The organism is Sphaerisporangium rhizosphaerae, from assembly GCF_042665155.1.
In the GTDB taxonomy this organism is placed as follows: domain Bacteria; phylum Actinomycetota; class Actinomycetes; order Streptosporangiales; family Streptosporangiaceae; genus Sphaerisporangium; species Sphaerisporangium rhizosphaerae.
On the sequence record NZ_JBHTCG010000047.1, the window covers coordinates 1 to 52,927 of the forward strand.

The 52,927-nt window shown below is 73.0% G+C and carries 41 protein-coding genes; 32 read left to right on the forward strand and 9 right to left on the reverse strand.

The annotated features are described in order from the left end of the window. The first annotated feature begins 674 nt into the window (after positions 1-674). The 16 genes from ACFQSB_RS37265 (at position 675) to ACFQSB_RS37340 (ending at position 20,502) form a co-directional block, all read left to right on the forward strand. The gene (locus ACFQSB_RS37265) at positions 675-2,357 is read left to right on the forward strand and encodes a peptidoglycan D,D-transpeptidase FtsI family protein (RefSeq protein WP_459117358.1); all 1,683 of its coding nucleotides are present in this window, start codon (positions 675-677) and stop codon (positions 2,355-2,357) included. Between the two features lie 38 nt (positions 2,358-2,395). Then, complete coding sequence (locus ACFQSB_RS37270) at positions 2,396-3,913, forward strand: UDP-N-acetylmuramoyl-L-alanyl-D-glutamate--2,6-diaminopimelate ligase (RefSeq protein ID WP_354931001.1); 1,518 nt, start codon at positions 2,396-2,398, stop codon at positions 3,911-3,913. A gap of 109 nt (positions 3,914-4,022) precedes the next feature. Next, complete coding sequence (locus ACFQSB_RS37275; protein WP_380831834.1) at positions 4,023-5,396, forward strand: UDP-N-acetylmuramoyl-tripeptide--D-alanyl-D-alanine ligase; 1,374 nt, start codon at positions 4,023-4,025, stop codon at positions 5,394-5,396. Next, positions 5,393-6,451, forward strand: a complete 1,059-nt coding sequence (gene mraY, locus ACFQSB_RS37280) for a phospho-N-acetylmuramoyl-pentapeptide-transferase (RefSeq protein ID WP_354850283.1) — start codon at positions 5,393-5,395, stop codon at positions 6,449-6,451. The genes ACFQSB_RS37275 and mraY overlap by 4 nt, the downstream gene beginning before the upstream one ends. After that, positions 6,448-7,848, forward strand: coding sequence for a UDP-N-acetylmuramoyl-L-alanine--D-glutamate ligase (murD, locus tag ACFQSB_RS37285; protein WP_354930992.1), 1,401 nt, complete (start codon positions 6,448-6,450; stop codon positions 7,846-7,848). The genes mraY and murD overlap by 4 nt, the downstream gene beginning before the upstream one ends. Beyond that, on the forward strand, positions 7,845-9,203 hold the full coding sequence (ftsW, locus tag ACFQSB_RS37290) for a putative lipid II flippase FtsW (protein ID WP_354850289.1): 1,359 nt from the start codon (positions 7,845-7,847) through the stop codon (positions 9,201-9,203). The genes murD and ftsW overlap by 4 nt, the downstream gene beginning before the upstream one ends. After that, positions 9,200-10,291 carry an undecaprenyldiphospho-muramoylpentapeptide beta-N-acetylglucosaminyltransferase gene (gene murG, locus ACFQSB_RS37295; protein WP_380831837.1) on the forward strand — a complete coding sequence of 364 codons (1,092 nt, stop codon included), beginning with the start codon at positions 9,200-9,202 and terminating at the stop codon, positions 10,289-10,291. The genes ftsW and murG overlap by 4 nt, the downstream gene beginning before the upstream one ends. Further along, the gene (gene murC, locus ACFQSB_RS37300; protein WP_380831838.1) at positions 10,288-11,697 is read left to right on the forward strand and encodes a UDP-N-acetylmuramate--L-alanine ligase; all 1,410 of its coding nucleotides are present in this window, start codon (positions 10,288-10,290) and stop codon (positions 11,695-11,697) included. The genes murG and murC overlap by 4 nt, the downstream gene beginning before the upstream one ends. Further along, positions 11,694-12,365 (forward strand): cell division protein FtsQ/DivIB, encoded by a 672-nt coding sequence (locus ACFQSB_RS37305; RefSeq protein ID WP_380831840.1) that lies wholly within the window; start codon positions 11,694-11,696, stop codon positions 12,363-12,365. The genes murC and ACFQSB_RS37305 overlap by 4 nt, the downstream gene beginning before the upstream one ends. A 236-nt stretch (positions 12,366-12,601) precedes the next feature. Beyond that, the gene (ftsZ, locus tag ACFQSB_RS37310; protein ID WP_380831842.1) at positions 12,602-14,023 is read left to right on the forward strand and encodes a cell division protein FtsZ; all 1,422 of its coding nucleotides are present in this window, start codon (positions 12,602-12,604) and stop codon (positions 14,021-14,023) included. 204 nt (positions 14,024-14,227) lie between these two features. After that, on the forward strand, positions 14,228-14,938 hold the full coding sequence (locus ACFQSB_RS37315; RefSeq protein WP_380831844.1) for a YggS family pyridoxal phosphate-dependent enzyme: 711 nt from the start codon (positions 14,228-14,230) through the stop codon (positions 14,936-14,938). 106 nt (positions 14,939-15,044) lie between these two features. Then, on the forward strand, positions 15,045-15,554 hold the full coding sequence (locus ACFQSB_RS37320) for a cell division protein SepF (protein WP_354850305.1): 510 nt from the start codon (positions 15,045-15,047) through the stop codon (positions 15,552-15,554). Positions 15,555-15,639: 85 nt separating this feature from the next. Further along, on the forward strand, positions 15,640-15,930 hold the full coding sequence (locus tag ACFQSB_RS37325) for a YggT family protein (RefSeq protein WP_354850308.1): 291 nt from the start codon (positions 15,640-15,642) through the stop codon (positions 15,928-15,930). A 48-nt stretch (positions 15,931-15,978) separates the two neighbouring features. Then, a complete protein-coding gene (locus tag ACFQSB_RS37330) occupies positions 15,979-16,848 on the forward strand; it encodes a DivIVA domain-containing protein (RefSeq protein ID WP_354850311.1) in 870 nt (289 codons plus the stop codon). A gap of 44 nt (positions 16,849-16,892) precedes the next feature. Continuing rightward, the gene (locus ACFQSB_RS37335) at positions 16,893-19,496 is read left to right on the forward strand and encodes a hypothetical protein (protein WP_380831846.1); all 2,604 of its coding nucleotides are present in this window, start codon (positions 16,893-16,895) and stop codon (positions 19,494-19,496) included. Between the two features lie 85 nt (positions 19,497-19,581). Beyond that, positions 19,582-20,502, forward strand: coding sequence for an NADP-dependent oxidoreductase (locus ACFQSB_RS37340; protein ID WP_380831848.1), 921 nt, complete (start codon positions 19,582-19,584; stop codon positions 20,500-20,502). 137 nt (positions 20,503-20,639) lie between these two features. Here the strand turns inward: ACFQSB_RS37340 and ACFQSB_RS37345 are convergent, their stop codons facing one another. Further along, positions 20,640-21,086, reverse strand: coding sequence for an organic hydroperoxide resistance protein (locus tag ACFQSB_RS37345; RefSeq protein ID WP_380831850.1), 447 nt, complete (start codon positions 21,084-21,086; stop codon positions 20,640-20,642). 303 nt (positions 21,087-21,389) lie between these two features. Here ACFQSB_RS37345 and ACFQSB_RS37350 point away from each other — a divergent pair, with 303 nt between their 5' ends. Beyond that, positions 21,390-21,992, forward strand: coding sequence for a TetR/AcrR family transcriptional regulator (locus ACFQSB_RS37350; RefSeq protein WP_380831852.1), 603 nt, complete (start codon positions 21,390-21,392; stop codon positions 21,990-21,992). Between the two features lie 109 nt (positions 21,993-22,101). Here ACFQSB_RS37350 and ACFQSB_RS37355 read toward each other — a convergent pair whose 3' ends face one another. Next, complete coding sequence (locus ACFQSB_RS37355; RefSeq protein WP_380831854.1) at positions 22,102-22,905, reverse strand: SAM-dependent methyltransferase; 804 nt, start codon at positions 22,903-22,905, stop codon at positions 22,102-22,104. Positions 22,906-23,172: 267 nt separating this feature from the next. On the opposite strand from ACFQSB_RS37355, the gene ACFQSB_RS37360 reads away from it, so the two are divergent. From ACFQSB_RS37360 to ACFQSB_RS37375, 4 genes are all read left to right on the forward strand, one after another. After that, positions 23,173-24,783: an alpha/beta hydrolase gene (locus tag ACFQSB_RS37360; RefSeq protein ID WP_380831856.1), complete on the forward strand. Its 1,611-nt coding sequence runs from the start codon at positions 23,173-23,175 to the stop codon at positions 24,781-24,783. Positions 24,784-24,949: 166 nt separating this feature from the next. Continuing rightward, on the forward strand, positions 24,950-26,191 hold the full coding sequence (locus ACFQSB_RS37365) for a beta-ketoacyl-[acyl-carrier-protein] synthase family protein (RefSeq protein WP_380831857.1): 1,242 nt from the start codon (positions 24,950-24,952) through the stop codon (positions 26,189-26,191). 133 nt (positions 26,192-26,324) lie between these two features. Next, entirely contained in the window at positions 26,325-26,696 is a 372-nt protein-coding gene (locus ACFQSB_RS37370; RefSeq protein ID WP_380831858.1) for a YciI family protein, read from the forward strand. Between the two features lie 43 nt (positions 26,697-26,739). After that, positions 26,740-27,966 (forward strand): RNA polymerase sigma factor, encoded by a 1,227-nt coding sequence (locus tag ACFQSB_RS37375; protein ID WP_380831859.1) that lies wholly within the window; start codon positions 26,740-26,742, stop codon positions 27,964-27,966. A gap of 137 nt (positions 27,967-28,103) precedes the next feature. Here ACFQSB_RS37375 and ileS read toward each other — a convergent pair whose 3' ends face one another. Then, a complete protein-coding gene (gene ileS, locus ACFQSB_RS37380) occupies positions 28,104-31,262 on the reverse strand; it encodes an isoleucine--tRNA ligase (protein ID WP_380831861.1) in 3,159 nt (1,052 codons plus the stop codon). Positions 31,263-31,607: 345 nt separating this feature from the next. Here ileS and ACFQSB_RS37385 point away from each other — a divergent pair, with 345 nt between their 5' ends. The 4 genes from ACFQSB_RS37385 (at position 31,608) to ACFQSB_RS37400 (ending at position 35,035) form a co-directional block, all read left to right on the forward strand. Further along, positions 31,608-31,877 carry a DUF167 domain-containing protein gene (locus ACFQSB_RS37385; RefSeq protein ID WP_380831862.1) on the forward strand — a complete coding sequence of 90 codons (270 nt, stop codon included), beginning with the start codon at positions 31,608-31,610 and terminating at the stop codon, positions 31,875-31,877. 334 nt (positions 31,878-32,211) lie between these two features. Beyond that, complete coding sequence (locus ACFQSB_RS37390; RefSeq protein ID WP_380831864.1) at positions 32,212-32,421, forward strand: ferredoxin; 210 nt, start codon at positions 32,212-32,214, stop codon at positions 32,419-32,421. Then, positions 32,411-33,796 (forward strand): NAD(P)/FAD-dependent oxidoreductase, encoded by a 1,386-nt coding sequence (locus ACFQSB_RS37395; protein ID WP_380831865.1) that lies wholly within the window; start codon positions 32,411-32,413, stop codon positions 33,794-33,796. Before ACFQSB_RS37390 ends, ACFQSB_RS37395 begins: the two co-directional genes overlap by 11 nt. Before the next feature lie 36 nt (positions 33,797-33,832). Then, the gene (locus ACFQSB_RS37400; protein WP_380831867.1) at positions 33,833-35,035 is read left to right on the forward strand and encodes a cytochrome P450; all 1,203 of its coding nucleotides are present in this window, start codon (positions 33,833-33,835) and stop codon (positions 35,033-35,035) included. 249 nt (positions 35,036-35,284) lie between these two features. Here the strand turns inward: ACFQSB_RS37400 and ACFQSB_RS37405 are convergent, their stop codons facing one another. Beyond that, positions 35,285-36,157, reverse strand: a complete 873-nt coding sequence (locus ACFQSB_RS37405; protein WP_380831869.1) for a LysR family transcriptional regulator — start codon at positions 36,155-36,157, stop codon at positions 35,285-35,287. Between the two features lie 106 nt (positions 36,158-36,263). On the opposite strand from ACFQSB_RS37405, the gene ACFQSB_RS37410 reads away from it, so the two are divergent. From ACFQSB_RS37410 to ACFQSB_RS37425, 4 genes are all read left to right on the forward strand, one after another. Then, positions 36,264-36,761 carry a cupin domain-containing protein gene (locus tag ACFQSB_RS37410; protein WP_380831870.1) on the forward strand — a complete coding sequence of 166 codons (498 nt, stop codon included), beginning with the start codon at positions 36,264-36,266 and terminating at the stop codon, positions 36,759-36,761. A gap of 392 nt (positions 36,762-37,153) precedes the next feature. After that, positions 37,154-37,564: a TraR/DksA family transcriptional regulator gene (locus ACFQSB_RS37415; protein WP_380831871.1), complete on the forward strand. Its 411-nt coding sequence runs from the start codon at positions 37,154-37,156 to the stop codon at positions 37,562-37,564. Further along, entirely contained in the window at positions 37,537-38,235 is a 699-nt protein-coding gene (gene lspA / locus ACFQSB_RS37420) for a signal peptidase II (RefSeq protein WP_380831873.1), read from the forward strand. Before ACFQSB_RS37415 ends, lspA begins: the two co-directional genes overlap by 28 nt. Beyond that, complete coding sequence (locus ACFQSB_RS37425) at positions 38,228-39,157, forward strand: RluA family pseudouridine synthase (protein WP_354850350.1); 930 nt, start codon at positions 38,228-38,230, stop codon at positions 39,155-39,157. The genes lspA and ACFQSB_RS37425 overlap by 8 nt, the downstream gene beginning before the upstream one ends. Positions 39,158-39,275: 118 nt before the next feature. Here ACFQSB_RS37425 and ACFQSB_RS37430 read toward each other — a convergent pair whose 3' ends face one another. From ACFQSB_RS37430 to ACFQSB_RS37440, 3 genes are all read right to left on the reverse strand, one after another. Next, complete coding sequence (locus tag ACFQSB_RS37430; RefSeq protein ID WP_380831875.1) at positions 39,276-40,787, reverse strand: serine/threonine-protein kinase; 1,512 nt, start codon at positions 40,785-40,787, stop codon at positions 39,276-39,278. Between the two features lie 43 nt (positions 40,788-40,830). Beyond that, on the reverse strand, positions 40,831-42,585 hold the full coding sequence (locus tag ACFQSB_RS37435) for a serine/threonine-protein kinase (protein ID WP_380831877.1): 1,755 nt from the start codon (positions 42,583-42,585) through the stop codon (positions 40,831-40,833). A gap of 118 nt (positions 42,586-42,703) precedes the next feature. Continuing rightward, positions 42,704-45,277: a serine/threonine-protein kinase gene (locus ACFQSB_RS37440; RefSeq protein WP_380831878.1), complete on the reverse strand. Its 2,574-nt coding sequence runs from the start codon at positions 45,275-45,277 to the stop codon at positions 42,704-42,706. Positions 45,278-45,628: 351 nt separating this feature from the next. Between ACFQSB_RS37440 and ACFQSB_RS37445 the strand changes: the two genes are divergently transcribed. Together ACFQSB_RS37445 and dnaE are read left to right on the forward strand one after the other, a co-directional pair. After that, on the forward strand, positions 45,629-46,768 hold the full coding sequence (locus tag ACFQSB_RS37445; RefSeq protein WP_380831880.1) for a chorismate mutase: 1,140 nt from the start codon (positions 45,629-45,631) through the stop codon (positions 46,766-46,768). Between the two features lie 90 nt (positions 46,769-46,858). Further along, the gene (gene dnaE, locus ACFQSB_RS37450; protein WP_380831882.1) at positions 46,859-50,380 is read left to right on the forward strand and encodes a DNA polymerase III subunit alpha; all 3,522 of its coding nucleotides are present in this window, start codon (positions 46,859-46,861) and stop codon (positions 50,378-50,380) included. Positions 50,381-50,750: 370 nt separating this feature from the next. Here dnaE and ACFQSB_RS37455 read toward each other — a convergent pair whose 3' ends face one another. Then, on the reverse strand, positions 50,751-51,377 hold the full coding sequence (locus tag ACFQSB_RS37455) for a TetR/AcrR family transcriptional regulator (RefSeq protein WP_380831884.1): 627 nt from the start codon (positions 51,375-51,377) through the stop codon (positions 50,751-50,753). Between the two features lie 109 nt (positions 51,378-51,486). Here ACFQSB_RS37455 and ACFQSB_RS37460 point away from each other — a divergent pair, with 109 nt between their 5' ends. Further along, complete coding sequence (locus ACFQSB_RS37460) at positions 51,487-52,485, forward strand: NADPH:quinone oxidoreductase family protein (RefSeq protein ID WP_380831886.1); 999 nt, start codon at positions 51,487-51,489, stop codon at positions 52,483-52,485. A gap of 236 nt (positions 52,486-52,721) precedes the next feature. On the opposite strand, the gene ACFQSB_RS37465 is transcribed toward ACFQSB_RS37460, so the two are convergent. After that, a partial coding sequence (locus tag ACFQSB_RS37465; protein WP_380831888.1) for an RICIN domain-containing protein occupies positions 52,722-52,927 on the reverse strand: 206 nt, incomplete at its 5' end.

A 52,927-nucleotide genomic window follows, 5' to 3' on the forward strand; every position in this document is an offset into this window, starting at 1 on the left:
CCGGCGGCGCGGACGGCGGCGCCGGGCGCCCCGACGACGCCCCCGGCGGCCGTCCGGGCGCGTCCGGCCGTTCCGACGCGCCCGGCGGACGTGCGGGCGGTTCCGGCCGTTCCGACGGGCCCGGCGGGCGTGCCGGCGGTTCCGGTCGTTCTGACGCGCCGGGTGGGCGTGCCGGTGGTTCCGGCCGTTCTGAGGCGCCCGGAGGTCGTGCGGGTGGTTCCGGCCGTCCCGACGCGCCAGGGGCACGCGGCGGGGCCGCGGGTCGTTCCGACGCGCCCGGCGGACGTGCGGGCGGTTCCGGTCGTTCCGACGGGCCCGGTGGGCGTGCTTCTGGTCGTCCCGACGGGCCGGGCAGGCGCACGGGCGGTCCCGGGCGTCCCGAAGGGGGCGCCGGGCGTCCCCGGGGAGCGAAGGGACGGCCCGACGGTCCCGGGCGCGCCCTCAGATCCGAGGGCGGCGAGGGCTCCGGGCGTCCCCCCCGGCCGGTCGGCCCCCGGGGCGAGGGCCCCTGGCGCCCATTCGGGCCCGGCCCGCGAAGGGTGCCGCCGCGAGGCCGCCCGCCGATGGGCCCCGACGACCCCGAGCGCCGTCCCGGGCTGCGCATCACCTGGAACCCCCGCCCGCCGGTGCCGCTGCGCCTGGGCAACCCCTCGCGCCGCATCAACATCGGCCTGATGGGGATGGCCGTCGTGCTGTCGCTGTTCGCCGGGCGCCTGGTGCAGCTCCAGGGCCTGGACTCCAAGGTCTTCGAGGCCAGGGCCGAGCGGCTGCGGGTCCAGGAGGAGACGCTGACCGCGCGCCGGGGTTCCATCACCGACGTCAACGGCCACGAGCTGGCCCTCACCGTCGAGGCCCGCGCGATCTCCGCCGACCCCACCAAGGTGCTCCCGGCCAAGCGCGACCAGGTCGCCGGGTCCCTGGCCGCGCTGCTGGGCGTCGACAAGGGCGTCATCGCCGCCAAGCTGGCGCAGCCGAAGACGCGCTACACGCTGCTGGCGGGCAACGTCCCCACGGCGACCGCCGCCAAGGTGCTCGACCTGAAGATCGACGGGCTGGCCGCGACGCCCCACTACGAGCGCCTGTACCCGGGCGGGAACCTCGCCGGCGGGGTCATCGGGTACGTCGGCGACGAGGGCCACGGCCTGGTGGGCTTCGAGCAGGTCTACGACAAGCTGCTGGCCGGGCAGGACGGCAAGCAGACCGTCGAGACCGGCGGCACCGGCCAGCGCATCCCCATGACGCGCAGCACCAAGCAGGAGCCGGTCGCCGGGCGCGGCCTGCGGCTGACCATCGACCGCGACATCCAGTGGGCGGCGCAGACGGCCATCGCCAAGCAGGTCCAGGCCACCGGCGCCCGCAGCGGCAGCGTCATCGTCATGGACGTGCGCACCGGCCAGGTGGTGGCCATGGCCAACGCCCCCGAGGTCGACCTCAACGACTGGGAGCGCACGCCGAGCCTGGGCAACCGCGCGGTGTCGGAGGTCTTCGAGCCGGGCAGCACCAACAAGGTCATCACGGCCGCGGCGGCCCTGGAGGCCGGGGCGGTCAGGCCCGAGACCGTGTTCGAGGTCGCCGACAAGTACCGCTGCGCCGACCGGGTGCTCAGCGACGCCCACCCGCACCCGCCCGAGAACCTGACCTTCACCGGCATCATCGCCGAGTCCAGCAACGTCGGCACGATCATGGCGGCCGACAGGGTCGGCGACCAGCCGCTGTACAACATGCTCAGGGCCTTCGGCTTCGGCGCCAAGACGGGCGCCGGCCTCTACGGCGAGGAGGCCGGGCTGCTGCCCAAGAGGGAGACCTGGTCGGGCAGCCAGCGGTGCACCATCGCCTTCGGCCAGGGCGTCTCGGTGACGGCCCTGCAGATGGCCAGCGTCTACCAGACCATCGCCAACGGCGGCGTGCGCGTCACCCCGCAGATCGTCGCCGGCACGGTCGACCAGCACCGCAGGTTCGTCCCGGCCAAGCCGGCCAGGCAGACCCGCGTCATCACCGCGCGCACGGCCAAGGACATCACGCGCATGCTGGAGGCGGCGGTGAGCGCCGAGGGGAGCACCGGCTCGCTGGCAGCCATCAAGGGATACCGCGTGGCGGGTAAAACCGGAACCGCCATGCGATACGACGAAAGCTGCCGAGGGTATTGCGGATATACCGCTACTTTTGTGGGGTTCACTCCCGCCGACGCGCCCCGGCTGGTGGCGCTGGCCGTGCTCCAGGCTCCGGAGAACGGCCACTTCGGTGGGGAGATCGCCGCACCCGTGTTCAAGGATGTCATGACGTTCGCGTTGAAGAGCCGCAAGATCCCGCCGACCGGCACGACCGCTCCATCGGTGCGCATGAGCACCGACGGGTGACGGGGGAAGGTACGCTCTCGCCCGTGCGTCCCCCGTCCATGCGTCCAAGGTCCTGCCCGGTCCGCCCGCTGTCCGGCCTGGCGGCCATGCTCGGCGCGCCCTCCGGCGGCCCCCGAGCGCCGCTCGCCGCGGTGACCGGCGTCACCATCGACTCCCGCCAGGTCCAGCGCGGCGATCTGTACGTCGCCCTGCCCGGCTCCACGGCGCACGGCGCGGCCTTCTCCGCCGCCGCCGTCGCCGCCGGGGCCGTGGCGATCCTGACCGACCCCACCGGCCGCGAGGCCGCGGTCGCGACCGGGGTGCCGGTGCTGGTGGTGCCCGACCCGCGCTCGGTTCTGGGCCGGGTCGCCGCCTGGGTGTACGGGCAGCCCTCCTCCGGCCTGCTGCTGCTGGGCGTGACGGGCACCAGCGGCAAGTCGACCACCACGTTCCTGCTGGAGGCCGGCCTGCGGGCGGCCGGGCACAGCACCGGCCTCATCGGCGGGGTCGAGATCCACGTCGGCGCCACGACCTTCCCGCCCACGCTCACCACCCCAGAGGCGACCGACCTGCAGGGGCTGCTCGCCCTCATGCGCGAGGACGGCGTCACCGCCGCCGCCATGGAGGTCTCCAGCCACGCCCTGGCCCTGGGCCGGGTCGACGGGGCGTCCTACGACGTGGCGCTGTTCACCAACCTCTCCCAGGACCACCTGGACTTCCACCGCGACCTGGAGGACTACTTCCTGACCAAGGCGCGGTTGTTCACCCCCGAGCTGTGCCGCGCGGGCGTCGTCAACATCGACGACGAGCACGGCAGGGAGCTGGTGGGCATCGCCAAGGTGCCGGTCACCACCTTCTCGGCCGCCGGGGCCGCAGAGGCCGACTGGCGGGCCCAGGACGTGCGCCTGGGGTCCGACGGCAGCACCTTCCGGGTGATCGGCCCGGGCGGCGTCGAGGCCGACGTGTCGGTGGCCCTGCCGGGTCCGTTCAACGTCGCCAACACCCTCGGCGCGCTCGTCACCCTCGTCGAGGCCGGAGTGCCGCTGCAGACCGCCGTGAACGGCGTGGGCACGGTCACCGGCGTCCCCGGCCGCATGGAGCGCGTGCCGGGCGCGGACGGCTTCCAGGCCATCGTCGACTACTCCCACAAACCGGGCGCCGTGGAGTCGGTGCTGCGGGCGCTGCGCGAGGTCACCTCGGGCAGCCTGATCGTCGTCCTCGGCTGCGGCGGCGACCGCGACCGGGGCAAGCGCCCCATGATGGGCGAGGCCGCGGCACGCCTGGCGGACGTCGCCGTGCTGACCAGCGACAACCCCCGCTCGGAGGATCCTCTCCGCATCCTTTCCGCGATGTTCGAGGGCGTCCTGCGGGTGCCGCGCCGCGAGCGCGCGCACGTCATCGTCGAGCCCGACCGGGCCGCCGCCATCGGCCTGGCCGTCGGCCGGGCCGGTCCCGGCGACGTGGTGGTCGTCGCGGGCAAGGGGCACGAGCAGGGTCAGTACGTCGACGATGAAGTGCTGCCGTTCGACGACAGGCAGGTGGTCGCGGAGGCCATCCGCAGACGGGACCGCATGTGATCGTTGTGCTTGTGCGAGGCTGATGTGAAAGCCGGGCCGGGCGCCCCGTGCGAGGCGCCGGTCCATCCCGACACGCACGGACAGCTTGTATGGAGAGTAGGGAAGACGAATGATCCCGTTGCCGCTGGCGAGGATCGCCGAGGTGACCTCGGGGGCCCTGGCGGGCAAGGCCGATCCCCGCGCCGTGGTCCGAGGACCCGTCCTGATCGACTCGCGCGCGGCCGAGCCGGGTTCGCTGTTCGTGGCGATCAGGGGAGAGCGGGCCGACGGTCACGAGTTCGCGGCCCAGGCCTGTGAGGCCGGCGCGGTCGCCGTGCTGGCGAGCAGGCCGCTGGACGTGCCCTGCGTGGTCGTGGCCGACGTCGTGACGGCGCTCGCCGACCTGGCGTCGGCGACGGTGGCCGACTTGCCGCACGCGACCGTCGTCGGCGTCACCGGGTCGGCGGGCAAGACCACCACCAAGGACCTGCTGGCCCGGCTCACCGGCCGCATGGGTCCCACCATCGCCCCGGCCGGCAACTACAACAACGAGATCGGCCACCCCCTCACCGTGCTGCGCGCCGACTCCGGCACCAGGTTCCTGGTCCTGGAGCTCAGCGCCCGCGAGGAGGGCCACATCGCCTATCTGGCGCGCATCGCCCCGCCCAAGATCGGCGTGGTGCTCAACGTCGGCACCGCCCACCTCGGCGTGTTCGGCGGGCGCGAGCAGATCGCCAAGGCCAAGGGCGAACTGCCCGAGGCGCTGCCCGCCGACGGGGTGGCCGTGCTGAACGCCGACGACCCGTTCGTGCGCGCGATGGCCGACCGCACCCAGGCCCGCGTCACCTGGTTCGGGCGCTCGGCCGAGGCCGGCGTGCGGGCCGAGGACGAGCGGCTGGACGAGCGCGGCCGGGCCGCGTTCACCCTGCGCACCCCCTCCGGCACCGCCGAGGTGCGGCTGCGCCTGTACGGGGCGCACGCCGTGGAGAACGCGCTGGCCGCCGCCGCGGCCGCCTACGAGCTGGGCCTGCCGGTGGCCACCATCGCCGAGGAGCTGTCGGCCGCCGAGCCGCGCAGCCGCTGGCGCATGGAGGTCACCGACCGCCCCGACGGGGTCACCGTGATCAACGACGCCTACAACGCCAACCCCGACTCCATGCGGGCCGCCTTCGACACCCTCGGCGTGCTCGGCAAGGACCGCCGCAAGTACGCCGTGATCGCCTCCCTGCGCGAGCTGGGCGACGAGAGCGACGAGCTGAACGAGGAGGTCGGCCGGGTCGCCGCGCGGGCGGGCCTGGAAGGGCTGTGGGTGGTCGGAGAGGCTCCCTGGCCGGTCCTGGCGGGCGCGAAGGGGGCGCCGGCCGTCCACGTGCCCGACGCGGCCGCCGCCGCCGCGGAGCTCGCGGCCAGGCTCGCGCCCGGCGACGTGGTGCTCATCAAGGGCCCGCGCGCCGCGGGCCTGGAGAAGGTCGCGCAGGTCCTGCTCGGCGGTGAGGCCCGATGAGGGACATCCTCGTCGCCGCCGCGGTGGCGCTGCTGCTGTCGATGCTCGGCACCCCCCTGGCCATCCGGCTGTTCAGCCGCCGGGGCTACGGCCAGAACATCCGCGAGGAAGGGCCCTCGGGCCACCACGACAAGCGCGGCACCCCCACCATGGGCGGCACGGTCATCGTGATCGCCGCGCTCATCGGGTTCGCCTGCTCCCACCTGGCCACGCTCACCCCGCCGACGGCCTCGGCCGTGCTGGTGCTGTTCCTGATGGCCGGCCTCGGCACGGTCGGGTTCCTCGACGACTTCATCAAGATCTACAAGCAGCGCAGCCTGGGCCTGCGCAGCGGCGCCAAGGCCCTCGGCCAGCTCATCGTCGGCGCGATCTTCGCGGTGCTGGTCGTCCAGTTCAAGAACAACTACTCGATCACGCCCGCCGAGACGCGCCTGTCGTTCCTGCGCGACTTCGGGCCCTCCATCGGCATCGTCGTGTTCACGATCTGGGTCCTGATCATGATCGTGGGCTTCTCCAACGCGGTGAACCTCACCGACGGCCTCGACGGCCTGGCCAGCGGCGCCACCGGCGCCGTCCTGACCGCCTACGTGCTGATCGGCAACTGGCAGCTGCGCAACAGCTGCCTGAACCAGCTCGGCCCCAACTGCTACTGGGTACGCGACCCGCTCGACCTGGCCGTGGTCGCCGCCGCCGTCCTCGGCGCGCTCGTCGGCTTCCTGTGGTGGAACGCGCCCCCGGCCAAGATCTTCATGGGCGACACCGGCTCCCTGGCCCTCGGCGGGGTGCTGGCCGGCCTGGCGATCACCACGCGCACGCAGTTCCTGCTGTTCATCCTGGCGGGCCTGTGCGTCGTCATCACCGCCTCGGTGATCATCCAGGTCGGGTTCTTCAAGATGACGGGTAAACGGGTGTTCCGCATGGCCCCGCTCCAGCACCACTTCGAGCTCAAGGGCTGGGCCGAGACCACCATCGTGGTCCGGTTCTGGCTGATCGCCGGCCTGTGCGCCGCCGCAGGGCTCGGCCTGTTCTACGTCGAGTGGATGCCCAAGGCATGACCATCTGCGTCACGGGTCTCGGGGTCTCGGGAGCGGCGGCGGCGCGCAGCCTGCTCCAGGCGGGCGAACGCGTCGTGGTGGTCGAGACCCGCGACGGCGAGCGCCAGCGGGCGGCGGCGGCCGAGCTGGCCGCCCTCGGGGCCGAGGTCCGCTTCGGCGGCGAGCTGCCCGCCGGCACCACCCTGGTGGTCACCTCGCCCGGCTGGCGGCCCGACCAGCCGCTGCTGGTGGAGGCCGCGGCCCGCGGCGTCGAGGTGATCGGCGAGGTCGAGCTGGCCTGGCGGCGCCGTCCCGCCGGCGCGGCGCCCTGGCTGGCGCTCACCGGCACCAACGGCAAGACCACGGCCGTGCGCATGCTCACCGCCATGCTCAGGGCGGCCGGGCACGCCGCCGCGGCGGTCGGCAACGTCGGCACCCCCATCATCGAGGCCGTCGCGCAGCCCTACGACGTGCTGGCGGTGGAGCTGTCCAGCTTCCAGCTCCACTGGTCCTCCACCGTGGCGCCGAGCGCCGCGGCCGTACTCAACGTCGCCGACGACCACCTCGACTGGCACGGCTCGATGGAGGAGTACGCCCGGGTCAAGGGCCGCATCTACCAGCGCGCCGGCGTGGTGGTCCACAACGCCGACGACGCCTGGTCCACCCGCCTGGCCGCCCCCTACGCCGCGGCGGCGGACGGGCCGGTGGGCGGCGGGCCGCGCACGGCCGGGTTCACGCTCGGGGTGCCCGGCCGCGGGCAGATCGGCGTCGTGGAGGACCTCCTGGTCGACCGCGCCTTCGTCGAGGACCCGCTGCACGCCGCCGAGGAGCTCGCGACCCTGGCCGACGTCCGGCCGTTCGCGCCGCACAACGTGGCCAACGCGCTGGCCGCGGCGGCGCTGGCCCGCGCGCACGGCGTCCCCGCCGCCGCCGTACGGCAGGGCCTGCTCGACTACGTGCCCGACCCGCACCGCATCGCCCACGTGGCGCGGGTGGGCGAGGTCGACTACGTCGACGACTCCAAGGCCACCAACCCGCACGCCGCCGCGGCGTCGCTGGCCTCCTACCCCTCCATCGTGTGGGTCGCCGGCGGCCTGCTGAAGGGCGCCGACGTCGGCGAGCTGGTGCGCCGCGCGGCGGGCCGGCTGCGGGGAGCGGTGCTCCTGGGCGCCGACCGGGCACGAATTCGTGAGGCACTGGCGCGACACGCGGCGAATGTTCCGGTCGTGGAGGTCGAAGGGCAAGACACTGGGGTCATGGACCGTGTCGTCACCGAAGCCGCCCGGCTCGCCTCCCCCGGGGACACCGTGCTGCTCGCCCCCGCCGGCGCCTCGCTGGACATGTTCGCCGACTACGGGGCCCGTGGGGAGGCGTTCGCGCGAGCCGTCCACCGCCTGGCGACCTCGGGCGTGCGATGAGCGACACCACGATCGCCCCCGGCGGCGCCAAGGGCCTTCCCGCCGGGTCCGCTCCCGGCGCGGGCGATGAGGGCCGGGGGTGGGGGCACGAGCGGCTCGCCGCGCTCGGCAGGCTGCTCGACCGGCCGCTGACCTCCTACTACCTGCTGCTCGGGTGCAGCGCGCTGCTGCTCGCGCTCGGCCTGATGATGGTGCTGTCGGCCTCCAGCATCAAGGGCCTGCAGGTCAAAGGCGACCCGTTCTACTGGTTTCTGAAGCAGTCGATGTCGGTCGGCATCGGGCTGCCGCTCATGTGGGTCTGCTCGCGCCTGCCGCCGCGGTTCTTCCGGCTCGCCGGCTACCCGCTGATGGCCATCTCGATCATCGCGCTGATCATGACGATCTTCCTTGGCCGCACCGAGCTGGGCGCCCAGCGGTGGCTCGACATCGGCGGGTTCTCCCTGCAGGCGTCCGAGCCCGCCAAGCTCGGCCTGATGCTGTGGGGCGCCGACCTGCTCGCGCGCCGGGCCAAGGGCGGCATGATCGAGTGGCGCCAGCTCCTGCTGCCGCTCATGCCCGGCACCGCGATCATCGCCATCCTCGTCATGGTGGGACGCGACCTCGGCACCACCGTCGTGCTCATGCTCATCTTCCTGGCGCTGCTGTGGGTGGTGGGGGCGCCGCTGCGGCTGTTCGGCGGCGTCCTGGCCCTGCTCACCATGGCCACGGTCATCATGATCAGCGTCGAGGGCTACCGTTCCGAGCGCATCGAGGGCTGGCTGGACGTCTGGGGCACCGCCTCGGGCGCCGGCTACCAGGCGGCCATGGGGCAGATCGCCATGGGCTCGGGCGGCTGGTTCGGGCTGGGCCTGGGCAGCAGCAGGCAGAAGTGGGGCCGGGTGCCGCACGCCGAGAGCGACTTCATCTTCTCCATCCTGGGCGAGGAGCTCGGCCTGATGGGCACCCTGGTGGTGATCGCCCTGTTCGGCCTCCTCGGGTACGCCGGCCTGCGCGTCGCCTCCCGCGTCAAAGACCCCTTCATCCGGCTGGCGGCCTCGGCCGCCGTGGCCTGGATCGCAGGTCAGGCCATCGTGAACATCGGCGCGGTGATCGGCGCGCTGCCGGTCACCGGCATCCCGCTGCCCCTGGTCTCCTACGGCGGTTCGGCGCTGTTGCCCACGCTCGCGGCGCTCGGCATGCTGCTGTCGTTCGCCAAACGCGAGCCCGGCGCGGCGGACGCGCTGGCCGCTCGTGGACCCGGGCCCCTGGCGAGGGCTCTAAGCTGGCTTGGCCTGGGTCGCCCACCGGCGGGGGTCCGTCGTCCCGAGCGGCGCAGGCCGACATCGAGGCACGCGGATTTGAAAGGACCGACATGAGGGTGGTCCTCGCAGGTGGCGGCACGGCCGGTCACATCGAACCCGCCTTGGCGCTGGCCGACGCGCTGCGCAGGCTGGACCCGGGCATCGGGATCACCTGCCTCGGCACCGAGCGCGGGCTGGAGACCAGGCTGGTGCCCGCGCGAGGCTATGAGCTGGCGCTGGTGCCCGCGGTCCCGCTGCCGCGCGCCATCACGCCGCAGTTGCTCACGGTCCCGGGCAGGCTGGCCGGGGCGATCAACGCGGCCGCCGGCATCATGGACCGCGTCCAGGCCGACGTGCTGGTCGGCTTCGGCGGCTACGTCGCCACGCCGGCCTACCTCGGCGCCAGGAGGCGCGGGCTGCCCATCGTGGTGCACGAGGCCAACCCGCGCCCGGGTCTGGCCAACCGGCTCGGGGCCAGGCTCGCCGAGCACGTGTTCACCGGCCACCCCGACGCCTCGCTGCCGCACGCCGAGTACGTCGGCATCCCGCTGCGCCGCGAGATCGTCGCGCTCGACCGGCTGTCCACCGGCGACAAGGCCAGGTCGTACTTCGGGCTGGAGAACGACCGGCCGACGCTGCTGGTCTTCGGCGGGTCCCAGGGGGCGCGGGCCGTCAACGAGGCGGCCCTCGCCAGCGCGCCCGTGCTGCGCCAGGCGGGCGTCCAGGTGCTGCACGTCATCGGCCCGAAGAACACCATCGAGGTCGAGCCGCCGCCCGGCGACCCGCAGTACGTGGTGCTGCCCTACGTCGACCGCATGGACCTGGCCTACGCCGCGGCCGATTTCGTGCTGTGCCGCAGCGGCGCGATGACCTGCGCCGAGCTCACCGCGGTCGGGCTGCCGGCCGCCTACGTGCCGCTGCCGCACGGCAACGGCGAGCAGAGGCTCAACGCCGCCCCCATCGTCGAGGCCGGGGGAGGGATGATGGTCGACAACGCCGACCTGACCGCCGACTGGATCCTCCAGCACGTGCTGCCCGTCCTGCGCGACCCCGAACGCGTGGTGCGCATGTCCGAGGCCGCCTCACGCATGGGACGAAAGGACGCCGACACGGTGCTGGCCCGCAAGGTGATGCAGGTCATCTCGGCCGGAGGCCGCCGATGAGCCTGGTCAAGCTGATCGAGCCGGTCGCCGCCACCGAGCTCGGCCGGGTGCACTTCATCGGCATCGGCGGCGCCGGCATGTCCGGCATCGCCCGCATCCTGCTCAAGCGCGGCGTCGCGGTGTCCGGCAGCGACGCGCGCAGCTCCCAGCTCGTCAGCGAGCTGCGCGAGCTGGGCGCCATCGTCCACGTCGGCCACGCCGCCTCCCACATCAAGAACGTCGACACCGTCGTGGTCTCCACGGCCATCCGCGACTCCAACCCCGAGCTCGGCGAGGCGCTGCGCCAGGGGCTGCGCGTCATCCCCCGGGCGGCGGCGCTGGCCGCCGTCATGGTCGGGCGCACGGGCATCGCCGTCGCCGGCACCCACGGCAAGACGACCACCACCTCGATGCTCACCGTCGCCCTGCAGAAGTGCGGGCGCGACCCGTCCTACTGCGTGGGCGGCCAGCTCGTCACCACCGGGCTCGGCGCCGACGAGGGCGCGGGCGAGGTCTTCGTGGCCGAGGCCGACGAGAGCGACGGCTCCTTCCTCATGCTGGCCCCGCAGGTGGCCGTGGTCACCAACGTCGAGGCCGACCACCTGGACAACTACGGCGACCCGCAGGCCGTGTACGACAGTTTCGCCCGCTTCGTCGAGCGCATCGGCTCGGTCCTGGTGGTGTGCGCCGACGACCCGGGCGCCGCGGCGCTGATCCCGCTCGCCCGTGCCCGCGACCTGCGCGTGCGCACCTACGGCGAGTCCGAGGGGGCCGACTTCCGGGTCACCGGCATCGCCCCTGACGGGTTCGGCGTCGTGTTCACCGTCGAGGGCAGGGGCGAGGTGCGGCTGGTCGTCCCGGGCCGCCACAACGCGCTGAACGCCACCTCGGCCCTGGCCGTCGCCGAGGAGCTCGGCGTCCCGTTCGACGAGTTCCGCGACGGGCTGGCCGCCTTCACCGGCGCCAAGCGCCGCTTCGAGGCCAAGGGCGAGGCCGCGGGGGTCGCCGTGTTCGACAGCTACGCCCACCACCCGACCGAGCTGGCCGCCGACCTGCGCGCCGCGCGCGACGTCGTGGCGACCTTCTCCGGGCCGTCCGGCCGGGTGATCGCGGTCTTCCAGCCCCACCTGTACTCCCGCACCCGCTTCTTCGCCGAGGAGTTCGGCGCCGCGCTCGGGCTGGCCGACGAGGCCATCGTGCTCGACGTCTACGGCGCGCGGGAGGACCCCGAGCCGGGCGTCTCCGGGGCGCTGGTGGCGGGCAAGGTGCCGCTGCCGGCCGGGCGCGTGGCCTACGCGCCCGACCGCGGCGCGGTCGCCGCCCTGGTGGCCGAGCGGGCGCGTCCCGGCGACATCGTCCTCACCATGGGCGCCGGCGACGTCACCGAGCTCGGCCCGCACATCGTCGCCGAGCTCGCCTCGCGGTGAGCCATCCGGCGTGGCGAACGGCCTTCGTCGTCCTGCTGTCCTTCGCGGTGGTGGGCGCGGCGGCCTGGCTGGTGTTCTTCTCGCCCGTCCTCGGCGTCCAGCGCGTCGCGGTGTCGGGCGCCACGGGGACCGCGGCCGACCAGGTGCGGCGGGCGGCGGCGGTCCCCGACCGCCAGCCGCTGGCCACCGTCGATCTCGAGCAGGTCCGCCGCCGCGTCGCCGGGCTGCGGCAGATCGAGTCGGTGAGCGTCGAGCGCGCCTGGCCGGGCACGCTGAAGGTCCGCGTCGTCCAGCGCCGGCCGGTGGCCGTGGTGGCCGTGCCGGGCCGGGCCGAGGTGGTCGACCGGCACGGCGTCGTCATCGAGACCGGGGATGCCGCGCCGGCGGGGCTGCCCTCGCTGCACGTCGACCGCTTCGTCCCCGGCGACCCCGCCACGAAGGCCGCTCTGGCGGTCGCGGCCGGGCTTCCGCCCGACCTGCGCCGCCAGGTGCAGACCATCCGGGCGACGACGACACAGGACGTGTCGTTGCGTCTGGGCGACGGCCGTACGATCATGTGGGGTGGTGCCGAGCGCACGAAGGACAAGGCCCGGGTGGCCCTCATGCTGCTGCGACGCCCCGCGGACGCCTATGACGTCAGCTCGCCCGATGTCGTGACGGTCCAGTGATGGGCCCCGCCGCCCGACGGGCTCCGGCAGGAGCGAAAAGGGACAGGCCGCGACACGCCGGACGAGCTTGCGGCGCGGTGAGTTGACCCTGGGGGAGGGGCAACCCTACTGTCCGTATCATTCCTCAGGTTGACATAACTCTAAATCTCAACTTGAGGGTGAGAGTTAAACAAGAAGGTCCGGCACCGTTTCGGGCTTCACGTAATGCAAGTAAACGAGCGGAAAGGCCCCTCGTCGTGGCAGCACCGCAGAACTACCTCGCGGTCATCAAGGTCGTCGGCATCGGCGGCGGCGGAGTGAACGCCGTGAACCGGATGATCGAGGAGGGACTCAAGGGCGTCGAGTTCATCGCCATCAACACCGACGCCCAGGCGCTGCTGATGAGTGACGCCGACGTCAAGCTGGACGTGGGCCGCGAGCTCACGCGCGGCCTCGGCGCGGGAGCCAATCCCGAGGTCGGGCGCAAGGCCGCGGAGGACCACCGCGAGGAGATCGAAGAGGTCCTCAAGGGCGCCGACATGGTCTTCGTCACGGCCGGAGAGGGCGGCGGCACCGGCACCGGCGGCGCGCCCGTGGTGGCCAACATCGCCCGCTCGCTGGGCGCGCTGACCATCGGCGTCGTGACCCGGCCGTTCAGCTTCGAGGGCCGGCGCCGGGCGATGCAGGCCGAGGCCGGCATCGAGACCCTGCGCGACGAGGTGGACACCCTCATCGTGATCCCCAACGACCGCCTGCTGTCGATCTCCGACCGCCAGGTCAGCGTCCTGGACGCCTTCAAGGCGGCCGACCAGGTGCTGCTGTCCGGTGTGCAGGGCATCACCGACCTCATCACCACGCCCGGCCTGATCAACCTGGACTTCGCCGATGTGAAGTCGGTCATGTCCGGCGCCGGCTCGGCGCTCATGGGCATCGGGCACGCGCGCGGCGACGACCGGTCGGTGGCGGCCGCCGAGATGGCGGTGTCCAGCCCGCTGCTGGAGGCCAGCATCGACGGCGCCCACGGCGTGCTGCTGTCGATCGCCGGCGGCTCCGACCTCGGCCTGTTCGAGATCAACGAGGCGGCCCAGCTGGTGTCCAACGCCGCCGCCATCGACGCCAACATCATCTTCGGCACGGTCATCGACGACGCCCTCGGCGACGAGGTGCGGGTCACGGTGATCGCCGCCGGGTTCGACGAGGTCGCGCCGTCGGAGAAGCCCGCGCCCCAGCCGGCCGCGCGCCCCCAGCAGGCCTCGCGCCCCGCGCCCGCCCCGGCGGCACCGGCACCGGCCGCACGCGCGGCGGCCTCGGCCTCCAGCGCGGCCAAGAGTGAGCCGCCGCGGGCCGAGCAGCGTCCCGCCCCGGTGCGCCCGCTGCCCTCGGCGCAGCCGGCCGCGGTGCCCGACCCGGCGCCCGCCGCCGACGCGGCGGTCTCCTCCTCCGTTCCGGCCGCCACGCCGTTCACCCGCGAGCCCGCCGCGGCCGAGACCGCCCAGGGTCCGCAGGCCGCTCCGGCCGCGCAGGCCGAGCAGCAGCCCCAGGGGCCGGTCTCGATCCCGCGGCCGGCTCCCGAGCCGCCGACGCCGATCACCTCCCGCGTCTCCGAGCCCGCCCGGCGCCGCCCGGTGGTCTTCGAGGAGCCGGAAGAGGAACTGGACGTCCCCGACTTCCTGAAGTGAGCCCGGCGCGCGCCGTCCGTCCCTGTGGGGGAGTGGTGGCGCGTGCCGCTCGCCGCCCGGCCCGGTGGCCGCCCCCTCCCGTCGGGCCCCGTCCCGTGCGGCCCCGTCCCGTGCGGCCGCGGTGAACGCTCCGCGCCCCGCCGGACCTCCGCCGGCGTGCGGCCCTCCGCGCGCCCCGACACCGCGAAACGATCGAACCCCCTCGTGAACAACCCCGACACCACGCGCCGCGACGAGATCGCGGCGGGCCTGACCGAGGTCGAGCGCCGCATCGCCGCCGCCTGCGCGGCGGCCGGCCGCGCCCGCCAGGAGGTCACCCTCGTCGCGGTGACCAAGACCTATCCCGCCTCCGACGTGCGCCTCCTTTCCGCACTGGGCGTCGCGCACGTCGGCGAGAACCGCGACCAGGAGGCGGCGCCCAAGGCCCGCGAGTGCGCCGGCCTGCCGCTGACCTGGCACTTCGTCGGCCAGATCCAGACCAACAAGGCCAGGTCGGTGGTGTCATACGCCGACGTGGTCCACTCGGTCGACCGTCCGCGGCTCGCCGAGGCGCTGAGCCGCGCCGCCGCCGGGGCCGGGCGGCGGGTCACCTGCCTGCTGCAGGTCGCGCTGGACGACGACCCGGGCCGGGGAGGCGTCGTCCCCTCGGGGGTCGCGGCGCTCGCCGAGGCGGTCGCGGCGTCCGAGGGGCTGGTCCTCGGCGGCGTGATGGCCGTCGCCCCCCTCGGCGGCGATCCCGGCCGGGCGTTCGCCCGGCTCGCGGAGATCTCAGCCGATCTGCGGACGGACCACCCCGAAGCGACGGTGATCTCGGCGGGCATGAGCGGAGATCTGGACCACGCGATAGCCCATGGTTCGACACTCGTGCGTGTCGGTACGGCGTTGCTCGGTCGCCGCAAGCCCTTCGTCAGGTAATGTCCCCCCGAGTGGACCATGATGTCCACAGATCCGAGCAGAGGTCGACAGCGGTGCCTTAGGTTGCCCTGGGTGCGGCGACCATGAGCAGGAGGACGACGTAGCGATGGCCGGCGCGATGCGCAAGATGGCGGTCTACCTCGGTCTCGTGGAGGACGACCGCTACCCGGATTACGGCAGTTACCCCGATGACGACGACTACACCGACGACTACGTCGAGCGGCGTCGCGGCGACGAGCGGGTGCTTGGAACGCCCCAAGAGGGCCAGGAAGAGGTCGAAAGCCCTGTTCCGGCCCCTCGAGCGGGGGCGGCGGTCGTGGAGCGCCGTACGACCGATCTGGCGCGCATCACGACCCTGCACCCCCGCACCTACAACGAGGCGCGCACCATCGGAGAGCACTTCCGCGAGGGCACACCTGTCATCATGAATCTGACTGAAATGGTCGACAGCGACGCGAAGCGTCTTGTTGATTTCGCGGCAGGTCTGGTCTTTGGCCTACATGGCAGCATTGAACGTGTTACCAACAAGGTGTTCCTGTTGTCCCCTGCCAATGTCGAGGTGACCGCCGAGGACAAGGCCCGAATCGCGGAACGAGGGTTCTTCAACCAGAGCTAGAGTTCCACCATGAGCAGTGAACGGCCATACATGGCCCACCCGGACCGAGATCGGCAGATCGGGATGGAGGAGGCAGGGCGCGACCGTGGGGATCGTTAGCGACATCTTGGTCACCGTCCTGTCCATCTACCTGGTCCTGCTGATCGGCAGAATGATCTTTGATGCGGTGCAGGCGTTCGCCCGCTCCTGGCACCCCCGGGGGGTAGTCCTGGTGCTGGCGGAGGCCACGTACACGGCGACGGATCCACCTCTCAAGTTCCTCCGCCGTTTCATTCCGCCCCTCCGGTTGGGTACGGTGGCCTTTGACCTAAGCTTCACAGTGCTGTTCATTGTGGTCTTGGTCATGATCCAAATCGTGTCCGCGCTTCCTTTTTGATCGGGTACCGTCCCCCGGACAGACTCCGAGCGCGCCAAGGAGACCGAAATGCCGCTGACGCCCGCTGATGTGCGGAACAAGCAGTTCAGTACGACCCGGCTCAGGCCGGGGTACGACGAGGAAGAGGTTGACGCCTTCCTGGACGAGGTCGAGGCCGAGCTCGACCGCCTCATCCAGGAGAACGAGGAGCTCCGGGCGAAGCTCACCGAGTGCTTGCGTGGCAAGGTGCCGGGTGGCATGGGCATGAGCATGGCGCCGGCCCCGGTCGCCGAGCCCAAGCCCGAGATGATGATGCCCCAGCCGGAGCCGATGAAGCCGCCGGAGCCGATGAGGCCCGAGCCGGTGCCCGTGGCCATGGGCATGCCCCCGGCCGAGGACAACATGGACACCGCCGCCCGCGTGCTCGCCCTGGCGCAGCAGACCGCCGACCAGGCGATCGCCGACGCCCGCCGCGAGGCCGACGAGACGGTGACCCGCGCCCGCCGCGAGGCCGACGAGGTCCTCGGCAAGGCCCGCCGCCAGGCCGAGCAGATCATCGGTGACGCGCGCGCCCGCGCCGAGACGCTCGAGCGCGACGCCCAGGAGCGCCACCGCCAGGCGATGGGCTCGCTGGTGCAGACCCGCGACGAGCTCGAGCGCAAGGTGGAGGAGCTGCGCAGCTTCGAGCGCGAGTACCGCAGCAGGCTCAAGCTCTACCTCGAGAACCAGCTCGCCGAGCTCAACGTCTCCGCCGAGGGCAGCGGCGCCTTCCCCGTCGTGGGCGCGCAGATGGGCGGGGCTCCGGCCATGTCCCACGCGGTCCAGCAGGGGGGCCCGCAGCAGCTGCAGGGCAACCCTGGCAACCCCTTCGCCCCCGAGCCCGCGCAGCACTCCGGCGCCTTCCAGGGAGTTGACGGCCCGCACAACGACCGCCGTTAGGGTAACGGGTCAGGGCAGTCACCGACCCGCGTCTGGGAGCACCTGTGATCTACGTCAGCGCCATTCTGGTCGTCCTCGCCTTCGGCCTTCTGGTCGCGGGCGTGGTGACCGGAACAGCGGTTCTGGTCATGTGGTCGATCGTGGTCAGCGTGCTGTCCGCGCTCTTCCTGATGATCGGGGCGCTGCTGCGGCGCCACGAGCTGTTCCCATCCGGCGGCAGGCCGGCGGACCTCGCTCCGCCGATGCCTCCGGTGGGCGTCGGCGTCGGCGGTGGCGTGATGGGGCGCACCGCGACGGTGGTCTCCGACCGTCCCGGAGCGATGCCCGGGGGCCCGCTGCGCGGGCCTTCCTCGCCCCTCGCCACCCCCATGGCCGCGCCGCACATGGCGCGCCAGACGACCACCATGGCTCCGCCGAGGGGTTTCCCCATGCCAGGGCCGCCCCGGGGGCCGGCCGCCGCGGGCGCGCGAGGCGGGCCGTCCCCCGAGGCGATCGTCCTGGTCGTGCCGGGGCGCAAGCGGTTCCACCTGCCCGGCTGCCGCCAGCTCGCCGGGCGCGACACCGAGGAGCTCACCTACGAGGAGGCGCGTGAGGAAGGCTTCACCGCCTGCACCACCTGCCTCCCCGACGGCTACAAGCCCCCCGCACCCCCCACCTCCGGCCGCCTCACCACGACGGCCTCCGGCCGCCCCTCCGCCTCGCCCTCAGAGCCGTCCGACGCTCCCGAGCCGTCCGACGCTTCCGAGCCATCCGACGGCCCCGGACCGTCCGACGCCTCCGCTTCCGAGGAGGCGGCCGCCGCCGCGACCTCCTCCCGCGCCGAGCCCGTCCGTCCGTCCTCTTCGAGACCCGGGCCGGGCGGCCCCTCCGGCTCCGCGACCCCGCGTCCCGAGTCCGGACGTCCGTCCGACTCCTCGCTCCTGCGTTCCGAGCCGGGTCGTCCGTCCGGCGCGGAGCGTGACCGCGCGGCGACGGACAAGCCTGAGTCCGGTCGCACGTCCGCCCCCCGGCCCTCCGCCGGGTCGGACCCGTCCGGCACCACCTCCTCCGGCTCCGCCAGGCCGTCCGGCTCCACCACGTCTTCCGGCTCCACCACGTCTTCCGGGTCCACCACGTCTTCCGGCTCCACCACGTCTTCCGGGTCCACCACGTCTTCCGGGTCCACCGCGTCTTCCGGGCCGACCAGGTCTTCCGGGCCCACCACGTCTTCCGGCTCTGCCGCGTCTTCCGGGTCCACCGCCTCCGGCGGGCAGGGGGCCGGCCGTGGGTCCGCGGCGGGGGAGTCCACGCGGTCCGCGCCGGGCTACCGTTCGGACGAGACGCGGCCGGTGTCCCATCTCCGCGGCGAGCAGAAGGACCGGGACGACCAGTCCCCCGGGCCCGCCGGGGCTCCCGCCCGGCCCGGGGCCTCCGACTCCGCCGCCGCACGCCCGTCCACCGCCTCCTCCCGGCCCTCGGTGCCCCTGCCGGTGCCGCCGGTGGTCCCGGAGGCCTCGACGCCGTTCCAGGCGTTCAGACGTCCCGATTCCGCCAAGCCGGTGAGCGGGCCGTCCACATCCACGAGCGAGCCCTCCACGTCCCCGAGCGCGCCGCCCGCCAAGCCGTCGGCCGCCTCCGCGTCCGGCTCCGGCACCACCCGGGACGGCAAGGACCAGGACGACAAGGGCACGAAGGACGACAACGACAAGAGCCGCACGTCCGGCGGCTCCGGTGCGCCCGCCTCCTCGGCCGCCTCTTCCGGCCGATCCGGCGGCGACGACGGGTCGGTGGTCGTGGTCGGCTCGCCGTCGCGCACCGGCGGGACCGGCGGCACAGGCGTCCCCGCGAAGACGCGCGAGAGCGGCGCCCCGGCGAAGGACGACAAGGAGCGGCGGCCCGGCGACGCGGCCGGCGCGTCGACGTCCGGGGCGAAGGCGACGTCCGGGACGAAGCCGGCGGGCGAGGTGAAGCCGGCGGCGGGCGAGCGGCCCGCGGACCGCGAGGCTCCCGAGCCGGCCGCCAAGTCCGCGGCCAAGCCGTCCACCGGCTCCCCGGCGGGCCCGAGGAGCGGCGCCCCGGCCAGGGACGACGACCCGTCCGACGACGACGGAGCCGACACCGCGATGTTCCCCGCCATCGGCTCCGCCGAGGCCGAGCGGCAGCAGGCCAAGGCCGCCGCGCGCCCGGCCGGCGACGCCTCCGGCAAGGGGCGCGGGCCGGCCGCGACGGACGACGGTTCCGGCGAGCGGGGCGGCGCTTCGACGGCCACTTCCGGCAGGCCGGCCGGTCCCTCGGGCAAGTCGGCCGGTCCCTCGGCCACGACCTCCGGCAGGCCCGCCGGCGCCTCGGCCGCGGCGGACGAGCGCGGCGACTTGGGTGGCGCGGGCGGGGCGCAGGCCGGGACGTCCAAGGCGAGTGGTACCTCCGGTACGTCCAAGGCGGGCGGCGCCTCCGGCACGTCGAAGGAGGGCGGTACGTCAAGCACGTCAGCCAAGAGCGGGGAGCGTCCCCGGCCGGGCATCGTCAAGGTCATCCCGGGCACCCGGCGCTACCACAGCGCCGCCTGCCCGCTGATCAAGGGCTCCGACCCCGCGACGCTCGAGACGATGTCGCGTGACGACGCCGAGGCCACCGGCCTCACCCACTGCTCGGTGTGCGAACACTACTGACCACCGTAAAAGTGCGGGCACAGGCCGGGACCACCCCCGGAGGGCCCGCGGGAGCGTCACGGGCCGTACTTGTATCCTGACGATCATGAAAGCGATCACGCTGGACAAGTACGGGTCGGCCGATGACCTCCAGGTCGTCGAGATGCCCGAGCCCAAGGTCGGCCCCGCTGAGGTGCTGGTCCGGGTGAAGGCCGCGGGCGTCAACCCCGTCGACTGGAAGCTCGCCGCCGGCTACCTCGACCCGGTCATGGAGGTCCGCTTCCCCCTGATCTCGGGCTGGGACGTCGCGGGGGTCGTCGAAGCGGTCGGCATGGACGCCGGGGAGTTCGCAGTGGGCGACGAGGTCTACGGTTACATCCGCAAAGACTGGGCGCAGAACGGCGCCTACGCCGAACTCGTCGCGGCTAACGTGCGGATGCTGGCCGCGAAGCCCGCCTCCCTGAGCTGGGAGCAGGCGGCCGGGGTGCCGCTCGCCGGGCTCACCGCCTACCAGTCGATCAGGCGCGTCGGCGTCGGACCCGGCGACACCGTGCTCGTCCATGCCGCCGCCGGAGGCGTCGGCGCATTCGGGGTGCAGATCGCCGTGGCGCTCGGCGCCCGCGTCATCGGCACCGCGAGCGAGCGCAACCACGACTTCCTGCGCTCCCTGGGCGCCGAACCCGTCACCTACGGGGAGGGGCTGGCCGACCGGGTACGCGGCCTGGCCCCGGACGGCGTCGACGCGGTCCTCGACTTCGTTGGAGGTGACGCGGTGGAGACGTCCCTGCCCCTGGTGCGGCGGCCCGACCGCGTGGTGTCCATCGCGAGCGGCGAGGCCGAGAAGCACGGCGGCCACCTGCTGTGGGTGCGCCCGGACCCGGCGGGCCTGGCGAAGCTCGCTGAACTGGCCGACGCCGGCAAGCTCACCGCCCACGTGGAGCACACGCTCCCGCTGGAGCAGGCTGCCGAGGCGTGGCGGCTGAACGAGTCCGGCAGGACCCGCGGCAAGATCGTCCTCACCGTCTGACCGCCGTCCCGCCGTCCTCACCCCCGTCCCCCCGTCGCGCCATTGCGCCGCGAGGGGAGGTCGGCCACCGGCATCTCGTCCGCGAGACCGGTGCCGCGGAGTTCGGCACCGGTCCCGAGCTCGGCTCCGCGCGTGGTTCAGGCTTCCACAGCGACGTGGCCTTCGCCGCCTCCTGAGTCGATCACCAGGTTGACGCGCATGTTGCCGCGGGTGGCGTTGGAGTACGGGCACACCTGGTGGGTGGCCTGCACGAGGTCGTGGGCCGCTTCGGGGGAGAGAGCCCCGGGCAGCTCCACGCGCAGGATGGCATCCAACTGGTAGCCGCCCTTGCCATTGGGAGACAGCCCCACCTCGGCGGTGACCGACGCCTCAGAGGCGTCCAGGTTCTTCTGGGCCGCCACCAGTTTCAGCGACGTCGCGAAACACGCGGCGTACCCCGCCGCGAAGAGCTGCTCGGGGTTGGTGCCCTCGCCGTCGCCGCCCAGCTCCTTCTGCAGCGCGAGCTGGACGTCCAGTCTGCCGTCGGAGGAGACCGCCCGCCCGTCACGGCCGGTGGAGGTGGCGGTCGCGGTGTAGATGCGCATGTTGCTTCCTTCCTTGGTGCTGCTCAGCGGATTGACGCGGGACTGATCGGCTCGCGGCGATGACCGGAGGCCCTGTTCTCCCTGACCCGCCCATCCGCCGGCGACGATGTCGAGCGCCGTCGGCGGCGCCGCCGGGAGCAGGCGCTGTTTGAGCACGGCCGACGGCCGTGGTCATCGACGAGTGCTCTGGCCGATAGCGGACCGTTCGGTCCGGACTGATCGGTCCATTGTGATGATCGGCGCGATACTGTGTCAACAGGCAGATTCCGCAGCCCTCCGAGAACATGGAAGGAACCGACGACGGTGACGCGTAGACCGGCGCCCGGCACCAGGCGGCGCATCCTCAAGACGGCGGCCCGCCTGTTCGGGGAGCAGGGAGCCCGTGCGGTGGGCATGCAAGAGGTCGTCGCGGAGACGGGGCTCGGCAAGAGCGCGCTGTACCGGGAATTCACCGGTAAGGACGATCTGGTCGCCGCGTGGGTGCGCGAGCTCGACGCCGAAACGTGGTCGCGTATGGATCACGAGCTGGCCCCTTACGAGGACGACCCCGCCCGCCGGCTCCTCATGGTCGTCGAACTCGCGCAGGACGGTGTGCGAGCCCCCGGCTTCCACGGGTGCACCTTCTACAACACCTCGGCGGAGTTCCGCGACCCCGCACACCCCGGCCGCCAGGAGGCCGTCGCCCATCTCGACCGGCTACGCCGGCGTCTGCGTGCCCTGGCCGAGGCCGCGCACGCCACCGACGCGGACGCCCTGGCCGACATGCTGATGCTCATCATCTCCGGCCTCTACGCCAACGCCGCCACCCTGGGCCCGACCGGCCCCGCCGCCCGCGCCACGGCCGCCGCCAGAACCCTGATCGACCAGCACATCCCGCACCGCCGGCGTGGCAGCCCTGACCTCTGAGGCGGCGCGCTCGGGCACACCCGATGGCGGCATGCCACCCCGCTGACTTCCCGTGTGGGGCGAGATGAGGTATCCGGCGTGGACGGGACGGCGGGGTGGTCGATCCTTGTCAGTTCTTGCGGGCGACGGCGCCGTAGAGCCATTTGGTGGCGGCGGGGGCGGGGTCGTCGGGGTCGGGGTGCCAGGCGTCGATGGTGACCAGGCCGGGGTCCACCAGGTCGAAGCGGTCGAAGAAGCGGGCGACCTCGGCGTGCTCGCGGAAGTAGATCGGCGTGGGGGTGGCGGCGTAGACCGACTCGATCTTCTCGACAGCTTCGCGGGAGTGGCCGTCGCGGGTGACGTGCGTGGCCGCGATGTGGCTGCCGGGGGCCAGGGCGTCGTACAGGGTGCCCATGATGCCCTCCCGCTCCTCCATGGTGAGGAAGTGCGTCATCGCGATGAGCAGGACGCCGACGGGGGCGTCGAAGTCGATGAGCTCGCGGGTGTCGGGGTGGCCGAGGACGCCCTCGGGGTTGCGCATGTCGGCGCCGGCGACCCGGGTGTTGCCGTCGGTGGCCAGCAGCGCGCGGCCGTGGGCGAGGACGATGGGGTCGCGGTCGACGTAGACGACGCGCGCGTCGGGGATGACCGACTGGGCGATCTCGTGGGTGTTGCCGGCGGTGGGCAGACCGGAGCCGATGTCGATGAACTGGCGGATGCCCTGGCGGGCCATGTGCCGCACGGCACGGCGCAGGAAGGCACGGTTCTCCTGGGCGAGCAGGCGGATCTCGGGCATGGCCTGCTCCACGCGGTCCACGGCGGCCCGGTCCACCGCGTAGTTGTCCTTGCCGCCGAGGTAGTAGTCGTACATCCGGGCGACACTGGGCCGCGTGGTGTCGATGTCCGCGGGGATGGAGGGGTCCAGGTCGGCCAAGGCGGTCTCCGTCGGTGTCGTGCGGAGGCCGGGGTGTGCGGCGGGGCCGTCACGCCCTGTCAGGAGGGCATCCGCTTCCTCGAAATGGGCTGGTTCATACCTTAGGACCTGTCCGATCTTGACGGGGCCTGTTTCCGCGGCCGGTGAGGCTCTCACCCGTCCGGCGCGAACGCGGGACGTAAGGACGAGCCGTTGATTTGCCGATCATGCCGTAGGGACCAGGGCGTCGGACGGGGGGAGTGGGCCCCGGCGTCGCATGATCGGGGCATGCGCCAAGTGAGAGCCGTCCTGGCGGCACTGCTGGCCGGGACCGTGACCCTGCCGTTGTGCACCGCCGTCCCCGCTCGCGCGAGCGGGTCGTCGTACATCCGTGCCCGCGCAGGGGAGCCGTCGTCCGCGCCCGTTCCCGCTCGCATGAGCGGACGGCCGTACGGCGTCGCGGCCACGTCGCCGTCTCTGCCGGGTCCCGTTCGAGGAGGCGAGGCGGACACGCCGGAGGACTGTCCGGCCGACGCCCTCTGCGGGACTCTGCGCGTGCCCCTGGACCAGGAGGATCCGGCGGCCGGCACCACGGCCGTGGCCTACCGGCTGGTGTACAGGCGGGACAGGTCGCGCGCGGCCGAGGGGACGATCCTCCCCAACCCCGGCGGGCCGGGCATGGCGGTCATCGGGCACCGCGACTACACCGGACGATATCGGGACCTGCTGGAGGACCACGACCTGTTGCTCGTCGATCCGCGTGGCGTCGGCAGGTCCGATCCGCTGACCTGCCGGTCGGCCGGATGGAACGGTCTGCGCGGCACGCACGCGGCGGCGGTCGCCGCCGCCAGGGCGTGCGGCCGTGAGCTCGGACCCACCCTGCGGCACTACACGACGGCCGCCGCCGCGGACGACATCGACGCCGTCCGCGCGCACCTGGGCATCGACCGGCTCGACCTGCTCGGCCAGTCCTACGGGACCTACCTGATGACGGTGTACGCGCGCCGGCACCCGCGCCATGTCCGTTCCATCGTGCTGTCCGGGGCCTACCCGCTGCGTTTCGACATGCTGGGCCGGCCGTCGGCGCACGCCATGCGCAGAGCCCTGCGCCTGCTGTGCCACCGCTCGGGCGGCGCGTGCGACGGGGGAGAGGTGCTGGGGGACCTGTCGACCATGGCGGCGCGGCTGGACGAGCATCCCGCGCGGTACGGCGCGGGCGCCGTCCTGGACGAGACCGCGCTGGCGAGCACGGTCTACAAGCTGACCTCCGGCCATGTGGACCGGCTCGGCCGGCTGCCGTCGGCGCTGCGCGCGGGCGTCCACGGGGACCTCGGCCCGCTGGAGGAACTGGCGGAGCAGGTGCGGCCGATCAGCGGGTCATCCGGCGGCGGTCGCTTCAGCATGCCGATGTACGTCACCATCGCCTGCAACGACTACCCGGTGCTGTGGGACCGGCGCGCCCCGGTCCGCGCGCGGGCCCGGCAGTTCGGGGCGCTGCTGCACCACCTGGAGGCCCGGGACTACCGGCCGTTCAGGCCGGCAGCCTGGGTCCACGGCATCGCCGACCTCGGCGACCTGTGCGTCGGCTGGCCCGATCACCGGGAGCGGGCGCGGGTGCGGCTCGGCCGGGCGCCGGACGTGCCCGTGCTGGTGCTGACCGGCGAGCTGGACACCGGCACGCCGACCGAGGAGGCGCTGCAGGCGGCCGACCAGTACCGCCGCGCCGAGGTGATCGAGGTGCCGAGCGCCGGGCACGTCGCCGAGAACGACCGCAGGGCCGGGGCGTGCGTGGTGTCCCTGGAGACGCGCTTCATCCGCCACCGGCACATCGCCGACCCCGCCTGCCTGCGCCACATCCCACCCGTCCCGGTCGACTCCGTGAACCACCCTCTGACCTGACCGGCCATCCCGTCCCCGGTCCGCATAGCGATGGTGCGGACAATTCGGGCGGACGTTTTTGGTCGATCATCCCCATCCGTGTCGTGCCGCCGTCGCTGGCAGCGTGAGAGGCGGGGGATGCGCGCCATGCCGGCGCGGCCTCCCCGGCGACGGAAGGGGCCACGGAGTGCAGGTCAGGGCGAAGGCCGGCGTGTCGGTCACGGGGCTCGGCGCCACGACGCCGCTCGGCGGTGACGTGCCGGGCACGTGGGAGGCGATGCTCGGGGGACGGTCCGGCATCGGGCCGATCGAGGAGGCGTGGGCACAGGGCCTGCCGGTCCGCATCGCGGGACGGATGGCGGCCGACCCCGCGGGCGTGCTGGGACGGGTCGCGGCGCGCCGGCTGGACCGCTGCCAGCAGGCCGCGCTCGTCGCCGCCCGGGAGGCATGGGCGGACGCCGGAGCGCCCGCGGTCGAGCCGGAACGCCTGGCGGTGGTGATCGGCACGGGAGTCGGCGGGATGCTGACGACGCTGGGCCAGGACGATCTGCTGGAGGCGTCCGGGGCCCGCAGGATCTCGCCCTACACCGTGCCGATGATGATGCCGAACGGCCCGGCGGCCGTGGTGAGCATGGAACTCGGCGCCCGGGCGGGCGCCCACACCCCGGTGAGCGCCTGCGCCTCCGGAGCCGAGGCGATCGCCATGGGGCTGGACCTGATCCGGCTCGGCCGCGCCGACGTGGTCGTGGCGGGCGGCGCCGAGGCGTGCCTGCATCCGCTGACCTTCGCCGGATTCGCCCAGGCCAAGGCGCTGTCGCGGCGCAACGACGCCCCTGCCGAGGCCTCCCGCCCCTTCGACGCCGCCCGGGACGGGTTCGTCCTTGCCGAGGGGGCGGCGCTGGTGGTCCTGGAGTCCGCGGACTTCGCCGCCGCGCGCGGCGCCCGGGCGCACGCCACGCTCGCCGGGGCGGGGGTCACCTCCGACGCCGGCCACATCACCGCGGCCGACTCCGCCGGGCAGGTGCGCGCCATCCGGCTGGCCCTGTCCTCGGCCGGCCTGACCGGGGCCGACATCGGGCACGTCAGCGCGCACGCCACCTCTACCCCGCTCGGCGACGTGACCGAGGCGGAGTCGATCTCCGAGGCGGTGGGCGCCCACCCGGCGGTCACGGCCACCAAGTCGATGACCGGGCACCTGTGCGGGGCGGCGGGGGCGCTCGGCGCGATAACCACGGTGCTCACCCTGCGCGAAGGCGTCATCCCGGCCACCCGCAACCTGAACGACCTCGACCCGCGGGTCAAGCTCGACGTGGTCACCGGCCGCCCCCGCCACGGCCACTGGACCGCCGCCCTCACCAACGCCTTCGGCTTCGGAGGCCACAACGCCTGCCTGCTCTTCACCACCCCGCAGTCCGATGGCGGGCGCTGAACGCTTCTTGAGGGGACGGTCGTCGATGCGGCGCGGCGATAGATTCCTCCGGGGTCGTGTCGATTTGCGGGCCGCTCGTTCGACCTGTGGGTGCGAGGGCCGAGAGGCGGCCCCGGCGGAGGAGGAGAACGCGATGTCGAAGTACCTGCTGGTCATGCGGGGCACCGACGAGTCGAACGCGGCCATGATGGCCGACATCGACGAGATGATGGCCACGACCCGCCGGTTCATCGAGGAGATGGTCAAGGCCGGCGTTCTCCTCGCGGCCGAAGGGCTGGACGATCCGGGCCAGGGCGTCGTGGTCGACTTCGGCGGCGAGGCCCCGGTGGTCACGGACGGGCCGTACGGCGAGACCAAGGAGCTGTTCGGCGGCTTCTTCCTGCTCGACGTCGCCTCGAAACAGGAGGCGGTCGAGTGGGCCAAGCGGGTCCCGGCTGCCCGCGGGTCCAAGATCGAGGTCCGGCGGGTGCCCGGGAGCGACGAGGTCCCGCAGGTCGACCAGTGATCACCGGGGACCGGGCCGGGCGCGCGAGCAACGGCCGGATCTGATGAGCACGGCCGATGTCGAGGCCGTCTGGCGGATCGAGTCGGCGCGGATCGTCGCCGCGCTGACCCGGTTCACCGGCGATTTCGGGCTGGCCGAGGACGCGGCCCAGGAGGCGGTGGCCGAGGCGCTGGTGTCGTGGCCGCTCGCCTCTCCGGCGAGTCCGGCCGGCTGGCTGATGGCCACGGCCCGGCGGCGGGCGATCGACGCGATCCGCCGCCGGGCCGCCCTCCAGGACCGGTACGCCCTGCTGGCCGCCGACGTGGCGGCCGACTCGGCGGTCGACGAAGAGATCGATCCCGACGAGATCGATGACGACGTGCTGGCGCTGATGTTCGTCAGCTGCCACCCGGTGCTCTCCCCCGAGGCCCGGGTGGCGCTGACCCTGCGCGTGGTCGGCGGCCTGTCCAGCGAGGAGATCGCCCGCGCGTTCCTGGTACCCGTGCCGACCGTGCAGGCCCGCATCACCCGGGGCAAGAAGACGATCGCGGCGGCCGGGGTGCCGTTCGAACTCCCGCCGGCGGCCGAGCGCCGGGAGCGGCTGGGCGGCGTGCTCAGCGTCCTCTACGTGATCTTCGCCGAGGGGTCGACGGCCACGTCGGGCGACCGGCTGCTGCGCCCCGACCTCGCGTACGAGGCGATCCGGCTGGCCCGCACGCTGGCCGCGCTGCAGCCGGACGAGCCGGAGGTGCACGGTCTGCTGGCGTTGTGCGAGCTGACGGCCGCGCGTTTCCCGGCCCGGACCGGCCCGGACGGTTCGCCCGTGCTGCTCGACGAGCAGGACCGGCGGCGGTGGGACTTCTCGGCGATCCGCCGCGGGCTGGCCGCGCTGGCCAAGGCGTCCACTCGCGGCCTCGGCCCCTACGGCCTGCAGGCCGCGATCGCCGCCACCCACGCGTCGGCGCCCTCGGTCGAGGCGACCGACTGGGAGCGGATCGTGCTGCTCTACGAGGCACTCGGCCGGGTCGCACCCTCGCCGGTGGTCGAGCTCAACCGGGCCGTCGCCGTCGCCATGGCCTCGGGCCCGGCGCGAGCCCTGGCCATCGTGGACGAGCTGGTCGCCTCGGACCGGCTCCCCGGTTCGCATCTGGTCCCGACGGTGCGCGGTGAGCTGCTGGCCCGGCTCGGACGGCGACCGGAAGCGCGCGCCGAGCTGGAACTGGCGGCCCGGCTATGCGCCAACCAGCGCGAACGCTCAGTGCTCCTCCGCAAGGCGGCCACACTGAGCTGACCTCTCCGGCTCGGCCGGAGATGTGCCGGCGCCCTCACCGATTCGGCCGAAGTGAGATGTCCGGCGCAGGGTCGATACTGATCTACATCGTAAAGGGCCCCGGGACGTGTGTTCCGGGGCCCTCGACACGGTGCGGGTCAGCCGCTGGTGCGGGTGAGGTGGAAGGTGAGGCCGAGGTCGGCGTCGTGGTGGGCGGGGAGGTCCTGCGGGGGAGCGCCTTCGGTCAGGGAGGTGGCCAGGACCTCCTCGGCGAGTTTGGCGCCGCCGGTGCGCAGGGCCTCGGCGAGGTCGCCGGAGGCGGTCCACCACAGGTCGATGCGGTCGGTGATGGACAGGCCGCTGGACTTGCGGGTGTCCTGCACCAGGCGGATGACCTCGCGGACCAGGCCCGCGCGCATCAGCTCGGGGGTGACCGCGAGGTCCAGCGCCACGGTCTCGCCGGTGCCGGTGCCCACCGCGCCGCTCTCCACCGCCCAGCCGGCCCGCGGCTGCTCGGTGATGATCACCTCGTCCGGGCCGAGGTCGACCGGCTCGCCGTGCACGACCACCGTCGCCGTCCCGCCGCCGCGGATGCCCGCGGCCAGCTCGGCGGGGTCGGTCGCGGTGAGGGCGGCGGCGATGTCCTTGGTGTCGCTGCCGAACCGCTTGCCGAGCGCGCGGAAGTTCGGCTTGACGGTGAAGGACACCAGGTCGGCCGAGTACGCCGACAGGTCCTCAAGGGCCTGCACGTTCAGCTCGTCGGCGATCAGCTCGCGCAGCGAGCCGGGCAGCGACGACCACCGCGGGCTGCCGACGAGCGCGCGCCCGAGCGGCTGGCGGGTCTTGACCCCGCTGGACGCGCGCGCCGACCTGCCCAGCTCGACCAGGCGGCGCACCAGCGCCATCTGCTCCGACAACCCGGCGTCCAGCAGGTCCTCGCGCACCTGCGGCCAGGTGGTCAGGTGCACCGACGCGGGCGCGTCGGGCGCGCGCAGCACGTCCCACACGTGGTCGGTGATGAACGGCACGAGCGGCGCCAGCAGCCGGGTGACGGTCTCCAGGCACTCGTACAGCGTCGCGAACGCCGACTCCTCGCCCGACCAGAAGCGGCGGCGCGACCTGCGGACGTACCAGTTGGACAGGTCGTCGAGGAACTCGGTGAGCCGCCGCCCGGCGCGGGTGGTGTCGAACGCCTCGAGCGCGTCGGTGACCTCGGCCACCGTGCGGTGCAGTTCGGCGAGCGCCCAGCGGTCGATGAGCGGCCGCTCGGCGTGCGGCGGGGCCTCGGCCAGCCGGGACGGCGACCAGGACTCGGCGTTGGCGTACAGCGTGAAGAAGGAGGTGGTGTTCCAGTATGTCAGCAGGACCTTGCGGACGATCTCCTCCAGCGCGGCGTGCCCGACCCTGCGCGGTGACCACGGGGACCCGGAGGTCGCCATGAACCAGCGCAGCGCGTCGGCGCCGTGCTGGTTCATCAGCGGGATCGGCTGCAGCACGTTGCCCAGGTGCTTGCTCATCTTGCGGCCGTCCTCGGCGAGGATCAGGCCGAGGCACAGCACGTTCTCGTAGGAGGACCGGTCGAACACCAGGGTGCCGACGGCCATCATGGAGTAGAACCAGCCGCGCGTCTGGTCCAGCGCCTCGCAGATGAACTGGCCGGGGTAGGCCGCCTCGAAGGCCTCCTTGTTGAGGTGCGGGGCGCCCCACTGGGCGAACGGCATCGAACCGGAGTCGTACCAGGCGTCGATGACGTCGGGAACGCGCCGGGCCTCGTCGCCGCACACCGGGCAGGGGAAGGCGACGTCGTCGACGTACGGCCGGTGCGGGTCCAGCGCCGACAGGTCGCGCCCGGCGAGGTCGCCGAGCTCCTTCAGCGAGCCGACGCAGGTGACGTGCGACTCGTCGGTCGTGCACACCCACAGCGGCAGCGGCGTGCCCCAGTAACGCGACCGGGACAGGGCCCAGTCGACGTTGTTGCGCAGCCACTCGCCGTAGCGGCCCTCCTTGATGGTGGGGGGGTACCAGGCGGTGCGCTCGTTCTCGGCGAGCAGGCGGTCCTTGATGCGCGTGGTGCGGATGTACCAGGACGGGAGCGCGTAGTACAGCAGCGGGGTGTGGCAGCGCCAGCAGTGCGGGTAGGCGTGCTCGAAGTGGTCGCCGCGGAACAGCAGGCCGCGGGCCCGCAGGTCGTCGGTCAGGCCCTCGTCGGCGTCCTTGAAGAACTTCCCGCCGACCTGCGGCACGTCGGGCAGGAACCGCCCGTCCGGGCCGATCGGGTTGACCACGGGCAGGCCGTAGCGCTTGCAGACCGTCATGTCGTCGGCGCCGAACGCCGGGGCCTGGTGGACCAGGCCGGTGCCGTCCTCGACGGTGACGTAGTCGCCCAGCACGACGAAGTGGGCGCCGGGGATGTCGACCAGGTCGAACGGCCGCGAGTAGGGGGTGTGCTCCAGCTCGGTGCCCGGGAAGCGGTCGCCGGCCGTCCAGCCCTCGCCGAGGGCGCCCTCGAGCAGCGGCTCGGCCACGATGACCGGCCGCTCGCCCTCCTTGGAGGCGACCACGTAGGTCACGTCGGGGTGCACGGCGACGGCGGTGTTGGACACCAGCGTCCACGGGGTGGTGGTCCAGATGAGCAGGTCGGTGCCCACGAACCGCCCGGAGGTGACCGGCATGCGGACGTACACCGACGGGCTGGTGACGTTCTCGTACCCGCCGGGCTGCCCGAGCTCGTGGTCGGACAGGCCGGTGCCGCAGCGCGGGCAGTACGGCGTGATGCGGAAGTCGCGGAACAGCAGGTCCTTCTCCCAGATGACCTTCAGCGACCACCAGACGGACTCGACGTAGGAGGGGGCCATGGTGAGGTAGGCCTGGGACATGTCGACCCAGTAGCCCATGCGCTCGGTCATCTCTTCGAAGGCGTCGACGTGGCGCTGCACCGACTCGCGGCAGCGCTGGTTGAACTCGGCGATGCCGTACGCCTCGATCTCGGGCTTGCCGGACAGCCCGAGCTCCTTCTCCACCGCGACCTCGACCGGCAGGCCGTGGCAGTCCCAGCCGGCCCGGCGGGGCACGCTGTAGCCGCGCATCGACTTGTAGCGGGGGAAGACGTCCTTGAAGACGCGCGCCTCGACGTGGTGGACGCCGGGCATGCCGTTGGCGGTGGGCGGGCCCTCGTAGAACACCCAGGCCGGGCCATCTGCGTTCTGCTCGAGCGAGCGCTCGAAGACCTTGCCGTCGCGCCAGCGGTCGAGCACCTCGGCCTCGAGGGCGGGCAGGTCCACCTGGGCGGCGAGCGAGCGGAAGTAGGGTGCGGACATCGTAGGGCCAGACCTCCACGCGTGCGTTTCTCCATGGCGTGGAGGGACGAGGCGCCGGGCCCCGCGGTACCACCCTCCTTGACCTCCCCCGCGGATCTCCCCCAAAGAAGATCTGCCGAAAAGAGGCCCTCTCTTTGTTCACCGCTGCCGGGTCTACTGGGCCGTGACCGTCGTACGGGCGCGGCCGTTCTTCCGGCGACTCCGGGGTGATCTTCCCTCCGGGCCTCGCCCCGGGCTCGCACCGTCCCCGGGTCGCTCGTGCGAGGGGGCTCGGAGGTACTCGTCCCCATCAATGCCTTGCAAACTGAAACGATATCCCACGTTGGGGAAGGAGCCGACACGTTTATGAGGCTGGCCATCAGGGTGCGGCCGGGCGCCGCCCGCGAGTCCGTCGGCGGCGCCTACGGCGAGGAGGCGGTCGTGGTCAAGGTCAACGCACGGGCGGTGGACGGCAGGGCCACCGAGGCGGCGCTGCGCGCGGTCGCGGACGCCTTCGGCGTGCGGCGGGCGGAGGTGCGTCTCGTAACCGGAGCGACGAGCAGGGACAAGGTCGTGGAGATAACCGGGGACGACCAGGAGTTGACCGAAAGGGCCGCGGCGTTGCGCACCGCGTGAAGCCTCCTTCTCTGCCGTCGCCGCGAGAGGCCAGGTGGGAGGCGAGGTCGCCCCGGTTGTGCGGACAGGCCGGGTTCGCGGCGCAGTGATGTCACCCGCGGCCACCCGCCTCCGTCTCAACCAGCCCATTTCATCGTCTGAGTTGCGGCAACGGCCGGGCTTGGCGTGATGGTGTCCAGGACCGGACGCGCGAGACTGCTCACCAGGAGCCGGACCGATGACGCCCACATCGCCGCGGCTCGCTGGAACCTCCGGCAGAGCAGGCCGGCAGGCGCCTGATGTCCCGAAAGTGCAAGAGGGACCGGGAGTTGCGGCGGCTGAGGGAGCGGCGGAGATGCGGATCGTGGTGGACCTCGCCCGTTGCCAGGGCTATGCGCAGTGCGTCTTCCTCGCCCCGGAGGTGTTCGAGCTGCACGGTGAGGAGGCGCTGTTGTACGACCCTGCCGTCCCCGCCGGCCAACTCGATCGTGTACTTCAGGCCGCGGCGGCGTGCCCGGTCCAGGCGATCCTCGTGGGTGACCAAGTGAGGGCCGATGTCCGGTGACCTTGACCAGGGCCGTGTCGTCATCGTCGGAGCGTCGCTGGCCGGGTTGCGGGCCGCCGAGACGCTGCGCGAGAAGGGTTTCACCGGTTCGTTGACGGTGGTGGGAGACGAGCCCCACCCGCCCTACGACCGGCCGCCGCTGTCCAAGCAGGTGCTGCTCGGCAAGGCCTCGGCGGACGCCACCGCGCTGCCGACGCGCCGGGACCCGGACGCGGACTGGCGGCTCGGAGTGGCGGCGACGGGTTTGGATCCCACGGGGAAGCGGGTGCTGCTGGCCGACGGCACGTCACTGCCCTACGACCGGCTGCTGATCGCCACCGGGACGCGGGCCAGGCCCTGGCCCGACCCGGCGCAGGCGGCCCTGGACGGGGTTCTCACCCTGCGCACCAGCGACGACGCGGCCCGCCTGGCCGAGCGGCTGACGGCCGGGCCGCGGCGGGTGCTGGTGATCGGCGGAGGCTTCACCGGATCGGAGATCGCCTCGGCCTGCCGGGAACTGGGCATCGAGGTCACCCTCGCCGAACGGGGCCCCGCCCCGCTGGTGGGCGCGCTCGGCGGGACGTTCGCGAAGCTGGCCGCCGGCCTGCAGCGGGCCCACGGCGTCGACCTGCGCTGCGGGGTGACGGTCACCGCGCTGCGCGGGAACGGGCACTTCACCGGCGCGGACCTGTCGGACGGCAGCCGCGTCGACGCGGACGTGTGCGTCGTGGCCATGGGGGCGATCCGCAACACCGAGTGGCTGGCGGACTCCGGGCTGGCGGCGGGGCGGCTGGGAGTCGCCTGCGACGCGGGATGCCGCGTCTTCAACGCCTACGGGATCGTCACCGACGACGTCTTCGTGGCCGGCGACATCGCCCGCTTCCCGCATCCGCTGTTCGAGTACCAGATGCTCGCGCTGGAACACTGGGGCAACGCGGTCGCCCAAGCCGAGGTGGCGGCGCACAACATGGTCAGCCCGGGGCCGTTGCGGCGCCCGCACCTGACGGTCCCGGTCTTCTGGTCCAGCCAGTTCGGGGTGAACATCAAGTCCGTCGGCGTCCCCTCCTTCTCCGACCAGGTGGTCATCGCCCAGGGCTCACTCGGCGAGCGCCGCCTGGCGGCGGTCTACGGCCACCAGGGCCGCGTGACCGCCGCGGTCACCGTGAACATGGCCAAGTGGCTGGAGTACTACCAGGGCCTCATCGAGACCGCGGCCCCGTTCCCGCCCGGGCCCGGCGCGGCCGACGGTCACCCGCTGGTGACCGAGTTCCCCGTCCCCTCCAACGTGCCCGACCCCCGGGGGCTCCTGCACGGTCCCACCGTCGCGCTCACCGGCCACCTGCCCGACCGCCGGCTGACCCTCATCCGGCCCGGCGGCGTCCGGCCCGGCCGCTGACCTTTCCCGTCCCTTGCCTGCCACCAGGAGCCCCGCATGGCCCTCGACACCCTGCTGGAGCGGATCACCGACCACGCCAACCGCGCCGACCCCTACCCGCTGTACGCCGAACTCCGCGAGGCGGGGGTGGTCCGGCAGACCGACGGAAGCCACCTGGTCGGCACCTACTACGACGTCGCCGCGCTGCTGCACGACCCGCGGGTCAGCTCCGACCCCCGCAACCTCGCCGCCCCGTACCGCGACATGGTTCCGCGGGAGGAGATGCTCTCCTTCATCCGGCTCGACGACCCCGAGCACCACAGGCTGCGCGGCCTGGCCATGCGGCCGTTCGGCCCGCCGCACAGCCCGGGACGTGTGGACGCGATGCGCGGCCAGATCGCCTCGATCACCGCGGAACTGGCCGAGGCGTTGGACGGCCGCGGGCGGATCGACGTGGTGGAGGACTTCGCCTACCCGCTGCCGGTCACCGTCATCTGCCGGCTGCTCGGTGTGCCCCGGCAGGACGAGCCGGTCTTCCGGGAGTGGTCCGCCACGATCATCGATTTCGCCGACATCCGGCCCGGCGAGGATCCCGCCGATCGGCGGACGATCGGCGAACAGGCATTGACGGAGATGGGCCGGTACCTGGTGGAGCTCGCCGAACAACGCCGCGGCCACCCCGGTGACGACATGCTCTCGGCGTTCGTCAACGAGCCCGGTCCCGGCGGGGCGTTCACCCGGGAGGAGCTGGCGGCCACCGCCGTGCTCCTGCTGGTCGCCGGGCACGAGACCACGGTCAACCTGATCGCCAACGGGGCGCTCACCCTGCTGCGTCACCCCGACCAACTCGACCGGCTGCGCCGGGCGCCCGATCTGCTCCCGTCGGCGGTGGAGGAACTGCTGCGCTACGAGCCCCCGGTCCAGATCCGCCGGCGCTTCCCTCTGGCCAACATCGACGTCGCCGGCGTCACCATCCCCAAGGGCGCGCCTTTGGTACTGGTGCTGGCCTCGGGCAACCGCGACCCCAGACGGTTCCGCGACCCCGAGCGGTTCGACCCCACCCGCACCGACAACCAGCACCTCGGCTTCGGCAGCGGCGTCCACCTCTGCTACGGCGCACCACTTGCCCGGATCGAAGCCCAGACCGCGCTCGGCGCCCTGATCCCCCGCCTCGGCACCGCGACCCTCCTCCAGGACCCACCCCCCTACCGGCACAACGCCATGCTCCGCGGTCCCAGGCACCTCCCCGTCGAACTCTGACGACTCCTCGGCCACAGGGCGCCGACGGCGGAATGGCGAGGGACACCCCGCGCTGACCAGGTAGATCCCGGCGGCGGGCGGAGGGGCGTCTCGTAACCGGAGCGACGAGCAGGGACAAGGTCGTGGAGATCACCGGTGACGACCAGGAATTGACCGAAAGGCCGTGGCACTGCGGATGGCGTAGGTCTCCTCCACTCCGACGGCTTCGCCCACGCCCTGGCGCGTCACCGGAGTACGGCGGACGGGAGGTCAGGTGAGGCGGGTCAGGGCGTCCAGCAGGTGGCGTACTGCGGGCGTCGGCGGGCCGGGCGGCACGGCCAGCGAGGTCGTCAACGTAGGCGCCACAAGGGGCCGGACAGCGACCCCTGGAACCTCGGGCAGGCCGGCCACCTCGTAGAACACCGTCCAGGACGGGGCGCAGACGCCGATGTCGGCCAGGGTCTCATGGAAGGTCGTGAACGGCGGCCCGGCCTGCGGGGCGATGCCGGCGGCACGGCACGCGTCCGTGACCAGGTCGTGGAAGGGCGGGTTGTCCTCGCGCGGAGCGAGCCGGAGGGGCAGGCCCGCCAGGTCTTCGAGCCCGACCTCGGCCGAACGGGCCAGCGGGTGCGCGGCGGGGAACGCCGCGTACAGCCGATCTTGCCAGATCGGCAGGAGCTCCAGGCTGGGGGCGTCGGTGAGCGCGCGGACCAGCGCCGCGTCGAGCTCGCCCGAGCGTACCGCGGACAACCGGAGCGGCAGGGAGAGACGGCGCGGGCGAACTCGCAGACGCGGCGCGAGCGAGGCCAGCTCCTGCAGCAGGCGGTAGATCCGGTCGCCCGGCCCCTGCACGACGCCGAGACGCAGGACGCCGTCGGCACCCGCGCGGATGTCGGCGGCGACCCGCCGGGTGCGGTTCGCGGCGGCGAGCACGGCCCGCGCCTCCGGCAGCAGACGTTCGCCCGCACCGGTCAGCCGCACGCGCCGGGTCGAACGGTCGAACAGCGGCACGCCGAGCTCGCGTTCGAGCCGACGGATCTGCTGGCTCACCGCGGACTGCACGATGCTGAGCCGCTCGGCCGCGCGACCGAACCCGCCCTCTTCGGCGACCGCCACGAAGTAGTCCAGCTGTCGCAGCTCCACCCGCCCCTCGATTCATCTCGATCCGTGATGACTGATGAGTGCAACAGCTTCTGGTCGGCGGCTTCTTCCCGGGTTCGAATGGATCGGTATTCGAAAGGAGCTGATGATGACCGCCATCATCATGACGCGGGCCCTGGTCGTCTCCGCCGAGTCCGCGCAGGTCGTCGATCTTCCCGGCGGTGGAGCGTTCACCCTGTTCGCCGACGCGAGCGACACCGGGGGCGCACTCGGCGCCAACCGCCTCACGCTGGGGCCGGGCCGCGAGGGGGCCAAGCCGCACTACCACACGCTGTCCACGGAGGTGTTCCACGTCCTCGGCGGGGAGATGGAGTTCCTCCTCGGCGAGAAGGTGACGACCGTCGCCAAGGGCGGGCTCGTCATCGTGCCGCCCGGGCTGCCGCACGCGTTCGGCGCGGCGCCGGGGACGGGCGCCGATCTGCTGGTCGTCCTGACCCCGGGCGTCGAACGCTTCGGCTACTTCCGGCGGCTCGCGCGGGTCCAGCATGGCCTGGAGCCCGCGGACGGACTGCTGCGGGAGCAGGATCGCTACGACCTGCACTCCGTGGACGCCCCCGCCTGGCGGACGGAACGGAGATCGGAATGACCACCGCGCCCGTCGCGGGCAGGCTGTAGGCGACGGCGACGGAGGGACGCCGTCCAAGGCCAGGTCGGAGCCGCCACGCCGCCGTGCTCCGTGGTGGGTGGGTGCGATACATATGTGATGAATCGGCGAGGATGAAGGTACACCTCAGGTATGGAGTGCTTCCGGGTTGCGGAGATCTCCGGGTGCCCGTCTGAGTGACAACCGCTGTGCATCGTGCCGTACGCCGGTGAACTTTGGCGTACAGCGCACCAGGTGGCGAGGGAAGCCCCACGCTGACCAGGTAGATCCCAGATTACGGATGGCGTAAACGGTCGGCGCGTCGTTTGTTCTTCGGATATGGCCGACCTATGCTTCCCGCACTGCTCAACAGGTGGATCGGCGAGGAGGCCTCGATGGCCGGTGTGACGCGGGCGGAGAAGACCGCCACGGAGACGAGCGGGGCGGCCGGCTGGACCGAGGGGGAACTCTCCGAGGTCCGAGGGCGCCTGCTCGGAGAGATCGACGAGCTGAACGCGGAGGTGGCGAGGTCGGAGTCGCAGATCGCCTCGGGCGACATCAGCGACAGCGCCGGAGACGACCAGGCCGATGCGGGGGCCAAGACCTATGAGCGGGAACGCGAGATCGCCCTTACCCTGAATGCGCGCGATCTAATCGCGCAGAACGAGCGGGCGATCGCCCGCATCGACGCAGGAACATACGGAGTGTGCGAATCGTGCCACAAGCCGATCGGCAAGGAGCGGCTGCAGGCGTTCCCGAGGGCGACGCTGTGCGTGTCGTGCAAGCAGCGGGAGGAACGCCGCTGAACGCCTCGCCGGACGTGCCCCCCTCGCCCGAGGCCCCCGAGCCCCCCGAGCCTTCAGAGCGCGCCGAGGGGCGCGATGCGCCGCGCGGGCGGCGCATCGGCGCCCTGGCGGCCCTCGCGGTGCTGGTCTACGTCCTGGACCTGCTCAGCAAGACCATCGTGGTCGACGTGCTGGAGGGTCGTGAGCCGGTCCGCGTGATCGCCGGGGTGCTCCAGCTGCGGGTGATCCGCAACTCCGGCGCCGCCTTCAGCATCGGCACCGGCATGACGATCATCTTCACGGTCATCGCGGCCGTCGTCGTCGTCGCGATCCTGCGCACGGCCCGGCAACTGCGCAGCGTCCCGTGGGCGATCACCCTGGGCCTGCTGCTCGGCGGGGCCCTGGGCAACCTCACCGACCGCCTCTTCCGCTACCCCGCGCCCTTCCAGGGGCACGTCGTCGACTGGATCGAGGTCTTCCCGGTCACCCGCTTCCCCGTGTTCAACATCGCCGACTCGGCGATCGTGTGCGGCGGCATCCTGGCGGTGTTCCTCGCCTGGCGGGGCTACCAGATCGACGGATCACGCGCCGGTGACGAGCGCCCCGCCCCGTCCGGCGGCGGTGGCGGCGCTGACGGCACTGCCGGCGCTGCCGGCGGTGGCGGCGACGCGGAGGGCGGCGCCCGTGGGTGAGCAGCGCAGTCTCCCCGTCCCCGACGGCCTGGAGGGCGAGCGCCTGGACGCCGCTCTCGCCCGGCTGTTCGGTTTCTCCCGCACCCGCGCCGCCGAGCTGATCGCCGCGGGCGACGTGCAGGTCGACGGCGCCGCCGCGGCCAAGTCCGACCGCGTGCACGCCGGCGCGTGGCTGGAGGTCGTGATCCCGCCGCCGCCCGGCCAGCCGGTGCCGGTGGCCGAGCCCGTCCCGGGCATGGGCATCCTGTACGAGGACGACGACATCGTGGTGATCGACAAGCCGATCGGGGTGGCGGCGCACCCGACGGTCGGCTGGACCGGCCCGACCGTCCTCGGCGGCCTGCTCGGCGCCGGGCACCGGGTGGCCACCAGCGGCGCGGCCGAGCGCCAGGGCATCGTCCACCGCCTGGACGCCAACACCACCGGCGTCATGGTGGTGGCCAAGAGCGAGGTGGCCTACTCCCGGCTCAAGCGCGCCTTCAAGGAGCGCACGGTCGAGAAGCACTACCACGCGCTGGTGCAGGGCCACCCCGACCCGCTGCGCGGCACCATCGACGCCCCCATCGACCGGCACCCGGCCGGGGACGGCCGGTTCGCCGTCGTCGCCGGCGGCAAGCCGTCGATCACCCACTACGACACGATCGAGGCGTTCCGGGCGGCGTCGCTGCTCGACATCAAGCTGGAGACCGGCCGCACCCATCAGATCAGGGTGCACATGTCGGCCACCCGCCACCCATGTGTGGGCGATCTCGCCTACGGCGCCGATCCCACGCTGGCGGCGCGGCTGGGCGTCACCCGCCAGTGGCTGCACGCCGTCTCGCTGTCGTTCGACCACCCGACGGGCGGCGAGCGGGTGACCTTCACCAGCGGCTATCCCGAGGAGCTGTCCCGCGCGCTGGACGCCGTCCGCGCCGAGTCCTGACCACGGCCGGGCCATCGGGGGCATCGTCCGGCCCGCCGGGTGATCACGGCCGGGCCACCGGGCGCCGTCCGGTCCGCCCCGTCGGATCACGGTCAGGCCGCCGGGCCGCCGTCCGGGCTCACGTGCCCGACAGGGGGCCTCCGTCGACGTAGGAGGCGTCGTCGCCGCTGGTCTGGCCCTGGTCGTTGGTGACGTCGCCCTCGCCGCCGCCCCCGCCGTCCTGGCCGTCGCCGCGAGGCTCGTCGCCGCCCTCACCGGGCGGCACGGGGTCGTTCTCGCCCTTGTCGCTCTGGGTCTTGGTGGGCTTGGGCTTGGGGGTCGGCTTGGCGGAGGGCTTGGGCTTGGGCGTCGGCTTGTCCTCGCCGCCCTTGGTCCGGTCCGGCGTCGGCCGCCCCTGGCCGGTGCGGGCCGCCGAGGAGACCGGCGCGTGGACGCTGGGCTGCCCGCCGCGCGAGGGAGCGTAGCCGTCCTGGCCCGAGCGCCGGGTGACCGGCTCTGCGGTCGGGGTGACCGACACCGTGACCCGCACGGTCGGGGAGACCTCCGGCGTCGAGGTGCCCGCCGAGCGGGCGGTCACCCAGGCCAGCCCGCCGGCCACCAGGCCGACCGACAGGATCAGCGAGGTGAGCCCGGCGAGCGCGATGCCGCGTCCGCCTCCCGGCCTGGTCTGCGGCGGCACCGACGCCGGGTCGGTGATGGGGGCGGCGGCCAGCCGTTCCCTGGTCGGGCTCGACGCCTGGGCCGGCACCGGGGCCGGCGCCTGCACGGGCAGGGCCGGCGTGGTCGGCTCGGGCTGGATACCGGCGGCGACCATCCGCAGGTAGTGCTCGGCCTCGGAGGCGGTGAGCCGCTCTGCCGGGTCCTTGCGCAGCAGGCCGTTCAGCACGGGGCCGAGCGGGCCGGCCAGCCGCATCGGCTCGGGCGGGTCGTGCATGACCGCGCCGAGCGTGGCCAGCGGATTGCCGCGCTGGAACGGCGAACGCCCCTCCACCGCGACGTACAGCGTGACGCCGAGGGACCACAGGTCCGAGGACCGGGTCGCCTGGCCGCCCGCGGCCCGTTCGGGCGCGATGAACGCCGGGGTGCCGATGAGCGTGCCGGTCCGGGTGACCGGGGAGTCGTCCTCCAGGGTCGCGATGCCGAAGTCGGTGAGCACGGCCCGGCCGCCGTGCTTGGCCAGCAGGACGTTGTCGGGCTTGACGTCCCGGTGCAGCACCCCGGCGTGGTGGGCGGCGCGCAGCGCGGCCAGCACCTCCAGGCCGATCTCGGCCACGCGCACCGGGTGGAGCGGTCCCTGGTCGCGGACGACGGCGCCGAGCGTGTCGGAGTCCACGAGCTGGAGCACGATCCAGGGGTGGCCGTTCTCCTCGAACACGTCGTAGACGGTGGCGACGCCGGGGTGGCTGACCCGTCCGGCGGCGCGGGCCTCCCGGAAGGTCCTCGTCGCGAAGATCTCGCGTTCCGGACCGGTGAGCTCCGGTGGCGCGATCAGCTCCTTGACGGCTGTTTCGCGGCCGAGAATCTCGTCATGGGCCCGCCAGACGGTGCCCATTCCACCTCGGCCGATGGGTTCCAGCAGACGGTATCGGCCTGCCACGACTCGGTCTGTGACCTGGGAGGAATCCGGCATGTTGGGCTGGCTACCCCAAAATTTCGGTCACATGCACTCGTAGTCAGGACGGCCGGAAACTTTTCACGAACATCTCGAAAAGGGGACGATCTCTCTTCCAGGTCGCGTCGGTCGTGTGCCAGTAGATCGTGTACTGCCGGCCGTCCGCCGTGGCGAAGGCGCGGTCGAGCACGTGCGCCCGCCCGGACGACATCGTCCAGGTGAACTCCCAGTCGGCGGCCGACCGGCCCCGGTAGGTCAGGGCGCGCAGCGACAGCAGGCGGTAGCCGGGCAGGCGGTTCCTGGCCACGGCCTGCTCCTCCACCTCCCGCAGCGCCGTCAGCGGGTCGGCGGCCGTCCACGGGGTCGTGTCGACCAGCAGGAAGCCGCGCGAGCCGGGCATGCGGAAGTGCACGCGGGTCTTGTCCCGGCCGAACTCCGACCAGCGCTTGGGAAGGGCCAGGCTGAAGCCCAGCGCGTCGGTGTGCGGACGCCAGCCTTCCGGCAGGGCGATACCCGCTTCCGAGGGGTTCGGGCTCGGGCGCGACGGGCTCACGCTCGGGGTCGCGCTCGGGCTTGACGGGGAGGACGAGGGCGCCGCCGCCGAGGACGTCCGCGCCGGTATGGGGGAGGAGGCGGCCGCCGAGCCCGCGACCTGCCGGTAGCCGTACCAGCCGCCCAGGCCGACGGCGACGGCCAGCACCGGGACGCCCACGAGCACGGCGGCCCGGGACCTCGGGCGGCGGGAGGGCCCGCCGGTCCCGGCCGCCGGCCCCTCGAAGGTGGACCACTGGGCATGGGCGGCGCCGGGCATCGTCCCGCCCTGGAACGGCGGCACGGCCCCCGGTCCAGGACCGTGCCCGATCTGCCACCCGGGACCCTGCCCCGCCTGCCACGTGGCACCCTGTCCGGCCTGCCACCCGGGACCCTGCCCCGCCTGCCACGCGGCACCCTGTCCGGCCTGCCACCCGGGACCCTGCCCCGCCTGCCACGCGGCACCCTGTCCGGCGGCGACGCGGCGCAGGGCTTCGGCGGCCTCGGCGGCGGACAGGCGCGCGCCCGGCTCCTTGCGGAGCAGCCCGGCGATCACCGGGACCAGCGGCCCGGCCAGCCGGGGCGGCTCAGGCTCGTCGTTCAGCACCGCCGCCATCGTCGGCACAGGCGCCCCACGGTCGAACGGCGGGCGGCCCTCCACGGCGGCGTACAGCGTCGCGCCCAGGGACCACAGGTCGGACTCGGGCACGGCGGGCCGGCCCTGCAGCCGCTCGGGCGGGATGAACGCGGGGGTGCCCGACAGGCCGCCGGTCGTGGTCAGCGCGGTCTCCTCGGGCATGGTGGCGATGCCGAAGTCGGTCAGCACCACCCTGCCGCCGTCGGTGAGCAGGACGTTCTCGGGCTTGACGTCCCGGTGGAGCACCCCTGCGGCGTGCGCGGCGCGCAGCGCGTCGAGCACCTGCCCGCCGATGTCGGCCACCGTCCGCGGCTCCAGCGGGCCCGCGGACCTGAGCACCTCGCCCAGCGAGCGCGACCGCACGAGCTGCATGACGATCCAGGGACGGCCGTCCTCCTCGATGACGTCGTGGACGACGACCACCGACGGGTGGTCCAGCCGGCCGGCCGCCCGCGCCTCGCGGATCGTGCGCCGGTTGAAGGCGGCGCGGTCCTCCTCGCTCATCGCGCGGTAGAGGACCTCCTTGACCGCGACCGGGCGGTCGAGCAGCTCGTCGTGGGCCCGCCACACCACGCCCATGCCGCCGCGCCCGATCGGCTCCAGCAGACGGTATCTGCCGGCGACCCGGCGTTGCGTCTCAGCGGTCACCTCGCCCCGCCCTCCCTTCCCGGCCACCGCATCGTCCCATAACCGGACGTCCGGCGGGCGCCGGAGCGGCGGCCCGCGGGCGGGTGAGCCGCCGCCATCCGATGGTGTCTCAGGTGGGCTATTTGGCGGGTTTGAAGGTGGCGGCGAGGGTGTCGAAGAGCTTCTTCTTCGCCTTCCAGTCCTTGTCCTCGGTCTTGAACAGCAGCGCGTAGCCGTTGTGCTTGTCGGTGACGAAGCCGCGGTCGATCACGCGCGACCGGAAGCGGCTGTCGCCGAAGGTGAACTCCCAGTCGGCCGCGGTCTTCCAGTAGCCCTTGACCTCCCTGATGGCGACCAGCCGGTAGCCGGGGAAGTTGCGGCTCATGCCCGGCACGTCGCGCCGCCAGACCTTCAGGGCGTCGGACTCGGGGCTCCCGGTGTGGTGGACCTCCAGGTAGGTGTGGGAGTCCCCGCGGAAACGCACCTCCCCGTTGCCCCGGCCGTCCACGTGCCACCCCTTGGGGAGGGCGAGGGAGAACCCGCTGGAGTGCTTGTACTTGTGCCACCCCTTGGGGACGCCCGCCGGACTGGAGGAAGTCGGCTTGGGGGAGGACGTCGGCTCGGCCGTCTCGCTCGGCGAGGACGACGCGTCCCCGGACGGCGCCGGGGACGCCCCGGAGGACGGCGGGGCCGTCCCTCCGGCGCCCGTGGGGTCGCTCGAAGCGGCTGAGGAGTGCCCGCCGGACGCCGCGCCGCCCGAAGGGGTGTCGGAGGCCTCGCGCGCGCCCAGCCACATGGCCACGCCGGCCACGATGAGCAGGGCCGGGATGGCGACCAGGACGACGCGCAGGAGCGGCACCGGCCGCCGGGGGCCGCCGGAGCCGTCCTCGTCCGGCGCCATGGGGACCACCGGCGGGGCGATCGAGGTGGCGCCGTGGCCGGTCATGTCGTCATAGGCCGACGGGGCCGGGCCCTCGTAGGAGGCGGCCAGGGCCTCGGAGGAGGCCGCGGCGGGGGAGACGGACGAGCCGCCATAGGGGCGTTTGCGCGTCTCAGGCCGGGTGTGCGCGTCGGTGCCGCGCGCGCCTGGTCGTCTCGGGACGTTCGTCGGACGCTGCGGCTCACCGGCCTTGGCGGGGGCCGCGGGCTCGGCGGACCGCTCCACGGGACTTGCGGGCCTGACCGGCTGGACGGGCGCCTTGACCGGCCGCCCGGCAGCCCTGCCCTCCGGGCGGGACGGGGCCGTGGACCGCGGGCCGGCCGGCCCGGGGAGGTCGGCCTCCGCGGACCCGGCGGCCTGTTCCCGCTCCGCCGGGCTCCTGCCCGCGTCCGCGAGGTGGTCTTCCCGCTCGGCTTCGTTCTCGCCGCTTTCGAGGTCCCGTCGCCGGGCCTCGTCGTCGTCCGTGAGGCGCCGGTCCCGCGCCGCGTCGCCGGTCGAAGAGGTGCCGGCGGTCCGCGTCGACGCGGGGACACCGGCCTCCTGCTCGCCGGCCCCCGCGGACCCGGCGTCCGGCGCGGCCTGCGCGCCCTCTCCGGCCGTCCGAGGCGTCCGAGGATCTCCGGTCGTGCGCGGCCGTGCGGTCTTTCCCGCGGCGCCCGCCGCCGCGAGCCCGGCCGCCGCCGCGGCGGCCTTCCCCGCCGCCTTGCCCGCGGCCGGCGCCTCGGCCGGGACCTCGGCCCCTCCGGGAGCCTCACCGGGGGAAGGCTCGGCGGAGGGGGCCTGCTTGAGCGACTGGACCTTCTCCAGCGCCCCGGCCCGGTCGCCGGACCCGGCCTCCGCGCCCGTCCGCGGCGGGGTCTGCTCGGGCTGCCCCGCGGGGCGGCGGGCCGGCTTGGGCTGCTTGCGCGGCGGGCTGGTGGGGGGAGTGGGCAGCGGCGTCGCCGGCAGCGTCCGCTGGGAGGTGGTCGGGACGCTGGAGCGGTCCTCGGCGATGCTGCGCAGCATGCGCTCGGCCTGGTCGGCGCTCAGGCGGCTGTCGGGGTCCTTCTCCAGCAGGCCGGACAGGACGGCGCCGAGGCGGCCGGCGCGCAGCGCGGGCTCGGGCTCGTCGTTGAGCACGGCGTGCATCGTGGCCATCGCCATGCCCTTGTCGTGCGGCGGGCGGCCCTCGACCGCCGCGTACAGCGTCGCGCCGAGCGACCACAGGTCGGACTCGCGCTGGGCGGGGTAGCCGCGCAGGCGTTCGGGGGCGATGAACGCGGGCGTGCCGACCAGACCCGTGCGGGTCATCGTCGTGTCGGTCTCCATGCGCGCGATGCCGAAGTCGGTGAGCACCACCCGGCCGTCATCGGTGAGCAGCACGTTCTCGGGCTTGACGTCGCGGTGCAGCACGCCGGCCGCGTGCGCGCTGCGCAGCGCCTCCAGCACCTGCAGGCCGATCTCGGCGACCATGCGCACCGGCAGCGGCCCGTCGTCGCGCAGCACCTGGCCGAGCGAGCGCGAGTCGACCAGCTGCATGACGATCCAGGGGCGGCCGTTCTCCTCGATGACGTCGTGGACCACCACGACGTTCGGATGCGCGAGCCGGCCCGCGGCCCGCGCCTCTCTCAGCGTGCGGCGGTTGAGCTCGGCGACCTCGTCGTCCTGGGGGTCACCGGGATAGCGGACCTCCTTGACGGCGACGGCCCGGTCGAGCAGCTCGTCGTGCGCCCGCCATACGATGCCCATGCCGCCACGGCCGATCGGCTCCAGTAGCTGGTAGCGGTCGGCCACGCGGCGTCCCTGTCGCCGTTCGCCCGGCCGTGCTTCCGACATCACCCGCCGCTACCCCCTTTCAGGCGAATGAATCGTCCCATAGAGGTGCGCACGTGCAAACGCGGCGCCGCTCGATCAGTCCGCAATGTGAGACGCGGCGTCCAGCAAATGGCGGATCTCTGTTACCCTTGAGGCCGTGACTTGCTATTTCGTGGTCTTCGGCCCGGCTCCGGGAGGGCCGGTCGCCGTCACGATCTAGCGACAACCGGAGCCGGCAGAGGCGGAGACGAGCGGTCTTCGTCCTTTCGTCATTCAACGACCCCGCCGGCTCGCGGGTGACGCGGCCGGCGCCCACCACAGGGAGCCGACATGTCATCGACCGGGCGACCGGGCCCGCAGGCCGTACAGATCGGGAGCCTCACCGTGGGCGCGGGGCCGGCCGTGGTGCTGGGCGGCGACCCCGCCTCCGGGACGGGTGCCGACGGGCGCTGGGTGCGACCCGGCGCCGGGCGCGCCGCCGAGGCGCTGGCGCGGGCCAGATCCGCCTGGGACGGTCCGCTGCTCGCCGAGCCGGCGTCCCATGACGACCTTCCCGCCCTCGCCGCGCACGCCGACGGGGTGGTGCTCGCCGCTCCGGCGTGGTCGCGCGACCCCGGCTTCGCCCAGGCCGTGTGCGCGCTCGCCCTGCCCGTCGTGCTGACCCGCACCGCGGGCACTCCGCTGGAGAAGTGGCTGGAGGCCGCCGGCCGGTGCGCCGGGGCGGGGGCGCGAGGCGTGGTGCTGTGCGAGGACGGCGACCCCGGCGACGCCCTGGCCGCCGACCTGGCCGCGGCGCTGGCCGCCGGTGAGCGCTCGGGCCTGCCCGTGATCGCCGCGCCCGGCGGCGACGCGGGCCTCGCGGCGGCGGTCGTGGCCGCCGGGGCGGACGGACTGTGGCTCGGGCCGCGGGCCCCGGCGGCGGTGGTGGCGGCGGCGCGCGAGGCGGTGACCGTGGTCGGCGCCCTGGTACGCGACGAGAACCCCGCCACGGTGGCGGCGGCGCGCGAGGCCATCGACCGGGTGGACGCGGCGCTCGCCGTCCTGCTGGAGCGCCGCGCCGGCCTGGCGGGCACCATCCAGCGGCTCAAGCCGGTCGGCGGCTTCGCCGGGCGCGACATGGACCGCGAGCGCCGCCTGGTCGCCGCGATGGCCCGCCGCGCCCCGCGGCTCGGCGAGGAACTGCTCGCGCCGGTCATGAACGCCGTCATCGAGGCCGGGCTGCACCTGGCCGAGCGAGAGCGGGCCGAGACGGCCAGGCCCGCCGGGGACGCGGCGTCGGCCGCGACGGGCGGAGGGCCGCCGGCGACGGCCGGGACGGGCGGGGCGCCGGGCGGCGACACGCGGGAGAATGGAGGCGAACACGCGCCCGACGGCGTCCAAGGCGGCTCACAAGGCGGCTCCGACCAGGGCGACCTGCGTGATCGCGCGGCCGTGCGGGCCCTGGCCGCTCCGGTGCCGGATCACGATTGAGACCGGCGGGCCCCGTGTGCCACGAGAGGCGCCCGGCACGGCGTAGGCTCTCATCCGCCGCACCGGATCGAGGGGAGAGGGACGGCCCGCATGGCTGAATCGTTTGTGCATCTGCACGTTCACACCGAGTACTCCATGCTCGACGGAGCGGCGCGGTTGAAGCAGATGTTCAAACAGGTCGGCGATCTCGAGATGCCCGCCATCGCGATCACCGACCACGGCAACATGCACGGCGCCTACGACTTCTACAAGCAGGCGACCGGGGCCGGCATCAAGCCCATCATCGGCATCGAGGCCTACGTCGCCCCCGCCTCCCGCCACCAGAAGAAGCCCGTGCTGTGGGGCGAGCCGCACCAGAAGCGCGACGACGTGTCGGCGGGCGGCTACTACACCCACATGACGATCTGGGCGCGCAACGCCACGGGCCTGGGCAACCTGATGAAGCTCTCCTCGCGCGCCTACACCGAGGGCTTCGTGCGCAAGTGGGCCCGCATGGACGCCGAGCTGCTCGCCGAGCACGCCGACGGCCTGATGGCCACCACCGGCTGCCCCTCGGGCGAGGTTCAGACCCGCCTGCGCCTGGGCCAGTACGACGAGGCGCTCGCGGCCGCCGCCCGCTACCAGGAGCTGTTCGGCAAGGACAACTACTACCTGGAGATCATGGACCACGGCCTCGACATCGAGCGCCGGGTCCGCGACGGGCTCACCAGGATCTCCGCCGACCTGGGCATCCCGCCGCTGGTGACCAACGACTCCCACTACACCTACGAGTCCGACTCCACCTCCCACGACGCGCTGCTGTGCATCCAGACCGGCAAGCAGCTGTCCGACCCCGACCGGTTCCGCTTCGACGGCAGCGGCTACTACATCAAGACCGCCGACGAGATGCGCGCGGTCGACTCCTCCGACCTGTGGGCCGAGGGCTGCCGCAACACGCTGCTGGTCGCCGAGAAGGTCGACCCGGCCGGCATGTTCACCTTCAAGAACCTCATGCCGACCTTCCCCATCCCCGAAGGCCACACCGAGGAGAGCTGGTTCCGCGAGGAGATCGAGCGCGGCATGCGGCGCCGGTTCCCCGAGGGGGTGGACGAGGAGCACCAGCGGCAGATCGAGTTCGAGATGAGCGTCATCCTGCAGATGGGGTTCCCCTCCTACTTCCTCGTCGTCGCCGACTTCATCATGTGGGCCAAGAACAACGGCATCCGGGTCGGCCCCGGCCGAGGCTCGGCCGCCGGGTCGCTGGCGGCGTACGCGCTCGGCATCACCGACCTCGACCCGCTGCCGCACGGCCTGATCTTCGAGCGGTTCCTCAACCCCGACCGCGTGTCCATGCCCGACGTCGACATCGACTTCGACGAACGCCGGCGGGCCGACGTCATCCGGTACGTCACCGAGAAGTACGGCGCCGACAAGGTCGCGATGATCGCCACCTTCGGCACCATCAAGGCGAAAGCGGCCATCAAGGACGCCGCCCGCGTCCTCGGTTATCCCTACGCGCTCGGCGACAAGGTCTCCAAGGCGTTCCCGCCCGCGGTGATGGGCAAGGACATCCCGCTGTCGGGCATCTTCGACAAAGATCACCCGCGTTACAACGAGGCCGGTGAGCTGCGCAAGCTGTACGAGGAGGACGTCGACGTCAAGGCGGCGATGGACCTCGGCCGGGGCCTGGAGGGGCTGATCCGGCAGACCGGCGTGCACGCCGCGGGCGTCATCATGTCCTCGGACGTGCTCACCGACTACATCCCGATCATGCGCCGCGACTCCGACGGCGCGATCATCACGCAGTTCGACTACCCGACCTGCGAGACGCTCGGCCTGCTCAAGATGGACTTCCTGGGCCTGCGCAACCTCACGATCATCGACGACTGCCTGAAGATGATCGAGGCCAACACCGGCAACATGATCGACCTGCTGAAGCTGCCGCTGGACGATCCCAAGACCTACGAACTGCTCGGCCGGGGCGACACCCTCGGGGTGTTCCAGCTCGACGGCGGCGGCATGCGCTCGCTGCTGCGGCTGATGAAGCCCGACAACTTCGAGGACATCTCCGCCGTCGGCGCGCTCTACCGGCCGGGGCCGATGGGCGCCAACTCCCACACCAACTACGCGCTGCGCAAGAACGGCCAGCAGGAGATCACCCCCATCCACGAGGAGTTCCGCGAGTCGCTGGCGGAGATCCTCGGCACGACCCACGGCCTGATCGTGTACCAGGAGCAGGTCATGGCCATCGCGCAGAAGGTCGCCGGGTTCTCGCTCGGCAAGGCCGACCTGCTGCGCCGCGCGATGGGCAAGAAGAAGAAGGCCGAGCTGGACAAGCAGTTCGCCTCCTTCGAGCAGGGCATGAAGGACAACGGCTACTCCGCCGCGGCCGTCAAGACCCTGTGGGACATCCTGGTCCCCTTCTCCGACTACGCCTTCAACAAGGCCCACAGCGCCGCCTACGGGCTGGTGTCCTACTGGACCGCCTACCTCAAGGCGAACTATCCGGCCGAGTACATGGCGGCGCTGCTCACCTCGGTCAAGGACGACAAGGACAAGTCGGCGCTCTACCTCAACGAGTGCCGCCGCATGGGCATCAAGGTGCTGCCGCCGGACGTCAACGACTCCGACTTCGACTTCACCCCGCGCGGCACCGACATCCGCTTCGGCCTGTCGGCCATCCGCAACGTCGGCGGCAACGTCGTCGACGGCATCATCGGCGCGCGCAAGGAGAAGGGCCGCTTCGGCGACTTCAAGGACTTCCTGCGCAAGGTGCCGGCACTGGTCTGCAACAAGCGGGTCATCGAGTCGCTGATCAAGGCGGGGGCGTTCGACTCGCTCGGCCACGTGCGCAAGGGCCTGGTCATGGTGCACGAGCAGGCCGTCGACGCCATCATCGACATCAAGAAGAACGAGGCCATCGGCCAGGACAGCCTGTTCGGGGCGATCGACGGGGCCGAGGACCAGACCTTCGACGTGCAGATCCCGGCGGGGGAGTGGGACAAGTCCACGCTGCTGGTGTTCGAGCGCGAGATGCTCGGCCTGTACGTCTCCGACCATCCGCTGTTCGGCGTCGAGCACATCCTGTCCTCCGGCGCCGACTGCTCGGTCGCGGCGCTGCAGTCCGACGACCGTCCCGACGGGCAGGTCATCACGGTGGGCGGCATCCTCACCGGCCTGCAGCGCAAGGTCACCAAGAAGGGCGACACCTGGGTGCTCACCACCCTGGAGGACCTCGAGGGCGCCATCGAGGTCATGATCTTCCCCTCGGCCTACCAGCTGTGCGCCACCGTGCTGGCCGAGGACGCCATCGTCTTCGTCAAGGGCCGGCTCGACAAGCGGGAGGACGTCGCCAAGATCGTGGCGATGGAGGTCACCGCCCCCGACCTGTCACAGGAGGCCGGCGGCCCGCTGGTCGTCAGCATGCCGGTGACCCGGTGCACGCCTCCGGTGATCGGCCGCCTCAAGGAGGTCCTGTCCACCCACCGCGGCACCACCGAGGTCCACCTGCAACTGCACAGCGGCTCCAAGACCACCGTGATGCGCCTGGACGACCGCCTGAGGGTCGCCACCTCACCCGCCCTGATGGGCGACCTCAAGCAACTCCTCGGCCCCGCCTGCCTCGGCGTCTGACCCCCTCTCCCGTGGCCCCGCGACCCCATCAAGGCCGCGATGACGGCCCGGTCAGGCGGGTGCGGCCGACGCGGCGGCGCGCAGGGCGGTGCCGACGTCGCCGGTGATGGGGTCACCGTGACCGCCGCCGAAGTCGCGGCCGCGCGTCCGAGACGGTCGCGGATCCGCTCATGGCGCGCCCACCAACGGCGAATCCGCTCATAGCGGAAAGATCGCCGGCGTGCGGCATGGCGCGTCGATCGGCCCCTACGGCCTGATCACCATGGCCGGCGACGAGGGGTACACCCCGCGCGAGGGTGAGTGGTCCAGGGTCCTTGGCCGAGGGTTTCCACGGGTGCGAGCCTCGTTTTGGGTGCTTACCGGTGGCCATCTAGCTCACTGGGTGTGACGGCGGGGAGGTGAGGGTGTCCCAGGCGGCCATCGCGCAGGTGATGACCGCTTCCAGCTCGGCGCGGTCGGCGCCGTCGCGGGCTTGTACGGACAGACCTTGCACCACGGTGGTGTAGTAGCGGGCGATGGCGTCGAGGCCCGCGGGCGGCGCGGTGAGATCGCCGTCGGTGACGCCGCGGGCGAGCCGGTCCCTGATGGTGCTGAGCATGTCACGCCGCAGGTGGGCCAGGAACTCCCGGACGGCGTGGTTTTCCACGGTGCCGGTGGGTGCCGCCAGGATGAGCATGCAGTAGTGCGGGGTGTCCGGGCGGGTGATCTCATCGGCGGTGGCGTGCAGCATGGCGTGGATCGCGCCGCGGGCGGTCGGCTGGTCGCGCAGCGCGCGCCTGGGCGGCTCGCCGGAGGTCGTGCCGTAGAGCGCCATGACCTTGCGGAACAGATCCTCCTTGCTGCCGAAGCAGGCGTAGATGCTGGCCGGGGCGATTCCCATGGCCTGGGCCAGGTCGTTGATCGAGGTGCCCTCGTAGCCCCGTTCCCAGAACAGGTCCAGCGCTTGGCGCAGGGCGGTGTCGGGGTCGAATGTGCGCGGCCTGCCGCGAGCAGCCATCCAGGGTCCCTCCGGATTTGTTTATCGTTCGATTCACTTTACCTTGACCTGCACCACTATGGCATGCCAGGTTTGTTGATCGTTCGATAGGAAAAAGGAGCCGATCGTCATGAGCATCCCCTCCACCATGCGCGCTTTGCAGCAGACGTCGCTGAACGGCCCGCAGGACCTGCGCCTGACCCCCGACGCGCCGGTACCGAGCCCCGGGCCGGGCGAGGTCCTGATCCGTGTCACCGCCGCCGGTTTGAACTTCGTCGACATCTCGCAGGCCCGAGGCACGTTCGCGGGCGGCCCGCAGCCGCCGTATCTGGCGGGCATCGAGGCCGCGGGTGAAGTCGCCGCCGTTGGCGAGGGGGTGACCGGCCTGGAGCCCGGCGCCCACGTCATCGGCGTCGGCATTGCCGGCGGGGCCTTCGCCGAGTACATGGTGCTGCCGGCGGTCGGCGCGGTCCCGGTGCCGACAGGCTGGGCCGATGAGCAGGCCCTGGGCATGGTCGTGAACTGGCCGACGGCGCTGGCGGCGCTCAAGCCACTGGGCGGCGTCGCCGCAGGACAGACGGTGCTGATCCATGCCGCGGCCGGCGGGACCGGCCAGGTCGCGGTGAAGATGGCCAGACACTATGGCGCGACGGTGATCGCCGCGGCCTCGCCGGGAAAGCACGAGGTGGTACGGGCGCTGGGCGCCGACCACGTCATCGACTCCCGCGGTGGTGATATCGCCGCCGAAGTCCTGGCGTTGACCGGCGGCGCAGGCGCCGACCTGGTGCTGGAGTCGGTCGGCGGCGCCACCCTGGAGGCCAGCCTGGCCGCGACCAAGCGGGTCACCGGCCGGGTCGTCGTCTTCGGCGTGGCCGGCGGCGGAGCCGCGATCACCAACTGGGACCTGGTCTATAAGCACCAGGTCCACCTCATCGGCCTGAACATCGGCACCCTCATCCAGGCCGCACCGCAAATCTTCGGCGAGGTCATGGGCCAGTTGTTCGGGCTTGTATCGGCCGGGGTGCTCGGTCCCGGCCGGCCCACCGTGCATGAGCTGGCCGAGGGGCCCAAAGCGCTCGCGGAACTGGAAGGGCGGGCCACCGTAGGCAAGCAGGCACTGCGGCCTTGAACAGATCGCGGCGCCGGCCGGCGGGTCCCCGCCGAGTCACGACCGTGAGGATCGAAGCCCGGCACCGCAGGGAACACCACCTACCGGAGCGTGCCCGCCGGCGCCCGCAGCGACGCCTCGGCGATCGGAAAGAACGCGATCAGGCGGCCGACGGCCAGCACACGTCGGCACTGGCCTCGCGCCTGCTCACCGCTCCGGCCCCCCCGGGGGGACGGCCGGCCCGGTGATCGTGGGGTTCAGCGGGTCCAGGTCCATTTCTGGTTGGTGCCGCCGTGGCAGGTGTAGAGCTGGATGGTGGTGCCGTTGGCGGTGCCTTGTCCGGTGGCGTCCAGGCACAGTCCGGACTGTACGCCGGTGATGGAGCCGTCGGAGTTGTAGCGCCACTGCTGGTTGGCGCCGCCGTGGCAGGAGTAGATCTGGATCTTGGCGCCGTTGCCGGTGC

Coding starts and splice junctions, on each gene's coding strand:
- ACFQSB_RS37265 (WP_459117358.1), top strand. CDS start 675: ATGGGGATGGCCGTCGTGCTGTCGCTGTTCGCCGGGCGCCTGGTGCAG.
- ACFQSB_RS37270 (WP_354931001.1), top strand. CDS start 2,396: ATGCGTCCAAGGTCCTGCCCGGTCCGCCCGCTGTCCGGCCTGGCGGCC.
- ACFQSB_RS37275 (WP_380831834.1), top strand. CDS start 4,023: ATGATCCCGTTGCCGCTGGCGAGGATCGCCGAGGTGACCTCGGGGGCC.
- mraY (WP_354850283.1), top strand. CDS start 5,393: ATGAGGGACATCCTCGTCGCCGCCGCGGTGGCGCTGCTGCTGTCGATG.
- murD (WP_354930992.1), top strand. CDS start 6,448: ATGACCATCTGCGTCACGGGTCTCGGGGTCTCGGGAGCGGCGGCGGCG.
- ftsW (WP_354850289.1), top strand. CDS start 7,845: ATGAGCGACACCACGATCGCCCCCGGCGGCGCCAAGGGCCTTCCCGCC.
- murG (WP_380831837.1), top strand. CDS start 9,200: ATGAGGGTGGTCCTCGCAGGTGGCGGCACGGCCGGTCACATCGAACCC.
- murC (WP_380831838.1), top strand. CDS start 10,288: ATGAGCCTGGTCAAGCTGATCGAGCCGGTCGCCGCCACCGAGCTCGGC.
- ACFQSB_RS37320 (WP_354850305.1), top strand. CDS start 15,045: ATGGCCGGCGCGATGCGCAAGATGGCGGTCTACCTCGGTCTCGTGGAG.
- ACFQSB_RS37330 (WP_354850311.1), top strand. CDS start 15,979: ATGCCGCTGACGCCCGCTGATGTGCGGAACAAGCAGTTCAGTACGACC.
- ACFQSB_RS37340 (WP_380831848.1), top strand. CDS start 19,582: ATGAAAGCGATCACGCTGGACAAGTACGGGTCGGCCGATGACCTCCAG.
- ACFQSB_RS37345 (WP_380831850.1), bottom strand. CDS start 21,086: ATGCGCATCTACACCGCGACCGCCACCTCCACCGGCCGTGACGGGCGG.
- ACFQSB_RS37360 (WP_380831856.1), top strand. CDS start 23,173: ATGCGCCAAGTGAGAGCCGTCCTGGCGGCACTGCTGGCCGGGACCGTG.
- ACFQSB_RS37370 (WP_380831858.1), top strand. CDS start 26,325: ATGTCGAAGTACCTGCTGGTCATGCGGGGCACCGACGAGTCGAACGCG.
- ACFQSB_RS37375 (WP_380831859.1), top strand. CDS start 26,740: ATGAGCACGGCCGATGTCGAGGCCGTCTGGCGGATCGAGTCGGCGCGG.
- ileS (WP_380831861.1), bottom strand. CDS start 31,262: ATGTCCGCACCCTACTTCCGCTCGCTCGCCGCCCAGGTGGACCTGCCC.
- ACFQSB_RS37385 (WP_380831862.1), top strand. CDS start 31,608: ATGAGGCTGGCCATCAGGGTGCGGCCGGGCGCCGCCCGCGAGTCCGTC.
- ACFQSB_RS37390 (WP_380831864.1), top strand. CDS start 32,212: ATGCGGATCGTGGTGGACCTCGCCCGTTGCCAGGGCTATGCGCAGTGC.
- ACFQSB_RS37395 (WP_380831865.1), top strand. CDS start 32,411: ATGTCCGGTGACCTTGACCAGGGCCGTGTCGTCATCGTCGGAGCGTCG.
- ACFQSB_RS37400 (WP_380831867.1), top strand. CDS start 33,833: ATGGCCCTCGACACCCTGCTGGAGCGGATCACCGACCACGCCAACCGC.
- ACFQSB_RS37410 (WP_380831870.1), top strand. CDS start 36,264: ATGACCGCCATCATCATGACGCGGGCCCTGGTCGTCTCCGCCGAGTCC.
- ACFQSB_RS37415 (WP_380831871.1), top strand. CDS start 37,154: ATGGCCGGTGTGACGCGGGCGGAGAAGACCGCCACGGAGACGAGCGGG.
- ACFQSB_RS37430 (WP_380831875.1), bottom strand. CDS start 40,787: ATGCCGGATTCCTCCCAGGTCACAGACCGAGTCGTGGCAGGCCGATAC.
- ACFQSB_RS37445 (WP_380831880.1), top strand. CDS start 45,629: ATGTCATCGACCGGGCGACCGGGCCCGCAGGCCGTACAGATCGGGAGC.
- dnaE (WP_380831882.1), top strand. CDS start 46,859: ATGGCTGAATCGTTTGTGCATCTGCACGTTCACACCGAGTACTCCATG.
- ACFQSB_RS37455 (WP_380831884.1), bottom strand. CDS start 51,377: ATGGCTGCTCGCGGCAGGCCGCGCACATTCGACCCCGACACCGCCCTG.
- ACFQSB_RS37460 (WP_380831886.1), top strand. CDS start 51,487: ATGAGCATCCCCTCCACCATGCGCGCTTTGCAGCAGACGTCGCTGAAC.